Origin of the sequence: Pseudomonas sp. SIMBA_067 (genome assembly GCF_046534675.1) — a bacterium.
GTDB classification, from domain to species: Bacteria; Pseudomonadota; Gammaproteobacteria; order Pseudomonadales; family Pseudomonadaceae; genus Aquipseudomonas; species Aquipseudomonas putida.
In genome coordinates, this window is sequence record NZ_JAWRYH010000008.1 from 57,194 (window position 1) to 114,864 (window position 57,671).

The 57,671-nt window shown below is 63.5% G+C and carries 50 protein-coding genes and 1 tRNA gene (2 of these 51 running past the window's edge); 28 read left to right on the forward strand and 23 right to left on the reverse strand.

Annotated elements, in window-relative coordinates; translation table 11 throughout:
* Positions 1-45, forward strand: a tRNA-Ile gene (locus tag SB765_RS18145); it begins 32 nt to the left of the window's first position.
* 230 nt (positions 46-275) lie between these two features.
* Here the strand turns inward: SB765_RS18145 and SB765_RS18150 are convergent.
* Both SB765_RS18150 and SB765_RS18155 read right to left on the reverse strand, forming a co-directional pair.
* Positions 276-398 (reverse strand): hypothetical protein, encoded by a 123-nt coding sequence (locus tag SB765_RS18150; protein WP_410931713.1) that lies wholly within the window; start codon positions 396-398, stop codon positions 276-278.
* 165 nt (positions 399-563) lie between these two features.
* A complete protein-coding gene (locus SB765_RS18155) occupies positions 564-1,118 on the reverse strand; it encodes a serine acetyltransferase (RefSeq protein WP_341797387.1) in 555 nt (184 codons plus the stop codon).
* A gap of 159 nt (positions 1,119-1,277) precedes the next feature.
* Here SB765_RS18155 and SB765_RS18160 point away from each other — a divergent pair, with 159 nt between their 5' ends.
* The 12 genes from SB765_RS18160 (at position 1,278) to SB765_RS18215 (ending at position 13,007) form a co-directional block, all read left to right on the forward strand.
* Entirely contained in the window at positions 1,278-1,739 is a 462-nt protein-coding gene (locus SB765_RS18160) for an Lrp/AsnC family transcriptional regulator (protein ID WP_059394951.1), read from the forward strand.
* A gap of 189 nt (positions 1,740-1,928) precedes the next feature.
* Positions 1,929-2,291: a toxin gene (locus tag SB765_RS18165; RefSeq protein ID WP_341797385.1), complete on the forward strand. Its 363-nt coding sequence runs from the start codon at positions 1,929-1,931 to the stop codon at positions 2,289-2,291.
* Positions 2,269-2,583, forward strand: a complete 315-nt coding sequence (locus tag SB765_RS18170; protein ID WP_341797384.1) for a helix-turn-helix domain-containing protein — start codon at positions 2,269-2,271, stop codon at positions 2,581-2,583. Before SB765_RS18165 ends, SB765_RS18170 begins: the two co-directional genes overlap by 23 nt.
* 162 nt (positions 2,584-2,745) lie before the next feature.
* Positions 2,746-4,428, forward strand: coding sequence for a flavin monoamine oxidase family protein (locus SB765_RS18175; RefSeq protein ID WP_132843037.1), 1,683 nt, complete (start codon positions 2,746-2,748; stop codon positions 4,426-4,428).
* Between the two features lie 14 nt (positions 4,429-4,442).
* On the forward strand, positions 4,443-5,237 hold the full coding sequence (locus tag SB765_RS18180) for a carbon-nitrogen hydrolase family protein (protein WP_341797383.1): 795 nt from the start codon (positions 4,443-4,445) through the stop codon (positions 5,235-5,237).
* A 143-nt stretch (positions 5,238-5,380) separates the two neighbouring features.
* Entirely contained in the window at positions 5,381-7,669 is a 2,289-nt protein-coding gene (gene pqqF / locus SB765_RS18185) for a pyrroloquinoline quinone biosynthesis protein PqqF (RefSeq protein WP_410931714.1), read from the forward strand.
* Between the two features lie 171 nt (positions 7,670-7,840).
* Complete coding sequence (gene pqqA, locus SB765_RS18190; protein ID WP_008365141.1) at positions 7,841-7,912, forward strand: pyrroloquinoline quinone precursor peptide PqqA; 72 nt, start codon at positions 7,841-7,843, stop codon at positions 7,910-7,912.
* 79 nt (positions 7,913-7,991) lie between these two features.
* Complete coding sequence (gene pqqB, locus SB765_RS18195) at positions 7,992-8,903, forward strand: pyrroloquinoline quinone biosynthesis protein PqqB (RefSeq protein WP_410911149.1); 912 nt, start codon at positions 7,992-7,994, stop codon at positions 8,901-8,903.
* Between the two features lie 155 nt (positions 8,904-9,058).
* The gene (gene pqqC / locus SB765_RS18200) at positions 9,059-9,814 is read left to right on the forward strand and encodes a pyrroloquinoline-quinone synthase PqqC (RefSeq protein WP_012270176.1); all 756 of its coding nucleotides are present in this window, start codon (positions 9,059-9,061) and stop codon (positions 9,812-9,814) included.
* Entirely contained in the window at positions 9,811-10,086 is a 276-nt protein-coding gene (pqqD, locus tag SB765_RS18205; protein ID WP_016497682.1) for a pyrroloquinoline quinone biosynthesis peptide chaperone PqqD, read from the forward strand. Before pqqC ends, pqqD begins: the two co-directional genes overlap by 4 nt.
* Positions 10,058-11,218, forward strand: a complete 1,161-nt coding sequence (gene pqqE, locus SB765_RS18210; protein ID WP_341797380.1) for a pyrroloquinoline quinone biosynthesis protein PqqE — start codon at positions 10,058-10,060, stop codon at positions 11,216-11,218. Before pqqD ends, pqqE begins: the two co-directional genes overlap by 29 nt.
* Positions 11,184-13,007, forward strand: coding sequence for a prolyl oligopeptidase family serine peptidase (locus tag SB765_RS18215; RefSeq protein ID WP_410931715.1), 1,824 nt, complete (start codon positions 11,184-11,186; stop codon positions 13,005-13,007). The genes pqqE and SB765_RS18215 overlap by 35 nt, the downstream gene beginning before the upstream one ends.
* A gap of 126 nt (positions 13,008-13,133) precedes the next feature.
* Here the strand turns inward: SB765_RS18215 and SB765_RS18220 are convergent, their stop codons facing one another.
* Together SB765_RS18220 and SB765_RS18225 are read right to left on the reverse strand one after the other, a co-directional pair.
* Positions 13,134-13,292, reverse strand: coding sequence for a YqaE/Pmp3 family membrane protein (locus SB765_RS18220; RefSeq protein ID WP_003177654.1), 159 nt, complete (start codon positions 13,290-13,292; stop codon positions 13,134-13,136).
* 152 nt (positions 13,293-13,444) lie between these two features.
* Positions 13,445-14,725, reverse strand: coding sequence for an aspartate aminotransferase family protein (locus SB765_RS18225; protein WP_410931716.1), 1,281 nt, complete (start codon positions 14,723-14,725; stop codon positions 13,445-13,447).
* Positions 14,726-14,935: 210 nt separating this feature from the next.
* On the opposite strand from SB765_RS18225, the gene SB765_RS18230 reads away from it, so the two are divergent.
* Positions 14,936-15,859, forward strand: coding sequence for a LysR family transcriptional regulator (locus SB765_RS18230; protein WP_016484586.1), 924 nt, complete (start codon positions 14,936-14,938; stop codon positions 15,857-15,859).
* Positions 15,860-16,230: 371 nt separating this feature from the next.
* On the opposite strand, the gene SB765_RS18235 is transcribed toward SB765_RS18230, so the two are convergent.
* The 9 genes from SB765_RS18235 to bioB form a co-directional block, all read right to left on the reverse strand.
* A complete protein-coding gene (locus tag SB765_RS18235; RefSeq protein WP_410931717.1) occupies positions 16,231-18,009 on the reverse strand; it encodes an acyl-CoA dehydrogenase C-terminal domain-containing protein in 1,779 nt (592 codons plus the stop codon).
* 124 nt (positions 18,010-18,133) lie between these two features.
* Positions 18,134-19,417, reverse strand: a complete 1,284-nt coding sequence (locus SB765_RS18240; protein ID WP_341797376.1) for a sensor domain-containing diguanylate cyclase — start codon at positions 19,415-19,417, stop codon at positions 18,134-18,136.
* A gap of 267 nt (positions 19,418-19,684) precedes the next feature.
* Positions 19,685-21,490 carry a phenylacyl-CoA dehydrogenase gene (locus tag SB765_RS18245; RefSeq protein ID WP_341797375.1) on the reverse strand — a complete coding sequence of 602 codons (1,806 nt, stop codon included), beginning with the start codon at positions 21,488-21,490 and terminating at the stop codon, positions 19,685-19,687.
* 288 nt (positions 21,491-21,778) lie between these two features.
* On the reverse strand, positions 21,779-22,075 hold the full coding sequence (locus SB765_RS18250) for a hypothetical protein (RefSeq protein ID WP_016497674.1): 297 nt from the start codon (positions 22,073-22,075) through the stop codon (positions 21,779-21,781).
* Between the two features lie 191 nt (positions 22,076-22,266).
* The gene (gene bioD / locus SB765_RS18255; RefSeq protein ID WP_019472548.1) at positions 22,267-22,947 is read right to left on the reverse strand and encodes a dethiobiotin synthase; all 681 of its coding nucleotides are present in this window, start codon (positions 22,945-22,947) and stop codon (positions 22,267-22,269) included.
* Between the two features lie 10 nt (positions 22,948-22,957).
* The gene (gene bioC / locus SB765_RS18260; RefSeq protein ID WP_197898037.1) at positions 22,958-23,776 is read right to left on the reverse strand and encodes a malonyl-ACP O-methyltransferase BioC; all 819 of its coding nucleotides are present in this window, start codon (positions 23,774-23,776) and stop codon (positions 22,958-22,960) included.
* Positions 23,769-24,500 (reverse strand): alpha/beta fold hydrolase, encoded by a 732-nt coding sequence (locus tag SB765_RS18265; RefSeq protein WP_410911145.1) that lies wholly within the window; start codon positions 24,498-24,500, stop codon positions 23,769-23,771. The genes bioC and SB765_RS18265 overlap by 8 nt, the downstream gene beginning before the upstream one ends.
* The gene (gene bioF / locus SB765_RS18270) at positions 24,493-25,665 is read right to left on the reverse strand and encodes an 8-amino-7-oxononanoate synthase (protein WP_016497670.1); all 1,173 of its coding nucleotides are present in this window, start codon (positions 25,663-25,665) and stop codon (positions 24,493-24,495) included. Before bioF ends, SB765_RS18265 begins: the two co-directional genes overlap by 8 nt.
* Position 25,666: 1 nt before the next feature.
* On the reverse strand, positions 25,667-26,725 hold the full coding sequence (gene bioB / locus SB765_RS18275; RefSeq protein WP_016497669.1) for a biotin synthase BioB: 1,059 nt from the start codon (positions 26,723-26,725) through the stop codon (positions 25,667-25,669).
* An 89-nt stretch (positions 26,726-26,814) separates the two neighbouring features.
* Here bioB and SB765_RS18280 point away from each other — a divergent pair, with 89 nt between their 5' ends.
* From SB765_RS18280 to rarD, 4 genes are all read left to right on the forward strand, one after another.
* Positions 26,815-27,546, forward strand: a complete 732-nt coding sequence (locus SB765_RS18280; protein WP_410911144.1) for a ComF family protein — start codon at positions 26,815-26,817, stop codon at positions 27,544-27,546.
* A 59-nt stretch (positions 27,547-27,605) separates the two neighbouring features.
* Positions 27,606-28,370 (forward strand): TOBE domain-containing protein, encoded by a 765-nt coding sequence (locus tag SB765_RS18285; protein ID WP_410911143.1) that lies wholly within the window; start codon positions 27,606-27,608, stop codon positions 28,368-28,370.
* Between the two features lie 152 nt (positions 28,371-28,522).
* Positions 28,523-29,497, forward strand: a complete 975-nt coding sequence (locus tag SB765_RS18290) for a serine/threonine protein kinase (RefSeq protein WP_019470553.1) — start codon at positions 28,523-28,525, stop codon at positions 29,495-29,497.
* 64 nt (positions 29,498-29,561) lie between these two features.
* Positions 29,562-30,449 carry an EamA family transporter RarD gene (gene rarD / locus SB765_RS18295; protein WP_016497665.1) on the forward strand — a complete coding sequence of 296 codons (888 nt, stop codon included), beginning with the start codon at positions 29,562-29,564 and terminating at the stop codon, positions 30,447-30,449.
* Between the two features lie 334 nt (positions 30,450-30,783).
* On the opposite strand, the gene SB765_RS18300 is transcribed toward rarD, so the two are convergent.
* Complete coding sequence (locus SB765_RS18300) at positions 30,784-31,302, reverse strand: glycine cleavage system protein R (RefSeq protein WP_341797370.1); 519 nt, start codon at positions 31,300-31,302, stop codon at positions 30,784-30,786.
* Positions 31,303-31,751: 449 nt separating this feature from the next.
* Here SB765_RS18300 and SB765_RS18305 point away from each other — a divergent pair, with 449 nt between their 5' ends.
* A complete protein-coding gene (locus tag SB765_RS18305) occupies positions 31,752-33,929 on the forward strand; it encodes a malate synthase G (RefSeq protein ID WP_341797369.1) in 2,178 nt (725 codons plus the stop codon).
* A gap of 120 nt (positions 33,930-34,049) precedes the next feature.
* Here the strand turns inward: SB765_RS18305 and SB765_RS18310 are convergent, their stop codons facing one another.
* The gene (locus SB765_RS18310) at positions 34,050-34,589 is read right to left on the reverse strand and encodes a response regulator (protein ID WP_341797368.1); all 540 of its coding nucleotides are present in this window, start codon (positions 34,587-34,589) and stop codon (positions 34,050-34,052) included.
* A 116-nt stretch (positions 34,590-34,705) separates the two neighbouring features.
* Here SB765_RS18310 and SB765_RS18315 point away from each other — a divergent pair, with 116 nt between their 5' ends.
* The 8 genes from SB765_RS18315 to SB765_RS18350 all read left to right on the forward strand — a co-directional run bounded on the left by SB765_RS18315 (position 34,706) and on the right by SB765_RS18350 (position 45,744).
* A complete protein-coding gene (locus SB765_RS18315) occupies positions 34,706-36,643 on the forward strand; it encodes a DUF294 nucleotidyltransferase-like domain-containing protein (protein ID WP_341797367.1) in 1,938 nt (645 codons plus the stop codon).
* Positions 36,640-37,350, forward strand: a complete 711-nt coding sequence (locus tag SB765_RS18320; protein ID WP_341797366.1) for a PolC-type DNA polymerase III — start codon at positions 36,640-36,642, stop codon at positions 37,348-37,350. The genes SB765_RS18315 and SB765_RS18320 overlap by 4 nt, the downstream gene beginning before the upstream one ends.
* Positions 37,351-37,480: 130 nt before the next feature.
* The gene (locus tag SB765_RS18325; protein ID WP_341797365.1) at positions 37,481-37,999 is read left to right on the forward strand and encodes an RNA polymerase sigma factor; all 519 of its coding nucleotides are present in this window, start codon (positions 37,481-37,483) and stop codon (positions 37,997-37,999) included.
* On the forward strand, positions 37,996-38,952 hold the full coding sequence (locus tag SB765_RS18330) for a FecR domain-containing protein (protein ID WP_410911142.1): 957 nt from the start codon (positions 37,996-37,998) through the stop codon (positions 38,950-38,952). Before SB765_RS18325 ends, SB765_RS18330 begins: the two co-directional genes overlap by 4 nt.
* 158 nt (positions 38,953-39,110) lie before the next feature.
* On the forward strand, positions 39,111-41,543 hold the full coding sequence (locus SB765_RS18335) for a TonB-dependent siderophore receptor (protein WP_410911141.1): 2,433 nt from the start codon (positions 39,111-39,113) through the stop codon (positions 41,541-41,543).
* A 55-nt stretch (positions 41,544-41,598) separates the two neighbouring features.
* Entirely contained in the window at positions 41,599-42,711 is a 1,113-nt protein-coding gene (locus SB765_RS18340) for a PepSY-associated TM helix domain-containing protein (RefSeq protein WP_061203606.1), read from the forward strand.
* Entirely contained in the window at positions 42,708-42,893 is a 186-nt protein-coding gene (locus tag SB765_RS18345; RefSeq protein ID WP_410911140.1) for a hypothetical protein, read from the forward strand. The genes SB765_RS18340 and SB765_RS18345 overlap by 4 nt, the downstream gene beginning before the upstream one ends.
* A gap of 67 nt (positions 42,894-42,960) precedes the next feature.
* A complete protein-coding gene (locus SB765_RS18350; protein ID WP_410911139.1) occupies positions 42,961-45,744 on the forward strand; it encodes a dermonecrotic toxin domain-containing protein in 2,784 nt (927 codons plus the stop codon).
* 18 nt (positions 45,745-45,762) lie between these two features.
* On the opposite strand, the gene SB765_RS18355 is transcribed toward SB765_RS18350, so the two are convergent.
* The 8 genes from SB765_RS18355 to glnE all read right to left on the reverse strand — a co-directional run bounded on the left by SB765_RS18355 (position 45,763) and on the right by glnE (position 55,883).
* Complete coding sequence (locus tag SB765_RS18355) at positions 45,763-47,205, reverse strand: lipopolysaccharide kinase InaA family protein (RefSeq protein WP_049272916.1); 1,443 nt, start codon at positions 47,203-47,205, stop codon at positions 45,763-45,765.
* Positions 47,205-47,957 carry a lipopolysaccharide kinase InaA family protein gene (locus SB765_RS18360; protein WP_410911138.1) on the reverse strand — a complete coding sequence of 251 codons (753 nt, stop codon included), beginning with the start codon at positions 47,955-47,957 and terminating at the stop codon, positions 47,205-47,207. Before SB765_RS18360 ends, SB765_RS18355 begins: the two co-directional genes overlap by 1 nt.
* A complete protein-coding gene (locus SB765_RS18365) occupies positions 47,954-48,688 on the reverse strand; it encodes a lipopolysaccharide kinase InaA family protein (RefSeq protein ID WP_016497651.1) in 735 nt (244 codons plus the stop codon). Before SB765_RS18365 ends, SB765_RS18360 begins: the two co-directional genes overlap by 4 nt.
* Positions 48,688-49,494, reverse strand: a complete 807-nt coding sequence (gene rfaP / locus SB765_RS18370; RefSeq protein WP_341797359.1) for a lipopolysaccharide core heptose(I) kinase RfaP — start codon at positions 49,492-49,494, stop codon at positions 48,688-48,690. Before rfaP ends, SB765_RS18365 begins: the two co-directional genes overlap by 1 nt.
* Positions 49,491-50,615: a glycosyltransferase family 4 protein gene (locus SB765_RS18375; protein WP_410911137.1), complete on the reverse strand. Its 1,125-nt coding sequence runs from the start codon at positions 50,613-50,615 to the stop codon at positions 49,491-49,493. The genes rfaP and SB765_RS18375 overlap by 4 nt, the downstream gene beginning before the upstream one ends.
* The gene (gene waaC, locus SB765_RS18380) at positions 50,615-51,673 is read right to left on the reverse strand and encodes a lipopolysaccharide heptosyltransferase I (RefSeq protein ID WP_016497648.1); all 1,059 of its coding nucleotides are present in this window, start codon (positions 51,671-51,673) and stop codon (positions 50,615-50,617) included. The genes SB765_RS18375 and waaC overlap by 1 nt, the downstream gene beginning before the upstream one ends.
* Positions 51,674-52,723, reverse strand: a complete 1,050-nt coding sequence (gene waaF, locus SB765_RS18385) for a lipopolysaccharide heptosyltransferase II (protein WP_410911136.1) — start codon at positions 52,721-52,723, stop codon at positions 51,674-51,676.
* Between the two features lie 226 nt (positions 52,724-52,949).
* A complete protein-coding gene (glnE, locus tag SB765_RS18390) occupies positions 52,950-55,883 on the reverse strand; it encodes a bifunctional [glutamate--ammonia ligase]-adenylyl-L-tyrosine phosphorylase/[glutamate--ammonia-ligase] adenylyltransferase (protein ID WP_410911135.1) in 2,934 nt (977 codons plus the stop codon).
* Between the two features lie 383 nt (positions 55,884-56,266).
* Here glnE and aceE point away from each other — a divergent pair, with 383 nt between their 5' ends.
* A protein-coding gene (aceE, locus tag SB765_RS18395) for a pyruvate dehydrogenase (acetyl-transferring), homodimeric type (protein ID WP_019470533.1) crosses the window boundary here: on the forward strand, positions 56,267-57,671 show its 5' portion. It continues 1,241 nt past the right edge of the window; only the first 1,405 of its 2,646 coding nucleotides appear in the window; the start codon lies at positions 56,267-56,269; its stop codon lies beyond the right edge, outside the window.

Sequence of the window (57,671 nt, forward strand, 5' to 3'; positions counted from 1 at the left end):
CTCATAATCCTTTGGTCCACGGTTCAAGTCCGTGTGGGCCCACCAAATACCAGAAAGCCGCGCGATTCCGCGGCTTTTTCATGCCTATCGATCAGCCGCGCCGTTATGCCCGCTTCTTCGATACGCTATTTGCCTGCGTCTCAGGCAACCGAAGTGCTTCCCAACCCTTCATGGCCAGGCCAACTGTCTTCGGCACCGGTTTTTCGCCCTTACGGTAATAAGCCAACATACGCCTGCTCAGCCCTAGCTCTTCAGCTGCTCGATCCAACGTCAGCTCATGTTTGGCCATCCAGCTCCAGATGAGCTCGTGTGAACACTCCCCCGTCCGCGAAGGTGAGCAGCAATGAAGCGGGGCCCACCACGGTTACCTCGGTCAGCTGGCAATGCTTGTTGGTCATGGATTCAACTCCTCCCACATTGCTACCAGTCGAGCCCTGTTTCGCGAAGCCCATTCAAGTGCCTTACTTGCGACCCACCGAGGCCGTCAATGGATACAGTGCAATGGTTGCACCAGACAGTATTATTCGAGCATCCCGCCCACAGCTCCGGAAATGTAACTCTTCTTACTCACCTCTTGACCGCATCTCGACCTGCCGCGGGTTGTAGAAGGTCATGCCAGCCGGAATATCCCGCGTAACCAACGACATCGCGCCAATCACCACGTCGTCGCCAATATCGATGCAGTCGGCAACGATGCAACTGTTAGCCCCCATGCTCACGTTGTCACCAATGCGCAGCGCGTAATCGTCCAACCCTAGTGTCTTGATACCGATCGAGCAGTTCTGCCGGACGAAGAAGTTGCGCCCGATGCTCACGTGTCGGGTAATTACTACCCCCGGCAGGTGCGCGATGCGCAGACCGGGTGCGATCTGTGCGCCGATGTCGATGTCCAGCGCGTACTTGAGGTTGAGCCGCTGTTGCATGCGCCGGGCGTGACGCCGCGCCAGGCCGCCGCGGGCGTCGAGGTACTGGGCCAGGCGGTAGGCAAAGAGGAAACGCAGTTTGTTGTCCTTGCGCGCACGGCGCAGCACGTTGAACAGCAGGCTTATACGGCGCCCGGGCCTTTTCTTGTTGGCGACTTCCAGTCGCCAGCATTCGAGCAGGTGGTCGAGGTTCACGCTGAGGTTCCCGTTGAGCTAGCGCTTCATCATGCCGAAGGCACAGCCACCAGGCCAGCGCAGTCGTTGTAGGAGCGCGTCGGATTGTTCAGCTGTGCCCGGCCTTGCCCTGATTGGCACTCGCTGGCTAGGCTAGCAGGCCAACCGTAGAGACTCGCCATGTCGGATTCCCGCTCCATCACGCTGGATGAAATCGATCGCCAGCTGATCGCCCTGCTGCAAATCAACGCCCGCGAAAGCGTCGCCACCCTCGCGCGCCAGCTGGGCATCGCCCGCACCACCGTCAACTCGCGCCTGGAACGGCTGGAGAAGAACAAGGTCATCTCAGGCTATGGCGTGCGCTTGGGTCAGAGTGTGATGGGTGGCGGGCTGCAAGCGTACGTGGGGATCAAGGTGCAGCCGCGCTCCGGGAAGGAAGTGGTACGCCGTCTGAGTGCCATGGGCCAGGTGCAGCAGCTGTGTGCAGTAAGCGGCGAATTCGACTATGTGGCCTGGCTGCGTACGGACTCGCCCGAGCAACTGGACCAGCTGCTCGACCAGATCGGCAGTGTCGACGGGGTGGAAAAAACCACCACGTCGATCATTCTCAGCAGCAAGGTGGATCGCGGTCAGCCAATCTGAGCGACACCCTCCAGCACCGTCAAATATCTTGAGTGAAACGCTGTATCGACCGATCGAGGCCTATACCTGCGTTACTTGCTGCAATTCATTCGTGCTGAGGCGTAGCGTCAATGCGTAATAGGCTGGTTAGAGGCCGGATTGACAGGCCTCACCACCTCTTCCAAACTATACGCAGATAACGTACACAGCATGGACGCCGTTTTTGTTGAGCTTCCCCCGTTCGAACGTCATCGTCCCAGTTACCTGAGCGACGAAGACTTTCGCTCCTTGCAACAGTTTTTGTTGAAGAATCCGCTTGCTGGAGATTTGATCCAAGGTACAGGTGGCCTCCGGAAGCTGCGATTTTCGGACTCCCAACGCCAAAAGGGCAAGCGGGGCGGTATCCGCGTCATCTACTACTTCTGGCTTCCGGGGACTCAATTCTGGCTGTTTACCCTATACGGCAAAGGCATGCAGGATGACTTGACCGACTCCCAGCGAAAAGCTCTGAGAACCATGCTCGAACGCGAATACCTGTCGAGGACCCACCATGCCACGCAACCTGTTCACTGAACTCACTGAAGGCTTCGACGCCTTGGCCGAAGAACGCCAAGGCAAGAAGACCCTGCGCTCGCACAAAGTCAGCTCCATCGAACTGGCCCCCTTGGCGCCTAATGAACTGTTGGAACTGCGCCAGCGCCTCAACATGTCCAGGGCACTGTTCGCGAACTGTCTACGGACCAACGCCAGAACACTGGAGAACTGGGAGCAAGGCCGTTCCAGACCTAATGCGCAGGCTGTTGCGCTCATTCGCCTTGTGCAGAAATACCCCGAGACCGTGGATCACCTCGCATCCCTTATCTGATTCATCATAATTGATCTTTTATTAGTAAATATGACGAATAAAGCTACATTCAGACACCACTCTGAACCTTAATTACGAACGGGCTACTCCCTAAAATGACCACCAGGCATCTCCTATACTCAGGCTCCGCTCCCCGCGCAGCCTCTCTGGCAAGGTCACTTCATGAACAAGAAAAACCGCCACCCCGCCGACGGCAAGCAGCCCATCACCATCTTTGGTCCGGACTTCCCCTTCGCCTTCGACGACTGGCTGGAACACCCCGCAGGCCTGGGCAGCATTCCAGCCGAGCGCCAGGGTGAAGAAGTGGCCATCGTGGGTGCCGGTATCGCCGGCCTGGTGGCGGCCTACGAGCTGATGAAACTGGGCTTGAAGCCGGTGGTGTACGAGGCCTCCAAGCTGGGTGGCCGGCTGCGTTCGCAAGCCTTCAACGGCACCGACGGGATCATCGCCGAACTCGGCGGCATGCGTTTCCCGGTGTCGTCCACGGCGTTCTATCACTACGTGGACAAGCTGGGCCTGGAGACCAAGCCCTTCCCCAACCCCCTGACCCCGGCCTCGGGCAGCACAGTGATCGACCTGGAAGGCCAGACCTACTACGCCGAAAAAACCACCGACCTGCCCAAGCTGTTCCACGAAGTGGCCGACGCCTGGGCCGACGCCCTGGAAAGTGGCGCCCAGTTCGCCGACATCCAGCAAGCTATCCGCGACCGCGATGTACCGCGGCTCAAGGAGTTGTGGAACAAGCTGGTGCCGCTGTGGGACGACCGCACCTTCTACGACTTCGTGGCCACCTCGCGCTCGTTCGCCAAACTGAGCTTCCAGCACCGCGAAGTGTTCGGCCAGGTCGGCTTTGGCACCGGCGGATGGGACTCGGACTTCCCCAACTCGATGCTGGAAATCTTCCGCGTGGTGATGACCAACTGCGACGACCACCAGCACCTGGTCGTCGGCGGTGTGGAGCAGGTGCCGCAAGGTATCTGGCGCCATGTGCCCGAGCGCTGCGCCCACTGGCCGGAGGGCACCAGCCTCAGCGGCCTGCATGGCGGCGCGCCGCGCACCGGGGTCAAGCGCATTGCCCGTGCCGCCGATGGCCGCCTGGCGGTCACCGACAACTGGGGCGACACCCGGCACTACGGCGCCGTGCTCGCCACCTGCCAGACCTGGCTGCTGACCACCCAGATCGACTGCGAGGAATCGCTGTTCTCGCAAAAAATGTGGATGGCCCTGGACCGCACCCGCTACATGCAATCGTCGAAGACGTTCGTCATGGTCGACCGGCCGTTCTGGAAGGACAAGGACCCGCAAACCGGCCGTGACCTGATGAGCATGACCCTCACCGACCGCCTCACCCGCGGCACCTACCTGTTCGACAACGGCGACGACAAGCCGGGGGTCATCTGCCTGTCCTACGCCTGGATGAGCGACGCGCTGAAGATGCTGCCGCACCCGGTGGAAAAGCGCGTGCAGCTGGCCCTGGATGCGCTGAAGAAGATCTACCCCAAGACCGATATCGCCGGGCACATCATCGGCGACCCGATCACCATTTCCTGGGAGGCCGACCCGCACTTCCTCGGCGCCTTCAAGGGCGCCCTGCCGGGCCACTACCGCTACAACCAGCGCATGTACGCGCACTTCATGCAGCAAGACATGCCTGCCGAGCAGCGCGGCATGTTCATCGCCGGTGACGACGTGTCGTGGACCCCGGCGTGGGTGGAAGGCGCGGTGCAGACGTCGCTGAATGCGGTGTGGGGTATCATGAACCACTTCGGTGGCCAGACCCACCCGGACAACCCCGGCCCGGGCGATGTGTTTGACGAGATCGGCCCGATCGCCCTCGCAGACTGACACAAGGAGGCACCATGCGCATTGCTCTGTTCCAGGGCGCCCCCAAGCCACTGGACGTGCCCGGCAACTTGCAACGGCTGCGCCACCAGGCGCAGTTGGCAGCCGACCGCGGCGCCCAGTTGCTGGTGTGCCCGGAAATGTTCCTGACCGGCTACAACATCGGCCTGGCCCAGGTCGAGCGGTTGGCCGAAGCCGACGATGGCCCGGCGGCGATGGACGTGGTGGAAATAGCCCAGGCGCACCGCATCGCGATCGTCTATGGCTACCCCGAGCGTGGTGATGATGGGGCGCTCTACAACAGTGTGCAGTTGATCGACGCGCACGGGCGCAGCCTGTGTAACTACCGCAAGACTCACCTGTTCGGTGAGCTGGACCGCGCGATGTTCAGCGCAGGCCCAGACCACTTCCCGGTGGTGGAACTGGACGGCTGGAAAGTCGGCCTGCTGATCTGTTACGACATCGAGTTCCCGGAGAACGCCCGACGCCTGGCGTTGGGTGGTGCCGAACTGATCCTGGTGCCGACGGCGAACATGGCCCCGTACGACTTCGTCTGCCAGGTGACCGTGAGGGCGCGGGCGCAGGAAAACCAGTGCTACCTGGTGTATGCCAATTATTGCGGCTCGGAAGACGAGATCCAGTATTGCGGGCAGAGCAGCATCATCGGCCCTGATGGCAGCCTGCTGGCCATGGGTGGGCGGGATGAATGCCTGTTGCTGGCGGAACTGGAGCATGAACAGGTGGTGCAGGGGCGGGAGGCATTTCCTTACCTGACAGACCTGCGCCAGGAACTGCACCTGCGTAAAAGCTGACGTCCCATTCGCGGGCATGCCCGCTCCCACAGGATTGGTGTCAGTCTGCAAGCCACACCATACCTGTAGGAGCGGGCGCGCCCGCGAAGAGGCCGGGCCTGCTCATACAAATGGGTTAGCATGAACACCTACCCGGAGTTTCCATGCCTGACACCACCCGCCACCTCACCCTCGCCAACGGCCTGCAGCTGACCCTGCGCCACGCCCCGCGCCTTAAGCGCTCGGCCGCCGCATTGCGGGTGCACGCGGGCAGCCATGACGCTCCCGCCAGGTGGCCCGGCCTGGCCCACTTCCTTGAACACCTTTTCTTCCTTGGCACCGCGCAGTTCCCCCTGAACGACGGCCTGATGCGCTACGTCCAGGCCCTCGGTGGCCAGGTCAACGCCAGCACCCGGGAACGCGCCACCGATTTTTTCTTCGAAGTGCCGACCAATGCATTGGCCGGGGGCCTTGAGCGCCTGTGCCAGATGCTGGCCGAACCGGACCTGGGCATCGAGCGCCAACGCCGCGAACGCGAAGTGATCCACGCCGAATTCATTGCCTGGTCGCGCAACCCGCAGGCTCAGCAGCAGTTCGCCTTGCTGCAATCGGTTTCGCCGGGCCATCCGCTAGGCGCTTTTCACGCTGGTAACCGGCACACCCTGGCCTTGCAGAATGCTGCCTTCCAGCACGCCCTCAAAGGCTTTCACCAACGGTATTACCAGGGCGGCCAGATGACCCTGAGCCTGTGTGGCCCACAGTCGCTGGATGAAATGGAGCAGCTAGGCAGGCAACATGCCAGCCTGTTCGCCGCGGGCACGCATGCGCCACAAACGCTGCCGCCGCCACTGTCGCCACCGAACGCGCGCCTGGTGTTCACCCATGAAAAGCTCCCGGCAGGTGCCGAGCAGGCCCTGGAATTACTGATCAGTTGCCTGGGCGACAACCGCCCGGGTACCTGGCTGCATGCGCTGCGCCAACGCGGCTGGCTGCAAAGCTTCAAGGCCGAGAGGCTGTACAGCTTCTCCGGGCAGTTACTTTGGCACATCGACCTGCAGCTCAGCGCAAGCGCCAAACCGGACGAAGCAGATGCCCTGCTGCAGGGTTGGTTCAGCTTCATCCGCCAGGCCGACCTTGAGCAGATGAACCACGCATTCGGCCTGCTGCAGCTCAGCCGTGAACGCAGCGCCGGCGCGCTTGAGCTGGCTCGCCGGGACAGCACGGGCCAGCCGTTCGCCAAGCTGGATGCGCAAGGCCTGCAGGCCCTGGGCGCACTGCTCCAGGGCCTGCCGGGCCAAGCGCATGGGCAATGGCAACTGCCCCCCGTCGACCCCTTGCTGATGGCAGATTTGCCCAATGCCCCGGCACAACCTCTACCGGCGGCCTTGAAGACCAGCGACCTGCTGCCTGGCACCCGTCAGTACGCCGCGCTTTACCTGCGCTGGCACGTGCCATCGACCCTGCGCCAGCGTTTGCAGGCCGTGCTGGAACAGGCGCTGGCCCCACTACAGGAGCGCTGCGAGCGCGCGTCGGTGCAACTGCTGTTCAGTGCCGTTGGCGAATACTGGCAATTGCGCTGCGCCGGGCAACCGGCAGCGGTGCTTCGGGCATTGGAGCAGGCCTTGGCCCTGATGCTCAAGCCAGCAACCAGTTGCTGGCAGCCCAGCACGGCGACGCCACCGCCACTGGTCCCCATCAGGGCCTTGCTCAAGCAACTGCCCGACGCGGTACTGGGCGCCCACCCCGCAAGTGCGCCTGCCGGCATGCCGACGCAGTCACAACTCGACAGCCTGTGGCAGCACGCCCGCTGGCATGGCCTTGCCACAGGTTTCGACGCTGCTGCGCTGAGCGCTTTGGGCACTGCGTTACAGCACTGCCCTGGGCAAGGCTCGCTGCCTGCCCCCCCGCCTACATGGGCCAGCCACCGTTGGCAGCACGCCGAAGTACCCGGCAGTGAACACGCCCTGTTGCTGTTCTGCCCGCTCCCTGCGACCAGCGAAGCCAGCGGCCGCGTGTTTGCGCAATTGCTGCAAGGGCCGGTTTACCAACGGCTGCGGGTAGAGCTGCAACTCGGCTACGCGGTGTTCAGTACCTTTCGTCAGGTCGAGGGTGTCGGCGGCCTGGTGTTCGGGGTGCAGTCGCCAAATACCCGCCCAGCGCAGATCCTCGACCACCTGCTCACCCTGCTGCGGCAAGGCATCACGCTGGATCCGCGCGCTCGGGTGGCGTTGGCCGAGCAATTCGACGAGCCCGCCATGGCCAACGCCGACGTTGCCGAATGGGCATGGCAGACACACCTGGCTACACAACCGGGCACGTTGGATGAGCTGCGCCGGGCTATCTTGAAGACGCGGCAGACGGATCTGGACCAGCTGCTGGGCACCCTGCTCGATAAGGACTGCCCTTGGCTCTGCTTGGCCAACGCTGCCGCGCCAGCCCTTGAATGGCCGTGAACAACCTCGCGATTGTTACGCCAATTACAACGGCGCTTTTCGAATAATTAACCTTTCGGTACAAATTTTTCTTGTAAGATAGCGCAATCCCAGTTTCAGGGAACTGCCGGCCCATGGCGGTACCCAAGTAGTAGCTGAGCAACCCAACCCTCATTCGGAAGGAGTAATTCCATGTGGACCAAACCTGCTTACACTGACCTGCGTATCGGTTTCGAAGTCACCATGTACTTCGCAAGCCGCTAAGCCAGGCTTGCGCCTCAACGCCTCGGCCCGCCGGGGCGTTTTCGTTTTTACGACACGGTTTTCTGCATAGAGAGTGGCCATGTACATCCAGGTTCTCGGCTCCGCCGCCGGTGGCGGGTTCCCGCAGTGGAACTGCAACTGCGTCAACTGCAAGGGCTACCGTGACGGCACCCTGCGGGCCACGGCGCGCACCCAATCGTCCATCGCCCTGTCCGACGACGGCGTGCACTGGGTGCTGTGCAATGCCTCGCCCGACATCCGCGCCCAGCTCCAGGCCTTTGCGCCGATGCAGCCGGCCCGTGCCCTGCGCGACACCGGCATCAACGCCATCGTCCTGCTGGACAGCCAGATCGATCACACCACCGGCCTGCTCAGCCTGCGCGAAGGTTGCCCGCACCAGGTGTGGTGCACCGACATGGTCCACCAGGACCTGAGCACCGGTTTCCCGCTGTTCAACATGCTCAGCCACTGGAACGGTGGCCTGCAGTGGAACCGCATCGAGCTGGAAGGCAGCTTCGTGATCGACGCCTGCCCAAACCTCAAGTTCACCCCGTTCCCGCTGCGCAGCGCCGCGCCGCCCTACTCCCCGCACCGCTTCGACCCGCACCCGGGCGATAACCTGGGTTTGATGGTCGAAGACACCCGCACCGGCGGCAAGCTGTTCTACGCACCGGGCCTGGGCCAGGTAGACGAAAAGCTGCTGGCGATGATGCACGGTGCCGACTGCCTGCTGGTCGACGGCACCCTGTGGGAAGACGACGAAATGCAGCGCCGTGGCGTGGGCACCCGCACCGGCCGCGAGATGGGTCACCTGGCCCAGAACGGCCCTGGCGGCATGCTGGAAGTGCTCGACGGCTTCCCGCGCCAGCGCAAGGTACTTATCCACATCAACAACACCAACCCGATTCTCGACGAAGACTCACCCGAGCGCGCCGAAGTCCTGCGCCGGGGCGTCGAAGTTGCCTTCGATGGCATGAGCATCGAGTTGTAAAACCGAGATCGCACAAGCAACACAGTTCCCCTGTGGGAGCGGGTTCACCCGCGAAGAATCCAACACAGTGTATGGCACCGGCTTCGCCGGTGTTCGCGGGTAAACCCGCTCCCACAGGGATCGAGCCGAGACTCAGCTTTACAGGAGCCAGCCGAATGAGCGACGCACTGCCAATGTCCCCTGCCGAATTCGAGCAGGCCCTGCGCGCCAAGGGCGCCTATTACCACATCCATCACCCGTACCACGTGGCGATGTACCAAGGGCGCGCCACCCGCGAGCAGATCCAGGGCTGGGTAGCCAACCGCTTCTACTACCAGGTCAACATCCCGATGAAGGATGCCGCGATCCTGGCCAACTGCCCGGACCGCGAAGTACGCCGCGAGTGGATCCAGCGCCTGCTCGACCACGACGGCGCACCCGGCGAGGACGGTGGCATCGAAGCCTGGCTGCGCCTTGGCCAGGCGGTCGGCCTCGACCCGGACCAGCTGCGCTCCCAGGAGCTGGTACTGCCCGGCGTACGCTTTGCCGTGGATGCCTACGTCAACTTCGCCCGCCGCGCCAGCTGGCAGGAAGCGGCCAGCAGCTCGCTGACCGAACTGTTCGCCCCGCAAATCCACCAGTCGCGGCTGGACAGCTGGCCACAGCACTACCCGTGGATCGACCCGGCCGGCTACGAGTACTTCCGCACCCGCCTGGGCCAAGCCCGGCGTGACGTGGAGCACGGCCTGGCGATTACCCTGCAGCACTACACCACCCGCGCGGGCCAGGAGCGTATGCTGGAGATACTTCAGTTCAAGCTGGATATTCTCTGGAGCATGCTCGACGCCATGAGCATGGCCTACGAGTTGAACCGCCCGCCTTATCACTCCGTCACCCAGGACCGGGTGTGGCACAAGGGGATCACCCTATGAGTCTTGATCGCAATCAGGTGCCGAGCTGGCGCCCCGGCTACCGCTTCCAGTACGAGCCGGCACAAAAGGGCCATGTGTTGCTGTACCCCGAGGGCATGATCAAGCTCAACGAAAGCGCCAGCCTGATCGGTGGCCTGATCGACGGGCAGCGTGACGTGGCAGCCATCATCAGCGAACTCGAACAGCAATTCCCCGATGTCCCGGAAGTCGCCGATGACATCGAGCAGTTCATGGAGGTGGCCCGTGCCGAACACTGGATCGTCCTCGCCTGAGTTGCCGCCTACGCCCGAGGTCGGCCTGCCGCTGTGGCTGCTGGCCGAGCTCACCTACCGCTGCCCGCTGCAGTGCCCCTATTGCTCCAACCCGCTGGACTTTGCCGCCCAGGGCCAGGAGCTGAGCACCGCACAGTGGTTCAAGGTGATGGCCGAAGCGCGGGAGATGGGCGCCGCGCAAATCGGCTTTTCCGGCGGTGAACCGCTGGTGCGCCAGGACCTTGCCGAGCTGATCGGCGAAGCCCGCCGGCTGGGGTACTACACCAACCTGATCACCTCGGGTATCGGCCTGACCGAAGCGCGCATCGCCGATTTCAAGAAGGCCGGCCTGGACCATATCCAGATCAGCTTCCAGGCCAGCGACGAGCAGGTCAACAACCTGCTGGCCGGCTCGAAGAAGGCCTTTGCGCAAAAGCTGGAGATGGCCCGTGCGGTAAAGGCCCACGGCTACCCGATGGTGCTCAACTTCGTCACCCATCGGCACAACATCGACAAGATCGACCGCATCATCGAGCTGTGCATTGCCCTGGAAGCCGACTTCGTCGAGCTTGCCACCTGCCAGTTCTACGGCTGGGCGCACCTCAACCGCCTGGGGCTGCTGCCAACCCGCGAGCAACTGGAGCGGGCCGAGCGCATCACCAACGAGTACCGGGAAAAGCTCAAGGCCGAGGGCAACCCGTGCAAGCTGATCTTCGTCACCCCGGACTACTACGAAGAGCGCCCCAAGGCCTGCATGAATGGCTGGGGCAACCTGTTCCTCACCATTACCCCGGACGGCACCGCGCTGCCCTGCCACGGCGCCCGCCAGTTGCCCGTGCAGTTCCCCAATGTCCGCGACCACGACCTGCACCATATCTGGTATGAGTCGTTTGGCTTCAACCGCTTCCGTGGTTATGAGTGGATGCGCGAACCGTGCCGCTCGTGTGACGAAAAAGAAAAGGACTTCGGCGGCTGTCGCTGCCAGGCCTTCATGCTGACCGGCGATGCCAGCAACGCCGACCCTGTGTGCGCCAAGTCGGTCGACCACGGCATCATCCTCAAGGCCCGCGAGGAGGCGGAAACCGCCCAGCTCGCCATTGAACAGATGACCTTCCGCAATGATCGAAACTCCCGTGTCATCGCCCGCGGCTGAATTCAGCGCGGCCCAGGCAGTTGCCGCCGGTACCGACTTCGCCGAACTCAAAGTCAGTGCCGACGGGCTGTTCTGGATAGAATTTCGCCCCGCCGACGGTGCTTGCCGTATCTGGCACTGGCTGTACCACCAGGCCCGCTGCCTGACCCCGGATGGTTTCAGCGTGCGCAGCCGGGTCTACGAATATGGCGGTGGCAGCTTTTGCCTGGGTGGCGACGGGCTGGTGTTCGTCAACGAAAAGGACCAGCAGGTCTACACCCAGCCGCTGGACGATGTGCCACCGCGTGCGCTGACCCAGGATGCCAGCTGCCGCTACGGCGATGTGCAGTGGCACCATGGCCAGGTGCTGGCCGTGGAGGAACGCCATGCCGAGCAGGTAGAGCATCGCCTGGTGGCTTTGGCTGAAAGCAGCCGCGAAGTGCTCGCCGAGGGCGCCGATTTCTACGCCTCACCCACTGTGAGTGCCGATGGCCAACGCCTGGCATGGGTGGAATGGGACCGCCCGGCACAGCCCTGGACCCTCACCCGATTGATGTGCCGCGTACGCGACAGCAGTGGCCACTGGGGGCCCGCGCAGTGTGTAGCCAGCGATGATGAGTCGCTGCAACAGCCGCGCTTCGATGCCGAAGGCCGGCTCTACTGCATGTCCGACCGCAATGGCTTCTGGCAGCCCTGGGGGGAAGTCGATGGCCGCTGGCAGGCGTTGCCTGCCGGGCCTGCCGACCACGCAGCTGCGCCTTGGCAACTGGGCACCTGTACCTGGTTGGCGCTGGGGCCGCAAAGCTACCTGGCCAGCTGGTTCAAAGATGGCTTCGGGCAACTGGGGCTGCGTCATGAAGATGGCCGCATGGCGCGTTACGCCAGTGCCTACACACGCTTTCGCAGCCTGGCCATGGACAGCGAAAACCTGTATGCCATTGCCGCCTCGCCCATCAGCCCGCCGGCAGTGATTGCCATCGACCGCCGCAACCACGAGGTCCGCGTGTTGGCCGGTGGTGTCGAGATGCTGCCGGCGGAGCAGATCAGCCTGCCGCAGCCTATTCGCTATGGCAGTGACGGCGAGCAGGCCCATGGTTTCTTCTACCCGCCAGCGCAGGCGCAAGGCGCCGCACCGCTGGTGGTGTTCATCCACGGCGGGCCGACGTCGGCCTGCTATCCCGTGCTCGACCCTCGCATCCAGTACTGGACCCAACGCGGCTTTGCCGTGGCCGACCTGAACTACCGGGGCAGCACCGGCTATGGCCGGGAATACCGCCAGGCACTGCACCTGCGCTGGGGCGAGAGCGATGTGGCCGATGCCTGCGCGGCGGTCGAATACCTGGCTGCTCAAGGCCTGGTCGACAAGCACAAGGCGTTTATCCGCGGCGGTAGCGCCGGTGGCTACACCACCCTGTGCGCGTTGGCGTTCCATGACGTGTTCCGCGCCGGCGCCAGCCTGTACGGGGTCAGCGACCCGGTTGCCCTGGGCCGTGCCACCCACAAGTTCGAAGGGGATTACCTGGACTGGCTGATCGGCGACCCGCAGCAGGATGCCGAACGCTATCGCCAGCGCACGCCGCTGCTGCATGCAGGGCAGATCAAGGTGCCGGTGATTTTCTTTCAGGGTGAGCTGGATGCTGTGGTGGTGCCAGAGCAGACCCGCGCCATGCTGGCGGCGTTGCAGGCTAACGGCATCGAGGCTGAAGGGCACTTCTATGCGGGTGAGCGGCATGGGTTCCGCCAGGCTCAGAACCTGGCGCATGCGTTGGAAGAAGAGTGGAAGTTCTACTGCCGGGTTTTGGCGCAGTAAGCCGAGCTAGCCCGTTGTAGGAGCAGCCTTGTGCTGCGAAAGGGCCGTCACAGGCAGCGCATTTGCTGCGCCTGTAATGGCCTCTTCGCAGCACAAGGCTGCTCCTACAGGGACCGTGTACGCCGCTTACCGTTTGGCGATGATGTACACCGCGTGCACGATCCCCGGAATGTAACCCAGCAAGGTCAGCAGAATATTCAGCCAGAACGCCCCGCCAAACCCCACCTGCAGAAACACGCCCAGCGGTGGCAGAAGAATGGCGATGATGATGCGAATAAAGTCCATGCGAGTCTCTCCTGAAGGGTTACATCAAAGACTAGCCGCCCGCCACAGAGGTTCCACAGGCAAAAAAAAACGCCCCAGGCCGAATGAAACAGGCCAGGGGCGATGCGCAGGAACGCCAGACGGTTCGTAGAATTCTCAGTATTGCTATACCGCTAAGCCGGCACCTCGCGGCGGGCCTGCTGCTGGGCATGCAGGCGGGCAAAGGCGCGGGCCAGGCGCAACAGCATTTCATCGATGTTGCCCTTGCTCACGGTCAGCGCTGGCGACAAACGCACCACATCCGCTTGCGGTGCATTGAGCAGCAGGCCTTCATGCAGGGCCGCAGCCACCAGCTCTTTGGCCAGGTTTTCTTTCAGTTGCAGTGCCCACAGCAAGCCTTGCCCGCGCACCTCACCCTGCCCATAGCGCCCAGCCAGGCGGCTCAGGCCTTCACGCAGATGGCGACCGTTATCCTGCACCTGGGCGAAGAAGCCAGGCTCCAGCACGGTGTCCAGCACAGCCAGGCCGGCGGCGCACATCAGCGCATTGCCATGGTGGCTGCCTTCCAGTTCGCCAGGCTCGGCGCAGCATGCCGTGCCCCGGGCGAGCAAGGCAGCCAGGGGCACACCGCCGCCCAGTCCCTTGCCCAAGGTGATGATGTCGGCGCGCACGCCATACAGCTCCTCGGCCAGCAGCGCGCCACAGCGGCCAATACCGGTCTGCACCTCATCGAGGATCAGCAGGATGCCCAGTTCACGGCACAGTGTTTCCACGCCCTTGAGGTATTCCTGGGTGGCGGGGATAACACCCGCCTCGCCCTGGACTGGCTCAAGCATGATGGCCACGGTGCGCGAATCCACGGCGGCGTGCAGGGCGGCCAGGTCGTTGAACGGCACTTTGCTGAAGCCCGGCAGGCCAGGCTCGCAGCGGTTGCACGGCAGCGGGTCGGACGCCGACAGGGCGCCCAGGCTACGGCCATGGCAGGCCTGGGTGGCAGTGATGATGTGGTAGGCGCCGTTGCGGTGCAGCTGGCCCCACTTGCGCGCCAGTTTGATCGCACCTTCACAGGCCTCCGCACCGCTGTTCAGCAGGTAGGCCTGCTCGCTGCCGGTGCTCTGGCACAGGCGGTTGACCAGCCCCAGCAGGCCCCGGCTGTGGAAGCCCGAGCCCGGGTTGATCAGCGCCTGGGCCTGGTTGCCCAGTGCCTTCACCAGCACGCTGGGGCTATGGCCCAGGCTGTTGACTGCACCACCCTGGGTAAAGTCCAGATAGGCACGCCCTTCGTTATCCCACAACCAGGAGCCCTGACCACGTACGAACACCTGCGCTGCCCGTTCGGCGCTGGGCATCAGGCGATCACGCGACAACTCATCAGCGTGCGGCACGATCACCGGCGCGCGCTTGGGCTCGGCGACAGCGGCAGGGGCCGAGCGGCGCAGGTTGAACAGGTTCATCAGGGCTCCAACCAATCACGGTAAAGGGCGGCTACGGGGCGGTCTTGGTGCCGACACTCGATATTTTGCCTTGCCTATCAAAAGTGTTTTTCATCCGGGGTAACAATCGACTCAATGATCGCTGTAACCCGTTGGAATACGGCGATAGACTAGGCTTCGCGACGGTTTTCGACCATTTCGTTTTTCCAGCATTTTCGATAAGTGTTACTTATGGATTTCCGCCAACTGCGTTATTTCGTCGCGGTGTATGAAGAAGGCCACGTGGGCCGCGCCGCCGAGCGCCTGTCACTGTCCCAGCCGGCACTCTCCCAGCAGATCCGCCAGCTGGAACACAGCCTCGACCTGAGCCTGTTCGAGCGCAGCAACAAGCGCCTGCTGCCCACCCTGGCTGCCCACACCCTGTACAACCACGCCTTGCCATTGCTCGATGGCCTGCAGCGCGCCCACGAGGCCATGCGCAACTTCAAGGGCCAGTCGCTTCGCACCTTGGCTATCGGCGTGTTGCAGACCGTGCGGCCGAGCCTGGTGCCACAGCTGCTCGAACGGCTGCGCAAGGCACAGCCGCACCTTGTCGTGCAGATCTACGAGTTGTCGGGGCTGGAAATCGAACGGCGGCTGCTCAACGGCAGCCTGGATATCGGCATCAGCTACCTGCCACCGCGCCAACCTGGGCTGCATGGCCTGCTGCTGTACGAAGACGAGCTGCAGCTTGTGATCCCCGATACCCACCCGCTGAAGGATTTCAAGAAGGTGTCCATCCGCCAGGCCGCCGAGTTGCCCATGCTGATGCTGGGCGAAGAGTTCCAGATCCGCCAGATCTGGCAGGCGCAGCTAGCCAGCCAGGGGCGGCGGCCACACGTACAGGCAGAGATGAACAACATGGCAGGGATTCTCGACAGCCTGGCGCACACGGCACTGGCCACCATTCTGCCGGGCCGGGCCAAAGAAGCCGCCGAGGATGATCAGGGCCTGCTGTGGAAGCCGTTGAGCGAGCCGCGGGTGCCGCTGAAGGTTGGCCTGGTGTTTCGCGATGCCCAGCGCCAGCAGGCGTCTGTGGAGCTGCTGCGCACCCTGCTGGAGGAAGAGACGGACGCCCGCCTGTTGGGCGCATCGCCGCTGGATGTGCTGGCCTGAAAAACACGCGCACAAAGAAAACCCCGCCGAAGCGGGGTTTTCCAGACTGTTTCCCTGTGACATCCGTATCGCCCCGCCATCCTGGCAGGTGGTCCTTCGTCGTCTTCCTTGATCTGTCCTTTGCACTTCCTGCGCAACGTCCATGTGGTAAAGATTAACCGTGGATCCAATCTGAGAACAGTGGTGAAAAGTCACCACGTCGTGTAGGAAAAAGCTTACAAAGAGGATTCATGCCGTGAATTGGGGCTGCTGCGCAGCCCATCGCGGCACAAGGCCGCTCCTACAGCGACCGCACAATCCTTACGACGCGCGCGGTGACTGTAGGAGCGGCCTTGCGCCGCGAATGGGCCGCAAAGCGGCCCTAAAATCTGTCAGAACTGCTCGGCATCCAGCAGGTAAAGCGACTCGCTCCCCGCCTTCACCGAAGCCACCAGCGAATCCACCCGTGGCAGCAGCCGCGCAAAGTAGAACCGCGCCGTCCCCAGCTTGCCCGAGTAGAACGCCTCGTCCCCTTCACCCGCCTTGGCCGCCCGCGCCATCAGTGCCCACATGTAGGCATAGGCCACATAACCAAAGGCATGCAGGTACTCAACCGACGCAGCTCCGATCTCATTCGGGTTGCCCTTGGCCTGCTCCAGCACCCACTCGGTCAAGCCATCGAGCTGGTCGAGGCTGGCCGCCAACGGCTTGGCAAATTCGCCCAGCTCGCCACCCGCGCCGGCTATGAACTGGCGAATTTCGTCGGAGAACAACCGGTAGTACGCGCCACCGCTGGCCACCACCTTGCGCCCCATCAGGTCGAGGGCCTGGATACCGTTGGTGCCTTCGTAGATCTGCGTAATGCGCACATCACGCACCAGCTGCTCCTGCCCCCACTCACGGATATAACCATGCCCACCGAACACCTGCTGGCCATGCACCGTGCTCTCCAGCCCCAGGTCGGTGAGGAACGCCTTGGCCACCGGTGTCAGCAGTGCCACCAGCTCTTCGCTGCGCTTGCGCACGGCGGCGTCTTCGCTGTACTTGGCACTGTCCAGTTGCATGGCTACATAAGTGGAGAAGGCGCGGCCACCCTCGATCTGCGCCTTCATGGTCAGCAGCATGCGGCGCACGTCCGGGTGGACGATGATCGGGTCGGCGGCCTTGTCCTTGGCATGCGGGCCGGTCGGGGCGCGGCTCTGCAGCCGGTCGCGAGCGTATTCCACCGCGTTCTGGTAGGAGCGTTCGGCGGAGGCCAGGCCTTGGATGCCAACACCCAGGCGCTCGTAGTTCATCATGGTGAACATGGCCGCCAGGCCTTTGTTCGGCTCACCGACGATGTAGCCCACCGCTTCGTCGAAGTTCATCACACAGGTAGCCGAGGCCTGGATGCCCATCTTGTGCTCGATCGAGCCGCAGGTGGCCGGGTTGCGCGTCCCCAGGCTGCCGTCTTCATTGACCAGGAACTTCGGCACCAGAAACAGCGAAATGCCTTTCGGCCCCGCCGGGGCATCCGGCAGCTTGGCCAGCACCAGGTGGATGATGTTCTCGGTCAGGTCGTGCTCGCCGCCGGTGATGAAGATCTTGGTGCCGCTGACCTTGTAGCTGCCGTCGGCCTGCGGCTCGGCCTTGGTGCGGATGATGCCCAGATCGGTACCGGCATGCGGCTCGGTCAGGCACATTGAACCTGCCCAAACGCCGGCGTACATGTTCGGCAGGTACTTGGCCTTCAGCGCTTCGCTGGCGTGGGCATTGATCGACAGGCAGGCGCCAGCGGTCAGCATCGGGTACAGGCCAAACGCCAGGCTGGAGGCGTTGACCATTTCCTCGACCTGGGCCGAGATGGCCTTGGGCATGCCCATGCCGCCGAACACCGGGTCGCCGCCCACGCCTACCCAGCCGCCTTCGGCGTAGGTGTTGTAGGCCTCGATGAAACCGGCCGGTGTGCTTACCGCACCGTTGTCCCAGTGGCAGCCTTCTTCATCGGCGCCGCGGCTGAGCGGCGCGATGGTCTTGGCGGTGACCTTGCCGGCTTCTTCCAGCACGGCCATGGCCGTCTCGGCATCGACTACCTCAGCCAGCCCGGGCAACTGCGCCCACTGCTCGGCCACATTGAAGACTTCATTCAGTACGAAGCGCATGTCGCGCAGGGGCGCTTTATAGTCAGCCATGACAACCTCTCGCTAGTCGGGTCGGGGCGGTCTCGGGGAACCGCGACACTGGGGTTACCGGCAGTGTAACCGAACAACTTTTACGAGACATAGGGTCATCAACTGACCGCACAGTCTTGCCCAGTCACGCCGTACGCACTGCACCGCGCTGCGATTGTTGCCCATGCACCATGACACAATTGCGCCCTGCGCCCTTGGCGCTGTACAGCGCCTGGTCAGCGGATTTGAGCACCGCCTCAGGGTTACGGTGGTCAACCTGGCGCTCGGCCACACCGATGCTGATGGTGACCGACACCGTCCCGCCGCTGTTGCCCGCCCGGCGCTGGCGCCCGCTTGTATCGTCCTGTGGGCGGCTGCTCTGGTCGCGCAGGTGCATCACATAGTTGGCAATCACCTCGCGCACGGCCTCCACGTGGGGCACGCATTCCTCGGCGGTCTTGCCGGCGAACACCAGGGCGAACTCCTCGCCACCATATCGATAAGCGCGGCCACCGCCGGTCACCTTGGACAAGCGGCTGGCGACCAGGCGCAACACCTGATCGCCCACGTCGTGCCCGTGGGTATCGTTGAATTTCTTGAAGTGGTCGACATCGGTCATGGCGATCACGTAGTTGCGCCCCAGGCGCTGCATGCGCTCGTTAAGCGCACGGCGCCCCGGCAGGCCGGTCAGCTCGTCACGGAAGGCCATCTGGTAGGCCTCGTGCGCAACCGCTGCGGCGATCATCAACATCACCTGGCTGCACATGATGTTCAGGGTGAACGGCAGGATGAAGGTTTGCGGCAGCATCCAGAAAATGCCCAGCAGGCCGGTTATCAAGGCAGCGTGCAGCGGCCGCGGTGCGCGCAGGTATTGCACCACCAGCAGGATGAACACGCCGAGGAACAAGGGGTAGACGATCTGGATCAGGCTCATCCACTGGCCATGCAAGGTTGGCCAGCGGATCTCCGCCAGCCAGGTCAGCAGCGCTTCGGGGTAGCTTTGTTCGAGGGCTACCGCCACGCTGCCCACGGCGAACAGCACGGCACCGCGGGCGACCATGTCCTGCAGCAGGTGGGTGCGTTCCTGCCAGGCGCCATACAGCCCGAACAGGGCGGGCAGCAGCAGGCACACCAGGTGGAAGATCACTGCCGCGTCCTCGCGCACGCGGCCATGGTCACGGTAGAAGTCGGTCTGGGTATCGAGCAGGTAGTACGCGATGTACACCGTGAGCATCATGAACAGCTCACGCTGGCGGCGGTAAACCGCGCAGTAGGCACCGCCCAGCAACAGGACCAAGGTGGGCAGGACGTTGAACAGCGATGTGAAAAAGACACTGAGGTCTCTCACATAGGCTGCGGCGAGCCCTGCCAGCAACAGAAACAGCGAAGGCAGGAAGTGGCTTGCGCGAACAGCGTTAAGACGAAACAAGGGTAATCTCCAACCCGGCAGATCAATAGTGGCATTGTGCCCTTACTTCATCGGCAGTGCACATGAACAGTTGAATTTCCGTTCCGCCACGGCCCCTGTAGGAGCAGCCTTGTGCTGCGAATGGTCCGGTATGACAGAAGGTTTGCTTTGGCAGTTATGCCCTCTTCGCAGCACGAGGCTGCTCCTACCAGGGATAGGCATCCGCCCGCAGAATGAAAAAACCCGCCTGCCGATGACGGCAGGCGGGTTTTGGGTACAGCGGGTGAATCAGTACGACAGGCCGAAGTGCTCTTCGTCCATCGCCATCAGGTTGTTGGCACCCGACAGCATGGTCGCCACATGCGTACGGGTACGCGGCAAGATGCGCTGGAAGTAGAAGCGCGCAGTCTGCAGCTTAGCGGTGTAGAACGCCTCTTCGCTGGTGCCGGCTGCCAGCTTCTCGGCCGCCAGGCGGGCGATGTCGGCCCAGAAGTAGGCCAGGCAGGCGTAGCCGGAGTACATCAGGTAATCCACCGACGCCGCCCCCACTTCTTCGCGGTCCTTCATGGCGGCCATGCCCACTTTCATGGTCAGCTCGCCCCACTCCTTGTTGATTGCCGCCAGCGGTTCAACGAACTCCTTGACCGCTTCATTGCCTTCCTGCGCCTGGCAGAACTTGTGCACGATCTTGGTGAAGCCCTTCAGAGCCTCGCCCTGGGTCATCAGCACTTTACGGCCGAGCAGGTCGAGGGCCTGGATGCCGGTGGTGCCTTCGTACAGCATGGAGATACGGCTGTCGCGCACGTTCTGCTCCATGCCCCACTCGGCGATGAAGCCATGGCCGCCGTAGATCTGCACGCCGTGGTTGGCCGCTTCGAAACCGACTTCGGTCATGAACGCCTTGGCGATCGGGGTCAGGAACGCCAGCAGGGCGTCAGCCTTTTTGCGCTCTTCTTCGTCCTGGCTGTACTTGACGATGTCCACCTGCTTGGCAGTGAAGTACACCATCGCACGGTTGCCTTCGGCGAAGGCCTTCATGGTCAGCAGCATGCGGCGCACGTCCGGGTGGACGATGATCGGGTCGGCAGCCTTGTCCGGCGCTTTCGGGCCAGTCAGGGAACGCATCTGCAGGCGCTCACGGGCGTACTTCAGGCCACCCTGGAAGGCCACCTCGGCATGCGCCAGGCCTTGCAGCGCGGTACCCAGGCGAGCAGTGTTCATGAAGGTGAACATGCAGTTCAGGCCTTTGTTGGCCGGGCCGATCAGGTAGCCGGTTGCCGCATCGAAGTTCATCACGCAGGTAGCGTTGCCGTGGATGCCCATCTTGTGCTCGATGGAACCGCAGCTCACGCCGTTGCGCTCGCCCACGCCGCCTTCGGCATTGGGCAGGAACTTCGGCACGATGAACAGCGAAATGCCTTTCGTGCCGGCTGGTGCGTCCGGCAGGCGGGCCAGGACGATATGGACGATGTTGTCGGCCATGTCGTGTTCACCGGCCGAAATGAAGATCTTGGTGCCCGACACTTTGTAGCTGCCGTCGGCCTGTGGCTCGGCCTTGGTGCGCAGCATGCCCAGATCGGTACCGCAGTGCGGTTCGGTCAGGCACATGGTGCCGGTCCACTCACCGGAAACCAGTTTGGTCAGGTAGGTCTCTTGCTGCTCATGGGTACCGTGCGCGGAAATGGTGTTCATCGCGCCATGCGACAGGCCTGGGTACATGCCCCACGACCAGTTCGACTCACCCACCATCTCGCTCAACGCAAGGCCCAGCGACTCCGGCAGGCCTTGACCGCCATGGGCGACGTCATGGGCCAGGCTCGGCCAGCCGCCTTCGACGAACTGCTCGTAGGCTGCCTTGAAGCCAGTCGGGGTTTTAACGCCCGATTCGCTCCAGGTGCAGCCTTCCTGGTCACCGACACGGTTCAGCGGGGCCAGCACCTGCTCACAGAACTTCGCGCCTTCTTCGAGGATCGCATCGACCATGTCGGGCGTGGCGTCCTGGCAGCCCGGCAGGCTCTGATAGTGCGCCTCATAGCCAAGCAGTTCGTCGCGAACGAAGCGGATATCACGCAAGGGGGCTTTGTAATCAGGCATTGCGATGAACCTCTGGGTCAGTTCTGTGGGGGTGACCAGCTCTTGGCGGCCGTCTATCAAACAGTTGTTTGAAACTTACGTTTAGCTCCGGCTTATGTCAAGGAGGGACTATGGTGCCATTTGCGCCACGAAAAATGGCGTTTACGCCACGCCCAGAAAAACCGCCGCCCCTGTGGGAGCGGGCGTGCCCGCGAAAGGGCCCGGCCAGACAACAGAGATGCCTGACCTGACGCTTTCGCGGGCACGCCCGCTCCCACAGGGGCTGTGTTTAATGGGAGGGGTGACCCGTCAGGCGTAGGTGTCGATGATCCGACCGAGCATTTCGTCGGATGCCTTGACCACCTTTGCACCAAGCTCGACTTCGGTTTTGCCAACAACCATTTGCACGGTGCTGGTGGCCAGGTCCATCTGCTGGCTGCGATCTACTGCGCGCAGGCGTTCAGCCTGAAAATCGCTGGACTGGCTGGTGGCGGTACGTTCGGCTGTGGTGTTGGCGATCTGGCCTGCGGCCTGATCGACGCGGTTCTGGCCGGTTTGAATCGCACTCAGGCCCGCGTAATAGGCGGAGCTACCGGTGATTTCCATGTCAGGACTCCATTGACGCTGGATAACGAACAGCCCCAATTAAAGCAGGCTGGGCGCGAAAAGGCCCGTTTAAAACCCTAATGGCCTGGTGCCAGTTGATAGGCCTTGGGTATTCCTGCTCTGGCCCCATCGCCGGCAAGCCAGCTCCTGCAAGAGCGGGCAAGCCCGCGATAGGCCGGGCGTGGAAACGGCTAATCCAGCAGATCCAGCTGAAGGTGTTCAGCCACCATATCGGCACTGGCTTGCTTCAGTTTGGGCACCCGCCCAAGGCAAGGCGCAGGCAAGCGCTCTGCCAGGCTGGCAAGGTTCTCTTCAAGACGCGAAGTACGGGGCTCGATGATGTTCGCCACCCACCCGGCCAATTGCAGCCCATCCCGCTCGATCGCCTCGGCGCTGAGCAAGGCATGGCTGATGCAACCCAACCGCACCCCCACAACAAGAATCACCGGCAACTGCAGGGCAACGGCGAGGTCGGAAAGGTTCTCCAGGCCCGACAGCGGCACACGCCAGCCACCGGCCCCTTCGACCAAAGTGAAATCGGCATTTTGTTGCAGCACATTGCGCATTGCCGCCAGCAACTCCGGAACAGCCAGCGTCACCCCCGCCTCACGCGCCGCCACATGCGGGGCAATGGCAGGCTCGAAGGCAAACGGGTTGACCTGCTCGTATGGCAACTTGATCGTGCTTTCGTCGATCAGCGCCTGCGCATCACTGTTGCGCAAGCCCTTAGGTGTCATGGTGCAGCCGGAGGCCACCGGTTTGGCACCCAGAGTGCTCATGCCCTGCAAGCGCGCCGCATGCAAAAGCCCGGCGGCGATGGTGGTCTTGCCGACATCGGTATCGGTACCGGCAATGAAATAGGCCTGGCTCATCTCGCTCCCCTTACGCCTGTGGCTTGCGCAACACACCATAGACCACCTGATAGGTGGCTGGCAGCCCCTCGGGCTGGCGAAATGCTTCGTAGGCCTGCAACAGGCCCTGCATGCGGGCCCGACCGGTGAGGCCTGAAGGGCGGCCCGGGTTGAGGTTGTGCGCGCCCAGTGCCTTCAGCTCATGGGTCAGGCTGCGAACATCCGGGTAGTGCAGCACATGCGGGCAGCGCTGCAGCCCAAGTTGTTCAAAGCCGCTGCCGGCACACAGGCGTTGGTAATCCTCGAACCGGCGGAAGCGGTTCACATGCACCAGGCCATCCACGGCCTGCCAGCTGGCACGCAACTCGTCGAGGGTACCCACGCACAGGCTGCTGAAAGCCAGCACGCCACCCGGGCGCAGTACTCGCAACGCCTCTGCCAGCACACAGGCGAACTGGTCGCACCACTGCACGGCCAGGCTGGTGAACACAAGGTCGACACTGGCATCGCGCAGCGGCAAGCGCTCGGCGTCACCGGCCACGTGGTAGTGCGCCCCACCTTGTTCATCCCGCGCGTGGCGCAGCATGCCTTCGGCAATGTCCACTGCCACACCGCTGGCCTGTGCGAAACACTCGGCCAGTTTTCGGCTGAAATGGCCGGTTCCGCTGCCCAGATCCAGCCAGTGCGACGGCTGCAAGCCTGCCGGCAACTGCTCCAGCAGGTTCAACCCTACAGCGCGCTGCAAGGCCGCCACGCTGTCGTAGCTGGCCGCAGCGCGGGAGAACGAAGCCGCCACCTGGCGTTTGTCGGGCAACGCGCCGGGCAGGGTTGGACGGGAAAGGTCAGTCATCGCCACTCTCATGCAGGAAACTCTTGATGCCCGCCGCCAGCTCCTGCGGGTACTCCAGCAGGAACGCGTGGGAACTGTCTTCGACCAGGCCCACTTCCACATCCGGCAGCAGCTCGCTCAACGCCTTGGCTGCCTCTGCCGGCACCAGCGCATCGCTGCCGGCAAACAGGTGCAATTGCGGGCCGGCGTATGCCTGCAGGGCTTCGCGGGTGTCCAGCTTGGCCAGCACCTCAAGGCCGGTTGCCAGGTACAGCGGGTCGGTGTCCGGCACCCCCACACCCAGTTGGCGCAGCAACGTACGTGGCTGCTGGGCGCCATCACTGCACAAGGTACGGAAGCGTTTGAGGGTGACCTGGGTATGGCTGCGGCAGCCGTCGAGGAAGGTGCCGAAGGTGTCTTCGGGCATGCCGTGGGGCCAGTCTGGCCGGGCGACGAAGCTGGGGTTGCTGGCCAGGGTCAGCAGGCCACAGCAGTGGTCGCCGCGCTGGTGCGCCAGCGCGCTGGCAAGCATGCCACCCAACGACCAGCCACCCAGCCAGACATCGCTGGGCAGCTTGCGGTCCAGGTGGTCGACCCAACCCTGCACATCGCTGTGGTCCAATTCGGGCAAGGGCATCAGCTCTACCTGCAAGCGGGCATCCTGGGCGCGCAGGCTGGCTGCCAGCGGCTCCAGTGAGGCAGTGCCCAGGCCCCAGCCAGGCAGCAATACAAGACGATTACGCATCGGCGTTCTCCAACTGTGGATAACACTCGGCCAATGCATTCAACAATAGCTGCACCTGCGCCTCGCTGTGCGCGGCGCTCAGGGTCACCCGCAGGCGTGCGCCGCCCGCTGGCACGGTGGGTGGGCGGATGGCCGTCACCAGCAAGCCGCGCTCGCGCAGCATGCGCGACAGGCGCAGGGCCTGTGCGCTGTCGCCGATCATGATCGGCTGGATCGGCGTCGGGCTGTCCATCAACGCCAGCCCGATCTGCTGTGCGCCTTCGCGGAACTGGCGAATCAACGCCGCCAGGTGCTCGCGGCGCCAGGTTTCGTGACGCAACAGTTCCAGGCTCTTGAGCGTGGCACAGGCCAGCGCCGGTGGCTGGCTGGTGGTGTAGATGTAAGGGCGGGCGAACTGCACCAGCGCCTCGATCAGCTCTTCGCTGCCGGCAACAAAGGCACCCGCAGTACCGCAAGCCTTGCCCAGCGTGCCGATCAGCACCGGTACGTCATCCACGCTCAGGCCGAAGTGCTCGACGATGCCGCCGCCCTGTGCGCCGAGTGTGCCCAGGCCATGGGCGTCATCGACCATCAGCCAGGCACCGCGGGCGCGAGCGACATCGGCCAGTGCCGGCAGGTCGGCCAGGTCGCCGTCCATGCTGAACACGCCATCGGTCACCACCAGCGTATTACCGACCGCCTTGTCCAGGCGGCTGGCCAGGCTGGCCGCATCGTTATGCAGGTAGCGATTGAAGCGTGCACCGCTGAGCAGCCCGCCATCCAGCAGCGAGGCGTGGTTCAGGCGGTCTTGCAGCACGGTATCGCCCTGCCCCACGAGCGCGGTGATGGCGCCCAGGTTGGCCATGTAGCCCGTAGAGAAGAGCAACGCACGCGGGCGGCCAGTGAGTTCGGCCAACGCTTCTTCAACCTGGTGGTGTGGCGTGCTGTGGCCGACCACCAGGTGCGAGGCACCGCCACCGACACCCCAGCGCTCGGCGCCAGCCTGCCAGGCGGCGATAACTTCGGGGTGGTTGGCCAGGCCAAGGTAGTCATTGCTGCAGAAGGCCAGCAACCGCTGGCCGTCGACCACCACTTCCGGCCCCTGCGGGCTCTCCAGCAGTGGCCGCTGCCGATACAGGTCTGCGGCGCGCCGTTCGGCCAGGCGCGCCGCCAGGTCGAAGGCCATGTCAGGCCGATGCAGCGTTGTAGAACATCTCACTGCTGCGCTGTTCGACCAACGCCTGCTCGATGGCCGCCTGATGCACTTCGTCGGCGTGCTCTTCACGCGCTTCGGGCTTGATGCCCAGGCGTGCGAACAACTGCATGTCCTTGTCGGCCTGCGGGTTGGCGGTGGTCAGCAGTTTTTCGCCGTAGAAGATCGAGTTGGCACCCGCCATGAACGCCAGGGCCTGCATCTGCTCGTTCATCTGCTCGCGGCCGGCGGACAGCCGCACGTGCGACTTGGGCATCAACAGGCGGGCGACGGCCAGCATGCGGATAAAATCGAATGGGTCGACGTCCTCTTCCTCGGCCAGCGGCGTGCCGGCAACCTTGACCAGCATGTTGATCGGCACCGACTCGGGGTGCTCGGGCAGGTTGGCCAACTGGATCAGCAGGCCGGCGCGGTCGTCCAGCGATTCGCCCATGCCCAGGATGCCTCCGGAGCAGATCTTCATCCCCGCATCGCGCACGTAGGCCAGGGTCTGCAGGCGCTCGCTGTAGGTGCGGGTGGTGATGATGCTGCCGTAGAACTCCGGCGAGGTGTCGAGGTTGTGGTTGTAGTAATCCAGGCCAGCCTGGGCCAGGGCTGCGGTCTGCTCCTGGTCGAGCTTGCCGAGGGTCATGCAGGTTTCCAGGCCCATGGCCTTCACCCCTTTGACCATCTCCAGCACGTAAGGCATGTCTTTGGCAGACGGGTGCTTCCACGCCGCGCCCATGCAGAAGCGGGTGGAACCGATGGCTTTGGCGCGAGCAGCCTCTTCCAGCACCTTCTGCACTTCCATCAGCTTCTGTTTTTCCAGCCCGGTGTTGTAGTGGCCGGACTGTGGACAATATTTGCAATCTTCCGGGCAGGCGCCGGTCTTGATCGACAGCAGGGTCGAAACCTGCACCCGGTTAGGGTCGAAATGCGCGCGGTGCACAGTCTGCGCCTGGAACAGCAAGTCATTGAACGGTTGCTGGAACAGCGCCTTGACCTCGGCCAGGGACCAGTCGTGACGTGTTGTTGCAGTTGTGCTGGCGCTCATCGGCGTTTCCTTGTTTAGGCTGTAGCTGGCGCCGGGACAGGAAAGCCCACAAGCGCATCACGGATAGCCCGCATAGTTACGGAAGGCCCATGAACTGTCAACCACACTGGAAAAGACTGGTTTACAAGTGCTCACTTATTAATCAGATGTGTTTATTGTGTGACGAGCCTGCCGATCAGGCCTACCCGATGTGCATCGCCTGCGAGCAGGAACTGCCTTGGCTGGGCGATCAATGCCTGCGCTGCGCCCTGCCGCTGCCTATGGCTGGCCTGACCTGCGCCCACTGTTGCCGGCACTTGCCGCCGTTCGAGAGCGTGATTGCACCATGGCAATTCGGCTTTCCGGTCGACACGCTGGTCAGCCGCTTCAAGCACAACCGGCAGTGGCCTCTGGGGCGTTTGATGGCTGAACTGCTGGGGTTTGGGCTGCTGCATCGCTTTGCCGAAGGGCTACCCCGCCCTGACCTGCTGTTGCCTGTGCCCTTGGCCAAGCGTCGACTGCGCGAGCGCGGGTTCAACCAGGCCGGGATGCTCGGGCGGTGGTTGTCCACGCAACTTGGGCTACCGTGCGATGAGCGATTGTTGCTGCGCACGCGCGAGACGCCTGCGCAGCAACAGCTGGATGCCCGGGCAAGGCGGCGCAATTTGCGACAAGCGTTTGCGCTCTCGGGTGAACTGACGGGCAAACATGTCGCTATTGTCGATGATGTGTTCACCACCGGTGCCACCGCGCAGGCAATCGCCGAGGTGCTGCGCAAGGCCGGAGCGCGGCGGGTGGATGTGTATTGCCTGGCACGCACGCCCAAGCCGGGGTATGCATGACCCTGCGCAGTCCTCCACAATCCGCTTTCAGGACCTTCAAATATAACGACTCAATACCCATGCCCCTACCCACCCTGCTTACCCAGCACATCGCCCGCCGCCCCCAGCGCATCGCCCTGCTGCAGCACATTGCCGAGCAAGGCTCGATCACCCGAGCCGCCAAAGCCGCAGGCATTAGCTACAAAGCTGCCTGGGATGCCATCGACGAGCTCAACAACCTGGCCAGCCAGCCCTTGGTCGAGCGCAGTACCGGTGGCCGTGGCGGTGGCGGTGCGCGTTTGTCGCCGGAAGGCGAGCGGGTGTTGCGTCTGTATCAAAGGTTGCAGGCCCTGCAGGCGGAAATTCTTGAGGCCGCCGAAGAATCCAGTGACCTCGACCTGCTCGGCCGCCTGATGCTGCGTACCAGTGCGCGCAACCAACTCCAGGGCCAGGTCAGCGGCTTGCGCCGCGAGGGCCGGTATGACCGCGTCAGCCTGGCATTGGGCGGTGGGCTGGAGATTGATGCGCTGATCACCCACGACAGCACCGCGCGGCTGGAGCTGACACTGGGGACGATGGTGGTGGCGCTGCTCAAGGCCGGGTGGGTACGGTTGCTGCCGGAGGGGGAAGCAGCCGACGCGGGCAGCAACTGCTTGAGTGCAACGGTGGAAGAAGTGTTGGCAGAGGATGAGGGGCCCAGTGAGGTGCGGCTGGCGTTGGGCAATGGGCAGACATTGTGTGCCATCGCGGAGGCGGGCTGGTTGGCTGGTCATCCGGTGGCGGCGGGCAGTGCGGTGCAGGTGCAGTTTCATCCGTCCTATGTGTTGATCGGGGTTCCTGCATAGCCTGGCCGCGCATTGCGCGGTTCGCGGGCGCGCCCGCTCCCACAAATCCTGAAACGTGCGCTGTACCTGTGGGAGCGGGCATGCCCGCGAAGAGGCCGGTACAGGCATAACGCGTTACCATGGCCCCACGCTGCTTACCCTCCGGAGTCACCATGTCCCACCCCTTCGACACCCTCACCCCCGACCTGGTCCTGGACGCAGTGGAAAGCATCGGCTTTCTCAGCGACGCCCGGGTGCTGGCACTGAACAGCTACGAGAACCGCGTCTATCAGGTGGGCATCGAAGACGCGCAGCCGCTGATCGCCAAGTTCTACCGCCCAGGCCGCTGGAGCGATGCGGCGATCCTCGAAGAACACAGCTTCACCGCCGAACTCGCCGACTGCGAGGTGCCGGTGGTTGCGCCGATGCAGCACGACGGCCGCACCTTGTTCGAGCATCAAGGCTTCCGTTTCACTCTGTTCCCGCGCCGCGGCGGCCACGCTCCGGAGCCGGGCAACCTCGACCAGCTCTACCGCCTTGGCCAGTTGCTCGGCCGCCTGCATGCCGTGGGCGCCACCAAACCATTCGAGCACCGTGAGGCCCTGGCTGTGGACAACTTCGGCCACGCCTCGCTGAACACCCTGCTGGACGGTGGTTTTGTCCCTCGCGAACTGTTGCCCGCCTTCGAGTCCGTGGCCCGCGACCTGCTAAAACGTGTCGAGGATATCTACGCCCGCACTCCGCACCAGCTGATCCGCCTGCACGGCGACCTGCACCCCGGCAACCTGATGCACCGTGACGAGGTGTACCACGTGGTCGACCTCGACGACTGCCGTATGGGCCCGGCGGTGCAAGACCTGTGGATGATGCTGGCCGGCAGCCGCGAGGAGCGCCTGGGGCAACTGGCCGAGCTGATCGACGGCTACAACGAGTTCCACGACTTCGACCCGCGCGAACTGGCCCTGATCGAGCCCCTGCGCGCCCTGCGCCAGCTTCACTACAGCGCGTGGCTGGCACGGCGCTGGAGCGACCCGGCGTTCCCGCCCAGCTTCCCGTGGTTCGGCCAACCCCGCTACTGGGGGGACCAGATTCTCGCCTTGCGCGAACAAATGGCCGCGCTGGATGAAGCACCGCTGAAATTGTTCTAGAAGCATGCCTACGTCTGTCTACAATAGGCGTCGCTTTATTTAGCTACCTAAGCAAGGATTCTGCATGCACGCCGCAAACCCGCGTCGCGGGTACATCCTGGGCCTGAGCGCCTACATCATCTGGGGCCTGTTCCCCATCTATTTCAAGGCAATCCAGAACGTCCCGGCGGTCGAGATCATTGTCCACCGGGTGCTCTGGTCGGCGCTGTTCGGCTCGCTGCTGCTACTGGTGTGGAAACACCCGGGCTGGTGGCGCGAACTGCGCGACAACCCGCGCCGGCTGGGCATCCTGGCGCTGAGCGGAGCATTGATTGCGGGTAACTGGCTGACCTATGTTTGGTCGGTAAACAACGGCCGCATGCTCGAAGCCAGCCTGGGTTACTACATCAACCCGCTGATCAATGTGGTACTGGGCATGCTGATTCTTGGCGAGCGCCTGCGCCGCCTGCAATGGCTGGCGGTGGGCATGGCCGCCGTAGGCGTAGCCCAGCAGGTGTGGCAGGTAGGCAGCCTGCCTTGGGTGTCGCTGGTGCTGGCGCTGAGCTTCGGCTTCTACGGGCTGATTCGCAAACAGGCGCCAGTGGCGGCATTGCCGGGCCTGGTGGTGGAAACCTGGATGCTGGTGCCGCTGGCCCTTGGCTGGCTGCTACTGCACCCGGCGGCGATGAGTGCCCAGGGGGCGTTTTACACCAGCAGCGAAGCACTGTGGTTGATGGCGGCCGGGCCGGTGACGCTGATACCGCTGGTGTGCTTCAACGCTGCGGCCCGGCACCTGCCATATACCACCCTGGGCTTCCTGCAGTACCTGGCGCCGACGCTGGTATTGCTGCAGGCAGTGCTGTTGTTCGATGAGCATTTGTCGTCGAGCACATTGGTGGCGTTCATGTTCATCTGGGCGGGTTTGGCGATCTACAGCGTCGATGCGTGGATGAATTTGCGCAAGCGCAGCTGATCAAAAAACGATCAAAACTCTGCAGGCCATGCGGTTCGAGGCCTGCAGCGACATCTCCAAAGGTTATCCACACCCTCGTCCCCGTGCTTTGTGCACAAGCTGCTGATTATTGGGTGTTTTTTGATCAAAACTGCGCAGGGCACAGAGGGCCTGGGGTGGAGAGGTACACCCCCAGGTTATCCACAGGGCCTTCCCCGTGATATCGGGATAACCGCAAGGGGCTGCGATGCAGCCCGTTCGCAGCACAAGGCTGCTCCTACAGGAGTTATGCAATTCCCTGTAGGAGCAGCCTTGTGCTGCGAATGCGCCGCAAAGCGGCCCCGGCGATCCCGAATCAATCCTCCGCCCGCAACTGCAACTCCACCATCAAATCGTCCGCCAGGCTCTCCAGCTTCTGCTGCAGTTCATCCAGCGAAAGGGTCAACGGCAGCGCCAGCAATGCATCGGCATGAAACAGCGCCTCGCTGCTCATCGGTGCCGGCCGCACCTCAGTGGTAAACCGCTCAAGGTTCACCCCAAGATCCGCCAGCAACCGGGTAATGTCCCGCACGATCCCCGGCCGGTCATTCCCCACCAGTTCCATGGCAATCGGCTTCCAGGTACACGACGGCTCGATGCCGCTCTCGGCAATCAGCACGCGAATGTCATACCGGGCCAGCCCCTGCAACGATGCCACCAGTTCAGCGTAATTCTCAGCCGGCACCGCCACCCGCAAGATGCCGGCAAACTGCCCGGCCATACGCGACATGCGGCTTTCCAGCCAGTTGCCACTGTGGTCGGCGATGCACTGGGCAATGCGTTCGACCTGGCCGGCCTTGTCAGGGGCGATAACAGTCAGTACAAGATGATCCACAAGCCCTTCCTCGTGTCGGACCGCGCCCGGCGGCAGAAAATCGGGGGATCGAGTCAGTATAGGCAAGGCGCGGCAACCTGCCGCAGGGCGTCCTGCACAACGAATCGTGTACTGTTTCAAGATTTATCTGGAACAATCCACCTGTTTTTTGCGAACATACCCACTCCCAGCGTGACCATACGCGACCAACGGGTCGCATAACGGCGCTTTTAGTCTGATTTTGCCCCGCCTACTGCTTCATGTAGTATCCCGTGGCGCGGACTACAAAACGTCGTTTGGATGTCTGCCAAGGCGCCTGTGAAAATACGCACACTGCCTGCCGGCATGTCTGGCAAGCCGCACCCAGCCGCGCCCGGTACAACCCGGGGGCACGCACTGGTGCCGTGTTTAGAGAAGCGCTACAGGCTTAATACAGAAGAGCGAAATAGCTGAGCAGAGTGAGGCAAGCAATGACTGGATACGTTCAAGTCGGTGGCCTTCAGGTCGCCAAGGTCCTGTACGACTTCGTGAACAACGAAGCCATCCCCGGGACCGGCATCGTCGCCGAGCAGTTCTGGGCGGGTGCAGAGAAGATCATCAATGACCTCGCTCCAAAGAACAAAGCCCTGCTCGCCAAGCGCGACGAGCTGCAAGCCAAGATCGACGCCTACCATCAGGCACGCAAAGGCCAGGCCCACGACGCCGTCGCCTATAAAGCATTCCTCCAGGAAATCGGCTACCTGCTGCCACAAGCCGACGATTTCCAGGCCACCACCCAGAACGTGGACGAAGAAATCGCCCACATGGCCGGCCCGCAGCTGGTGGTGCCGGTAATGAATGCCCGCTTCGCCCTGAACGCCGCCAATGCACGCTGGGGTTCGCTGTATGACGCCCTGTACGGCACCGACGCCATCAGCGATGAAGGCGGCGCCGAAAAAGGCCAGGGTTACAACAAGGTCCGTGGCGACAAGGTCATCGCCTTCGCCCGCGCCTTCCTCGACGAAGCTGCGCCACTGGCTGCCGGCTCGCACGTCGACTCCACCGGCTACCGCATCGAAGGCGGCAAGCTGGTTGTTGCCCTGAAAGGCGGCAGCAACAGCGGCCTGCGTGACGATGCCCAGCTCATCGGCTTCCACGGTGACGCCGCCGCACCAACCGCCGTGCTGCTCAAGCACAACGGCCTGCACTTCGAAATCCAGGTCGATGCCAACACCCCGGTTGGCAGCACCGACGCCGCCAGCGTGAAAGACATCCTGATGGAATCGGCACTGACCACCATCATGGACTGCGAAGACTCGGTTGCCGCCGTCGACGCTGACGACAAGGTTATCGTCTACCGCAACTGGCTGGGCCTGATGAAAGGCGACTTGGCCGAAAGCGTGAGCAAGGGTGGCAAAACCTTCACCCGCACCATGAACCCGGACCGCGAGTACGCCGCGCCCAATGGCGGCAGCGTCACCCTGCATGGCCGTTCGCTGCTGTTCGTACGCAACGTTGGCCACCTGATGACCAACCCGGCGATCCTCGATGCCCAGGGCAACGAAATCCCCGAAGGTATCCAGGACGGCCTGTTCACCAACCTGATCGCCCTGCACAACCTCAACGGCAACACCAGCCGCAAGAACACCCGCACCGGCAGCGTGTACATCGTCAAGCCGAAGATGCATGGCCCGGAAGAAGTCGCTTTCGCCGCCGAAATCTTCAGCCAGGTCGAAGACCTGCTGGGCATGCCACGCAACACCGTCAAGGTCGGCATCATGGACGAGGAGCGCCGTACCACGGTCAACCTCAAGTCCTGCATCAAGGCTGCCGCCGAGCGCGTAGCGTTCATCAACACCGGTTTCCTCGACCGCACTGGCGATGAAATCCACACCTCGATGGAAGCCGGCGCCGTGGTGCGCAAAGGCGCCATGAAAAACGAGAAGTGGATCGGCGCCTACGAGAACAACAACGTCGACGTTGGCCTGGCCACCGGCCTGCAAGGCCGTGCGCAAATCGGCAAAGGCATGTGGGCCATGCCCGACCTGATGGCTGCCATGCTCGAGCAGAAGATCGCCCACCCGCTGGCCGGTGCCAACACCGCCTGGGTGCCGTCGCCGACTGCCGCCACCCTGCACGCCCTGCACTACCACAAGGTGGACGTGCAGGCGCGCCAGCGTGAGCTGGCTTCGCGTACCCCGGCGTCGGTGGACGACATCCTCGCCATCCCGCTGGCCGCCGACACGAACTGGTCGGACGAAGAAATCCGCAACGAGCTGGACAACAACGCTCAGGGCATCCTCGGCTACGTGGTGCGCTGGATCGACCAGGGTGTGGGTTGCTCGAAGGTGCCGGACATCAACAACGTCGGCCTGATGGAAGACCGTGCCACCCTGCGCATTTCTGCCCAGTTGCTGGCCAACTGGCTGCGCCATGGCGTGGTCAGCCAGGATCAGGTGCTGGAAAGCCTCAAGCGCATGGCCGTGGTGGTGGACCAGCAGAACGCCGGTGACGCCCTGTACCGCCCGATGGCGCCGAACTTCGACGACAACGTCGCGTTCCAGGCGGCTGTAGAGTTGGTGGTGGAAGGTGGCAAGCAGCCGAACGGCTACACCGAGCCGGTGCTGCACCGCCGTCGCCGCGAGTTCAAGGCGCGTAACGGGTTGTAAACCGCAAGGGGCCGCTTTGCGGCCCATTCGCGGCACAAGGCCGCTCCTACAGGGGAACGCATAACCCTTGTAGGAGCGGCCTTGTGCCGCGAATGGGCTGCAAAGCAGCCCCTTTGTGCATCACTCTATTTTCAATTCCTTCTTCACCAGTTCCAGCAGCTTGCCCAGGTCCACCGGCTTGAGCAGGAAATCCACCACCCCCAGGTGCATCACGTCCACCGCCTCTTCTACATCGGTGTCGCCCGACACCACGATGATCGACAACGCTGCGCGCTCCGACTCACGAATCGTGCGGATCAAATCCAGGCCATCCTCTGGCTGCATGCGTAAATCCGTGATCATCAAACTGATCCGCTGCTGATAATGCAGGTACAACCTGGCTTCCTCCGCCCCGTCCGCCCCCACCGCATCGATGCCCCGGCTTTTCAGGTACAGGATCAGCGCCTCACGGTTGACCGCGTTGTCATCCACCACCAGCACCAACGGCCTAGGTGCCACAGGCGCACTTACCACGGCCAAGGCCTCACGCTCGGCGTCGCTCAGGATGTCGGTGTGCTCAGGCATGCTCATCTCGTCAAAAAAATTCCGCTTCAGCCTTAGGACCACATTACTCGCGTAACCCGTTTCGCCTTTCGTCGGGTCTTTGACAGGGGCGTTCATAGACTTACGTCCAATGGGCACCACCCCGCCGCAAGCCGACCATGGAGGCAGAGAACAACAAGGCCGGCACCTATATATAGATATATATAGTTCGGCGTAGCGATACGGTCAGTTTCATGAGCAAAAAGGACGCCTACAGCCAGGCGGGCAGGACAGCAGTACTGCAGAACATTCAAGGCACCCTGCAGTTCCTGCAGCGCTTTCCGCCGTTCAACCAGATGGAGCACAGCCACCTGGCCTACCTGGTCGAGCAGTGCCAGCTGCGCTTCTATGCCTGCGGCGAAAGCATCGTCAAACCTGCCGACGGGCCGGTCGAGCACTTCTACATCGTCAAGCAGGGCCGCGTGGTTGGCGAGCGCCAGCACCTGGTCAAGCCTGGGGTGGAAACCACCTTCGAAATCACCAGTGGCGAGTGCTTCCCGCTGGCCGCCCTGCTGGGCGAGCGAGCCACCCGCACCGAGCACCTGGCCGGTGAAGATACCTTCTGCCTGCAGTTGAACAAGGCCGCGTTCATCCGCGTGTTCTCGATGTCTGAAGTGTTTCGGGATTTTGCCCTGCGCGGGGTCAGCAGCCTGCTCGACCAGGTCAACCAGCAGGTGCGACAGCGCGCTGTGGAAACCCTCGGCACCCAGTATTCGCTGAACACGCCCTTGGGTGAGCTGGCCATGCGTCACCCGGTGGTGTGCACGGCACAAACCCCGCTGCGCGAAGCCGTGCGGCTGATGCACGAGCAGCAGGTCGGCAGCATCGTGGTGGTCGACGCGCAGCGCTACCCCACCGGCATCTTCACCCTGCGCGACCTGCGCCAGGTGGTGGCCTCGGCGGATGCCGACCTGGGCGCGCCCATCGAGCGGCACATGACGGTCAAACCCTTCTACCTCAGCCCTCAGGCCAGCGCCTTCGACGCGGCCATGGCCATGACCGAGCGGCATATCGCCCACGTGTGCCTGGTGGAAAACCGGCGCTTGTGCGGGGTGGTTTCCGAGCGTGACCTGTTCTCGCTGCAACGGGTCGACCTGGTGCACCTGGCGCGCACCATCCGCCATGCGCCTCGGCTGGACACCCTGGTCTCGCTGCGCGGGGAAATCAGCCAGCTTGTGGAGCGCATGCTGGCCCATGGCGCATCGTCCACGCAGATCACCCAGATCATCACCCTGCTCAACGACCACACCGTGTGCCGGGTAATCGAGCTGGCGCTGGCCGAGCGCGGCGACCCGGGCGTGCCGTTCAGCTGGTTGTGCTTTGGCAGCGAAGGGCGCCGCGAGCAGACCCTGCACACCGACCAGGACAACGGCATCCTCTTCGAGGCGGCCGACAGCGCTGAAGCCGACGCCATCCGTGCCCGCCTGCTGCCGCTGGCGCAGTACATCAACCAGTGCCTGGCCCAGTGCGGCTTTACCCTGTGCAAGGGCAACGTCATGGCCGGCAACCCTGACCTGTGCCTGTCGCGCAGCGAGTGGGCACGGCGCTTTGCCGGCTTTGTTCGTGAAGCCAGCCCGGAGAACCTGCTGGGTTCGAGCATCTACTTCGACCTGCGCGTGGTGTGGGGCGATGAGCAAGGTTGCGAACAACTGCGCCAACGCCTGTTGGACCAAGTGGCCGACAACCGCATCTTCCAGCGCATGCTGGCCGAAAACGCCTTGCGCCAGCGCCCGCCGGTGGGCCGCCTGCGCGAGTTCGTGCTGACCCGCCAGGGCAATGACAAGGCCGCCACCCTCGACCTCAAGGTTCAGGGCCTGACGCCCTTCGTCGACGGTGCCCGGCTATTGGCGTTGGCCAATGGCGTCGGTGCGTGCAACACCCTGGAGCGGCTGCGCCAGCTGGTGGCCAAGGGCGTGATCGAGCCACTGGATGGCGCGGCCTATGAAGAGGCTTACCACTTCATCCAGCAAACCCGCATGCAGCAGCACCAGCGCCAGGCTCGCGACAACCTGCCTTACTCCAACCGCCTCGACCCGGACAGCCTCAACCACCTGGACCGGCGCATCCTGCGCGAGGCGCTGCGCCAGGCCCAGCGCCTGCAAAGCAGCCTGGCCCTGCGGTACCAGCTATGAGCCTGTTCACCTGGCTGCGCCCCAGCGCGCCCGAACTGGACCCCGCCACACGCCAGCGCCTGAGCCGGTTACCCAAGCCCACGCCGCTGGGGGTATGCACCCTGCGTGAACAGCGCTGGGTGGTGCTGGACCTCGAAACCAGCGGGCTCAACCCCAACCGGGACCAGGTATTGTCGATTGGCGCAGTGGCCATCGAAGACGGCGCCATCGATTTTGCCCAGCAGTTCGAACGCACCCTGCACAGGCCTTTGCAGAAGACCAACGCCAGCGTGCTGATTCATGGCCTGGGCCCTGGCGCCCTGGCCGCCGGTTGCGACCCGGCCGAGGCCCTGCTCGACTTGCTCGATTTCATTGGCAACAGCCCGGTGCTGGCGTTTCATGCGCCCTTCGACCAGCGCATGCTGGCCCGTGCGCTGAAGGAGAGCCTTGGGCATCGTCTGCAGTCACTGTTCCTCGACGTTGCCGAACTGGCGCCGATGCTAAACCCCGACACGGTGCTGCGCGAGGCCGGGCTGGATGACTGGGTGGCGCGGTTTGGTTTGCAGGTTGAAGAGCGCCACCATGCCAGTGCCGATGCCCAAGTGACCGCAGAGCTGGCGCTGATCCTGTTGAGCCAGGCCCGGCGCCAGCAGCTGGACAGCCCATTGCAGCTGGAGCAGCGGTTGCGTGGGTGGCGGCGGCGCAAAGCACAGAGTCATGGCCTGTAGCTTTGCATTGGGCCATCAGCCTTTTCCATGGTGGCAATCCGATAAGCGTCCATTGCACCCACCCCCTCCCCTCTGCAACAATCGCGAATAATTATCGTTAGTTAATGCATTCGTTCCGGGGGGACGCTGCTTGTTTTCAGCACAGAGCCCACACGCCGATCTGGTCGGTGCGCTGTACCGCGACCACCGCGGCTGGCTGCTCGCCTGGCTGCAACGCAGCATGGCCTGCCGCCAACGTGCCGAAGATCTGAGCCAGGACACCTTCGTGCGCCTGCTCGGCCGTGAGCAGCTGGACACGCCCCGCGAACCCCGTGCGTTTCTGGCCGCCGTGGCCAAAGGGCTGATGTTCGACCACTTTCGCCGCGCCGCGCTGGAACAGGCCTATTTGGCCGAGCTGGCGCTGATCCCGGAAGCCGAACAACCTTCCCCGGAAGTGCAGTTGCTGATCCTCGAAGACCTCAAGGCCATCGACCGGCTGCTCGGCAAGCTATCGAGCAAGGCCCGCGCGGCATTCCTGCACAACCGCCTGGACGGCATGGGCCATGGCGAAATCGCCGAGCGCCTGGGTGTGTCGGTGTCGCGGGTGCGCCAGTACATCGCCCAAGGCATGCGCCAGTGCTATGTGGCCCTGTACGGGGAACCGACGTGAGCAATGCACCGGTTTCGTCTCAGGTACTGGAAGCCGCCATCGCCTGGAAACTCAGCCTCGGCGACGCCAGCGGCACGCCCGATGAACGCAACGAATTCATGCGCTGGCATGCCGCCAGCGAAGAACACGCGCGTGCCTGGCGCCAGCTCGGCGCCATGGACCAGCGCGTCAGCGCCGCGGCCGGCCCGGCACGCCAGGCGTTGCTGCAATCACGCGCCAGCCTGCGTCGACGCATCGGCAATGTGGGCGGCGGGCTGGCCGGCATGTTCCTGCTCGGCTCGCTGCTGGCCTGGGTCGGCGCACCGTCGCTGGCCCCAAGCTACTGGCTGGCCGACCAGCGTACCGCTACCGGCGAGCTGCGTACCCTGCGTCTGGAAGACGGCACACTGCTGAGCCTGAACACCCACACCGCCGTAGACATCGACTACGCCGGCGAGCAGCGGGTAATCGTGCTGCATCAGGGCGAGATCTCGGTTGAAACCGGCCACCAGGACCCGCGCCCGCTGCTGGTACGCACCGACGATGGCCGCCTGCGGCCTTTAGGCACGCGCTTTTTGGTGCGCCGCGAAGCCGACGGTACCCGCCTGGAAGTACTGCAAGCCTCGGTTGCAGCCATGCCGCACAACAGTGGCGACGAGCATGTGCTGCGCGAAGGCCAGCAGGTACTGATGAACGCCAACGGCCTCGGCCAGGTCGGCGCAGTACCGGTCGGGGCCGATGCCTGGACCCGCGGCATGCTGGTGGTGGACAACGTGCGGCTGGGCGACTTGCTGGCCGCACTGGGCAAGTACCGCAGCGGCCACCTCGGGGTAGCCGAGCAGGTCGCCGATTTGCGCGTGACTGGCAGCTTCCCGCTGACCAACACCGACTTGGCGCTGGAGTCGCTGGTGCCGGCCTTGCCGGTGAAAATCGAGCGGCATACCCAGTGGTGGGTCAACGTCGTTCCCAAGTAGACCTGTAACGGCCTCTTCGCGGGTGAACCCGCGAAGAGGCCAGTGCAGGCAAATACACATACCAAATAATTCTCAATATTTTTCAGATTTCCCCTGTCACTTTTCAATTCTCGCTCGGCAAGGAAGCAGCAAGCACTTACCCGTCGAGGAACCGCCGCATGTCCCGTGCCGTTGATCGTATCCTGCGCCCCAGCCTGATGGCCCTGGCCATCGGCCTGGCTGCCCCGCTGGCAAGCTCCGCCTTGTTCGCCGCCGAGCTATCCACGCCGCGCGCCTACAACCTGCCCAGCGCGCCGCTAGCCACCACCCTCAACCAGATCGCCAGCCAGGCCGGCATTGCCCTGGCCATCGACCCGGCACTGGTAAGCGGCCGCACCTCGGCCCCGGTAAGCGGCCAGTACGACGGCCTCGGCGCCCTGCAAGCGGCCCTGCGCGGTACCGGCCTGCAGTTGCAACAGAGCAGCGTGGGTAGCTACAGCCTGGTGGCCGTGCCGGACGGCACCCTGGCGCTACCGGAAACCACCGTGGACGCCGCCAGCGTTTCTGAAAGTGCCTGGGGCCCGGTAGAGGGTTACCTGGCCAAGCGCACCGCCGCTGGCACCAAGACCGACACCGCGCTGGTGGAGGCCCCCCGCTCCATCTCCATCGCCACCCGCGAGCAGATGAAAGACCGCGGTGTGCACAGCCTGGATGACGCCGTGCGCTACATGCCCGGCATCGTGTCGGCCAGCTTCGGCAGCGACACGCGCTATGACTGGATGCGCGTTCGCGGCTTCGAGCCCACCCAGTTCCTCGATGGCCTGCCGCTGCCACGCGGCGTGTACGCCAACCCGAAAGCCGAAACCTGGAACCTCGACCGCCTCGCCCTGCTGCGTGGCCCGGCCTCCTCGATCTATGGCCAAACCCCGCCCGGCGGCCTGCTGGACATGGTCAGCCGTCGCCCGCAAGCCGAAAGCGAGCACGAGATCGAACTGCAGTACGGCAGCGACAACCATCGCCAGATCAACTTTGCCAGCACTGGCAAGATCGACGATGAAGGCCGCTTCCTGTACGGCGTCAGCGGTGTGATCCGCGACGGCGGCACGCAGATCGACCACATCGACGACAAGCGCTACAACATCGCCCCGAGCCTGACCTGGAACATTGACGAAGACACCACGCTGACCTTCCTCACCCAGTTCACCCGCGACGATACCGGCGCCACCAGCCAGTTCCGGCCAATCCAGGGCACCAAGATCGACATGCCGTTCGGCAAGATCTCGCACCACAAGAACCTGGGTGACCCGGACTACGAATTCTACGACCGTACCTACTACGCCCTGGGCTACGCCTTCGAACACCGCATCAACGACGTGTGGCAGTTCCGTCAGAATTTGCGTTACACCAAGACAGACCTGGCGTTCCAGACCATCACACCAGGCAGCTACTACCAGCCCGGCGGCCCGGTGAAAGACGATGGCACGGTAAGCCGCATGTCCACCAACACTGACGAAGACATCAGCCAGTTCGCCGTGGACAACAACTTCCAGGCAGATTTCGCCACCGGTGACATCACCCACACCCTGCTGCTCGGCCTGGACCACCAGCGCATCAACACCAATTACCTGTCGATCTTCGGCTTCAACGTGCCGGACAGCAACGTCAACAACCCGGTCTACGGGGTGCCGATCACCCGCCCGGACCGCTCGACGGCGTTCTACGACTACAACCAGAAATCCCGCCAGACCGGCTTGTATGTTCAGGACCAGATGGCGCTCGGCAATTGGCGCCTGACCTTGGGCGGTCGTGAGGACTGGGTACATACCGGTACCAGGTATCTCAACCAGGGTGATGCCACCAATACCCAGCGCGACAAGAAGTTCAGCGGCAACGCGGCTCTCAGCTACGTGTTCGATTCGGGCTTCGTGCCGTACCTCTCGTATGCCGAGTCCTTCCAACCTGCCAGCAATGCCAGCGCCTCTGCGACCGAGTCGTTCAAGCCGACCGAGGGGCAGCAGTGGGAGTTGGGCGTCAAGTACCAGCCACCGGGCTCCAACACGCTGCTGTCGGCAGCTGTGTATGACCTGACCCAGAAGAACGTCTCGGTCACCAACAACGTGGGTGGCGTAACCGTCACCAGCCAGAGCGGCGAAGTGAAAGTCCACGGCCTTGAGCTTGAAGCAGTTTCCGACGTTACCGAAAACCTGAAAGTGATTGCCGCTTACACCTTGGCCAAATCTGAAGTGCAGGACGGCCTCTACAAAGGTAACCGCCTGCAATTGATGCCTAACCAGCAAGCCTCGGTATGGAGTGACTACACCTGGCACGCCGGCGTGCTCGACGGCTTCGGCATCGGCCTGGGCGCGCGCTATACCGGCAATACCTACGGTGACCAGGGCAATACCTACCTGGGCAAGGCCAAGGCCTACACCGTGTTCGACGCATCGGTGCATTACGACCTGGGTCGCCTGGACAGCAGCCTGAAGGGCGCGTCGGTGGCGGTCAATGCCACCAACTTGCTGAACAAGGATTACCTCTCTACCTGTGACTCGTACTACTGCTACTACGGCGATGAGCGCAGTGTTGTCGCCAGCGCCACTTACAAGTTCTGAGTGAGCGGGGGCCGCTTTGCGGCCCTCGATCCAACAGACAAAAATCGGTACCGTGATGAAAAGCCCAACCATCCGCCGCTGGTCCGTGATCCATACCTGGAGCAGCCTGGTCTGTACCCTGTTCCTGTTGTTGCTGGCACTCACCGGCCTGCCGCTGATCTTCCACCACGAACTCGAACACCTGCTCGGCGACGCCCCCGAACTGCGTGAAATGCCAGCTGGCACCCCGCACCTCGACCTGCAGCAGCTTGTACTGAAAGCCGAACAACACCGTCCCGGCGAGGTGGTGCAGTACTTCGGCTACGAGGAGGACGAACCCAACGGCGTGGTGGCCATCACCGCCGCTACCGCTGGCACCGACCCCAACCTGTCGCACACCTTCATGCTCGACGCCCGCACCGGCGAAGCAGTGGCCATGCCGGCTGCCAATGGCGGCTTCATGATGATCATGCTGCGCCTGCACGTGGACATGTTCGCCGGCCTGCCTGGCAAGCTGCTGCTGGCCTTCATGGGCGTGCTGTTCATCGTCGCGATTGTCTCCGGCACCGTGCTCTATGCGCCGTTCATGCGCCGTCTGGCGTTCGGCACCGTGCGCCACGAAAAGTCCCGCCGCCTGCGCTGGCTCGACCTGCATAACCTGATCGGCGCAGTTACCCTGGCCTGGGCGTTGACCGTGGGCGTGACGGGCGTGATCAGTGCCCTGTCCGACCTGGTCATCGCGGCCTGGCGCAACGACAGCCTGGCAGCGATGGTTGCCCCCTACCGCGACGCGCCGCCGCTCGTCGATCGCGCCCCAGCCACTCGCCTGCTGGAAATTGCCGAACAGGCCGCCCCCGGCATGCGCCCGGACTTCATCGCTTTTCCAGGCACACGGTTCTCCAGCGAGCACCACTATGCGGTATTCATGAACGGTGCCACACACCTGAGTTCTCACCTGTTCACGCCGGTATTGATCGATGCTCGCACCCTTGCTGTGACTGCCGTAGGCGACCGTCCCTGGTACATGGATGCCATGGGCCTGTCGCAGCCGTTGCATTTCGGCGATTACGGCGGGCGACCGATGCAAATCCTCTGGGCTTTGCTGGACGTGCTGACAATCATCGTGCTCGGCAGCGGCCTCTACCTGTGGTGGGGCAAGCAGCGCAAACCCAGGGAGGTGCGCGCATGAGCCACAGGTCGCAATCCACTGCACGCCTCTTCGCCTGGCCGGCGTTGATGGCCATGTTTGGGTTCCTGGGCCTGTTCGCCGCACTGCTCGGCGACGGTGGCTGGGACGTTCTGGCATGGGCCGGCCTGGGCCTGCCGGCCCTGTTGAGCCTGCGCGGGCTGCTCTGGCGTCGGGGGCGCTAGCCCGCTACCGCCACGCAACCGCAGGTATTGCCAAGCATGGGGTTTTCCTCAACCAAGGACCCGCCCCATGCGCCCCCTCGAACAACTGGAACAGATCGACCGACAGATCAGTGACCTGCTCGGCGGCCTTCCGACGATTGACCTTCAGCACCCCATCAACCCCGACACACGCACCTGGTTGCACGGCGAACTGGCCAGCTTCTGGACCACGGCCGATGAGCAAGGCGAAACCCCAAGACAAAAGCTGCTGGCACTGCGCAAGGCGCTGATGCTGGCCGAGGTTGAATTGCGCCTGGGCGACGAGACCTTGGGCTACCGCTCAGCCGATCAACTATGGGCCTGCCTGCAACAGCCACTACCCTCCCAGCGCAGGCATATGCCCCTGGCCAAAAGGCCACAGGTCTACCGCGTGCTGCTGGAAGGCCTACGGCCCAACTGGCGAAGCTACCTGCCAGGCACACTGATCATCGTTGCCGGCACCGCCGAGGGCCCTATGCTCACACCCGAGGATGCCGCAGGCATGGCCTTGCTGTGCAGCCTCTCACAAGGCATTGAAGCCTTCGAGTCCCTTGCCGCGCTGCACCAGGAGCTTTGCGAACGCCTGGAAGACCCACTCCAGAGCAAACCGCTGCTGCATCTGTACACTGACGCGCAGGCGGACCGCGTGCGGCTGTCACAGCGCCTGCGCTATGACTGGTACGCCGATAGCCTGCTGGAGGCCCAGATCGACAGTGTGATAGAAGCCCAGCGCCAACGCTTGAGTGACACCGGCTTGTGGAGCAGCTCACCCCACCAGCACACCCGAATACATAAAGCCATGGAGCTCTGGCACGAAGTCGGCGCCAAACCCATCCTGCAGACACGTTACTCCCGATTGCTTGAGAAGAACCTGCCGAACTGGCTGCGCAATACATCTGCGCAAGGCCTGAGCCATATGATGCAGGCGATGCAAGAGCTGGTGGCAATCGCCGAGCAGGCTGCCGCCCCGGGAGTGCTGAGCTTCAACGACTTCAAGCAACGCAATAGCCTGCTGGGCTGGGCCAACGCACGCCTTCGCGAGCGACTGCGCCATGACCTGGGGTACGCCGCAGATCCCCGCGATATCAAGATCGTGGTCGTGCGTACCCGCCGCACTGGCGCCGTCATGCATCCCTTCGCCATCTCGTCCTATGTCACCTATGCAGGCATGCGACGCGTGGGCGACGAGATGGTCGAAATGGTCGAGGAAATAAACACCTTCGAAGAGATCGCCCTCAAGAACTTGCCGTGGTTCGATACCGACTACTGGCTTACTGCCCGGGTGATCCATGCCCATGGCAAAGCCATGCCCGCCGGGCTCACGCCGCAGTATGTCAAGCACATGGTCCGGGAACTGAACGTGGGTGACAGTTACGCAGAGTACCTGCGCACCCAACTCATCAGTTCCAGAGCGGGCAAATGGCGCCTCACTGCGCACAGCAAGGTCAACCGTGCACGCATGCACGCTGAAGCAGTCAAGGCGCGCTACGCAGGGCACTTTGGCGAAGACCCTTTCGAACACGGCTACAACTGGGTGCGCGCAGTGCTGGACCAACCACACAATGCCTTGCGTGCGCCGGTAGCAGGCTACCCGGTCACTGTCCGGCAGCTGAACATCATGGGCCATACCCTGCAGGGCGTACTTCTGCTCAACAGCATCACCTACAAGTCTCCGGCATGTGTGCTGTACACCCCGGATGCCCCGGACCGCAGGGCCTGGCGGCGTTTCCGAACAACCCGCGAACTGCTTCGCACATTGCGCCAACAGCCCGCATTGAGAGCATACGTAGCCCAGCGCCTGCCATTGCTACCTGCCGTCACGGTGCAGCGGCTGCTGGACAAGGGGCGCATGAGCACGCATTTGACGACACCTGAGATCAAGGACGACCTTTTCTTCGTTTACTACATGGCCGAAGCCCGGGCGCTGATCGCTCAGGCCGATGCCGACAGCATGACGACCAGGGAAGTGAACGTGGAATCGGTCATAGCGCTGAGCTGGCGCTTACTGGACTTCATCAGCCTGCTGCTGCCGAACCGTCCGCTGCTGGTGCTGTCGATCGGCCGCATGGCAATCGATATCTGGGACGGCGCCGAGGCTTTCAAGCAAGAGGATGTCGAAGGGGTGATGCGGCATGCGTATCAGGCGCTTAGCCACCTCAACGATGCGGGTACCAGTTTTCTGGGTTCCAGAGTGCTACGCCGATCCCTGCGCGGGATCCCCAAACAACCGCCACTGCCGCTGCCCGCACGCCAACAGGTACAACCGGGCAGCAGCAGCCTGCGCTATCGCATAGACGGTATATACGGTGAAGGTGTATACGAGCAAAGCTCGGTGTTTGGCGGGCAATCGCTGTACTTCGTCAAGGACAAAGACAACCGGTATTACCAGGTCAGCTTCGATGGCTACCGCTGGCGGGCCATCGACCCTGCCCAGCCAGACGCCTACCTGCAGCAGCCGCTCAAGCGCAAGGCCGACGGGCAGTGGGTCATCGACTCACCGGTACTCTGGTACGACGGGCTGCCCGACCTTAAGCAGTTACTGCAAGACTGCTACCTGCAGGTGCCTGTGGCTGGCCTGCCACTGAACATCGAACAAGGGCTTTTCGAGGCTGACGATCAGTTGTACCTGGGGCTCGAGAACGGGCAGTTGCCGGTGCGCCGCCACCTGCTGCCGGATCATTACCACTTGCAGATGGCTAGCCCCGACAACGCCGGGGTGGTGCCGTGGGCGGTGATGCGTCACGAAAACGGCCAGTGGCTGATACGCGTTCGCCAGGCAGGGCGCAGCAGTGACTGGCTGACACTGCCAGACCAACCACCACCAGCCCAATAAAAGCCCGAACTGGCGGCCTTACTCGACCAGTTTTGGCAAAAGCCGGTCCAGTCGCTGATGCAAGGCACTGCCACTCGGCCAGTTGCGCAGCAGCCGTGCCCGGTCGCGGGCATAGGCCGGGGCGAAGCTGAGCTGGGTGGCGTGCTGGCACATGGCATCAAGGTCGATCAGCGACCACTGGCCGTTGTGCCAGAACAGGTTATGGCCTTTGAAGTCACCGTGGCTGATACGCTCGCGAATCAGCTGCTGCATCACATGGACCAGGGCATCCACTTGCTCCTCGGGTGCATCGCCACTTTCGACGTAGGGCGCGAAGCATGCCGTCAGGTCCGGGCCGTCGACATACTCGGTGACCAGATAGGCACGGCTACGCAGGCCCAGCACCCGCTGTTCCAGCACCGCGAGAGGGCGAGGCGTGGCGATGCCAAGGAATTCCAGGCGGTGGCCTTCGATCCACGAATGCCAGGCCCGGCTCGGGCGCCAGAAGCGCTTGAACCAGTGCGCGGTGTTCTTGATGTTGTAGCGCTTGAGCACCAGCTTGCGACCGTTCACCTCGATACGCGCCACGCTGGCGGCGCCACCGGTCTTGTACAGGTGGCCCTTGTCGATCAGCGCATCGGCCTGCTCCAGCACCGGCTGCATGGCGTCGACTTCGCTGCGGCGGATCGCCTGCAAGCCCGAGAGGCTGCGCTGGACGCTGAACAGGCTGCACTCGCGGCCCGCTTTGTCCAGGTAGTCCTTCTGGCGCCAGTTGCGCACCTTGTCCACCTGCTTTTGCAGGGCTTCCAGGGGCAACGCATGCTCGGCGTTGGCCAGCAGATAGTGCACCAGCAGCTCTTCGATGAACGGTTCCAGGCGCTTGGGCAGCTGGGCGAAGAACACCCCGAGGTTTTCCAGCACGCGCGGGCGTGACAGCTGCTGGCCAGGCGTTTCGGCCTTGATACCGGCGCCGTCGATCAGGTACAGCTTGCCGCCATGGCGCAGCAGGTTGTCCAGGTGCAGGTCTTCCTGCCAAAGGCCCTGGGCGTGCATGTGCGCGACAGCAGTCAGCGCTTCACCCAATACCAGATGTTGCTCGTCAGCCAGCACCGGCAGGTTTTCCACCGCCGCCCAGGCATCGGCCAGGCTTTCGGCGCCGTCGAGGAATTCGAACAGCAGCCAGCCGCCCTCGCCTTCCTTGAGGCCATCGGCCAACAGTTTTGGCGTGGTCAGGCCTTGCTCGGCCAGCAGCTTCACACCTTGCAGTTCGCGCTGGAAATGCCGGGCGGCGTTACCGCCCACCAGCAGCTTGGCCAGCACCGGGGTCCCGCGCCACACTCCGGCGCCAACATAGCGCTGGCCCGGCAACACGCGCAGCAGGCTGAGCAGTTGCAACTCGGCGCTGCCGGCGGCATCCGCCAGGGTGATGCTCAGGGGCAACGACGGGCTGCGCCCGGCATCTTTCAGTTCGGACAAACGCATCAGCGGGCCTCTTTTTCACGACGGCGTTGCGTCAGGCGTTGCAACCAGTTGTTGACCAGCGTGCTGTCAGCCGGCTGCGCCAGGTAGGTCGCCAGCATTGTGCGCACATCGGCCTCGCTCCAGACCGGGGCGCGGCGCAGCAGCGGCTCCAGGTCCTTGAGGCGGTCACGCATGCCGAACAGCAATGGCCGGGTCTTTTCCAGGTCGATCAGTTGCGCGTCCCAGCCTTCACGGCGCTGGCGCAGGAAAATGTGCTTGGGGTAAAAGCAGCCATGCACCTGGCCGGCGCTGTGCAGGGTGCGCGCCAGCTGGCCGCATGCCTTGAGGATGCCATTGCGTTCCGCATCGCCCAGCTGTGGCCACTGGGCCAGCAGGCTGTCGAGGTCGGCCCACTCGTCCAGCGCGCGGGTCATCAGGATGGCCCGGTGCTTGCCGCCCTGCTTGCGCTCGCCATAGAACACCGCCTGCAAGGCCGGAATGTGCAGCTTCTGGTAGCGGCTGATGTTGCGGAATTCGCGGGCGAAGGTGGGCTCGCCAAACGGTCGGTGCAGGGTGCGGGTCAGGTAGTCGCTCTGGCGCTTGAGATAGTAGCCCTTGCCTTCGAGTTCCAGGCGGAACACGCTGCTCCAGCCGCCACGGCCGGTGTTGGGTTCATCCACTGCCTCAAGTTGCAAGGCCCACAGCGCCTCGAAGTCGTCCAGGCCATGGCGTTTGAGCAGCGCGAGGTCCGCGCTGGCCAGGTAATCGGTCATTCCCTTCCCTCGAAAAAGCCCAGCACCTGGCGAATGCGCTTCTTGTCACGCTCATTCAGCCGGTCGCGGCCACGGTATTGCAGATAGAAACGCAGGCGCTGGGTGGCCGACAGGTGGTATTTGGCCACTTTGTCCAGGCACGCCAGGTCCTTGATCATCCGGTGCCGCCACATGAAGCCGCGCCAGAAGTCGCCGGTGGGGCAGTCGATGAAGAATAGCGTGCCTTGGTCATCGACCAGCAGGTTGCGCCACTTCAGGTCGTTGTGAGCAAAGCGGTGCTCGTGCATGACCCGGGTATGGCGCGCCAGCTGGCGGCTGAGGTGGTCGACCCAGGCGCGGTCGGCCAGGCGCGCATCGTTGCGCTCGGCGAGTGCCGACAGGTCTTCGGTGTTCGGCAGCTCGCGGGTGATCATCGCCCCACGACCAAAGGCCAGGCCCTTGCGCTCCAGCCCCCAGGCCACCACTTCCGCGGTAGGGATGCCCCACTTGGCGAATTGCTTGAGGTTCTGCCATTCGGCCTTGATGCGCGGCCGGCCCAGATAGCGGCGCATGTGCTTGCCGGCGCCGGTGTAGCGCTTGACGTAGTAGTTGACCCCATCACGCTCGATGCGCACCACCTCGCTGAGCGGGTCGCGGGTCAGGCGCTCGCCTTGCAGGGCAAATACCGCATCGAGGCTGCCGAAGTCCGTCGCCAGGTGTTCGTAACCCGGCGCCAGTGTCCAGCCCGCCATCAGAGCGCATCCCCGTAGCGTTGTTTGCGGTCGTAGAGTTTCTGCGCCTTGCGCTCCAGCCAGGCGAGCAACTGGGCTTCGTCCTTCAGCACTTGGCGCAGCGGGCGCTGGAAGTAACCCCGCAGGAAGCGCAGCTTGTCGCGTTGGGTCAGGCCGATGTCCAGCGCCGAGAAGTACAGCGCGGCCAGGTCCTTGTCGCGCCAGCGGCGGCTGATGGTTACACGGGTCTGGGCGCGGTGCAGGTCGATCACCGACAGTTTGAAATCGTCCGCCGTCACCGGGCGGTCGGTGTGCAGCAAGAAATGGCAGATGTAACAGTCGCGGTGGTTGACCCCGGCGCGGTGCATGCCGCCAGTCATCTTCGCCACTTCGGCGATCAGCGCACGCTTCAGGCGCGGCTCTGGCGGCTGCTTGACCCAGTCGATACTGAAGTCTTCCAGGCTGATGGTGGGCGCCAATTCTTCGGTGATGATGAACGAGTGCTGCGTGGCCGGGTTGCTGCCCCGCTCGCCATAGGCGACAGCGGTCATGGTCGGCACACCCACCTCGTGCAGGCGCTGGATAGCCCGCCATTCCTGGCCGGCACCGAGCACCGGCAGCTTGGCGGTGAACAGGTTCTTGAAGATCTCGCCCCAGCCGATGCCGCGGTGGATCTTGACGAAAAAACCCTCGCCAGCCACTACGGTGCGCAGCGTGCGGCGCCCTTCCAGCTCGCGATAAACCTCGCCTTGCAGCGCTTCTACGGCATCGAAGGCATCACGCCCGGCCCACAGGCGCTTGAACGGTTCGGCCAGTATCAGCTTCATACGGTTTTCTGCCCCAGGATCACGTCGGCAGCATGCTGCGGCATGCTGTACAGATCGGCGGTTTCAGCAAACGCCAGGCCGTTGCGCGACCAGCTGGCGCGGGCCTGCGGGTCTTCGAGCATGCGTTGCAGGTAACCGTCGAGCTGGTCCTGTTCGAACGGTTCGTCCAGCACCAGGCCGCAGTCGGCCTCGGCAATGTAGTGGGCGTAACCGCACACTTTGGACACCAGTACTGGCAGGCCGGCCACCAGCGCTTCAAGCAGCACGGTGCCGGTGTTCTCGTTGTACGCCGGGTGAATCAGCACGTCGGCACCCAGCAGGAAGCGCGGGATGTCGCTGCGGCCCTTGAGGAACTGCACTTGGTCGCCCAGCCCCAGGGTGGCGCTTTGCAGCTGGAACACCTTGGGGTCGTCCTGGCCGATCACCATCAGCTTCGTGCGTTTGCGCAGGGCCGATGGCAGCGCGGCCAGCGCCTTGAGGCTACGGTCCACACCCTTGGTCTTGAAGCCCGAGCCAATCTGTACCAGCAACAGGTCGTCATCGCCCAGGTTGAATTCCTTGCGGAACTCGGCGCGTATATCGGCAGCGTTGGCCGGCGCACGGCGATCCTGGGAAATGCCCGGCGGCAGCAGGTGGAAGCGCTCCACCGGGGTGCCGTAATGCTTGATGAACAGCGGCTGCTGCACCTCGGAAATCATCAACACTTCGGTGTGGGCGTCCTTGGCGAACACCGCACGCTCGTACTCGGCAAAGTGCCGGTAGCGGCCCCAGCGGCGGTACAGGCCGCCACGCAGGGTTTGCGCCTTGTCTTCGAAGCAGCCGTCGGCGGCGTAGTACACGTCCAGCCCCGGCATCTTGTTGAAGCCGATCAGGCGGTCGACCGGGCGCTTGGCCAGGTCGGCGGCCATCCAGGCGCTGAGCTTCTCGTTGCGACGGTGGTTGAAAATCGCCTTCACCGGCGCCACCAGCACTTCGAAGCCCGGCGGAATGTCACCCTCCCAGATCAGCGTGTACACACGGATCTGGTGGCCCCGCTTCTGGCATTCCAGGGCAATGCGCATAAAATCGCGCTGCAGCCCGCCAAAGGGGAAATATTTGTAAAGCACGAAAGCCAGTTGCATCAACGGACATCCTCAGCCAGCAGCAACGCGCTCAAGCGGCCCGCCACATGCTCGGGATTCAGGCGAGTGAAGCACAGCGGCCACTCGCGTTTCAGATCGAACCGGCGCAGGTCGTCGGCGCTCGGTTTATAGGTGCACTTCTTCTGCAGGCAGGGAGCGCAAGGCCAGTCACTGGCTTGGTGAATCTGGGTCCGTCCGTAGGCACCCGTCAGGCCCGGGTTGGTCGGGCCGAACAGCGAAATGGTCGGCACATCGAGTGCCGCTGCCAGGTGGCCAAGGCCGGTATCGACCGCCACACAGGCTTTTGCCGCCGCCAATACACGTGCAACGCCGGCAAGGTTCAATTTGGGGAGTACCTGGCAGTTGTTCAAGCCCTGGGCAATGCGCTCGGCCCGTGCCTTCTCGGCAGGGTTGCCCCATGGCAGGCGCACTTCCAGCTTGCGCCGGCCCATGCGCTCGGCCAGTTCGCGCCAGTAGGCTTCGGGCCAGTGCTTGGTCGCCCAGGTGGTGCCATGCAAGAACACCACGTAAGGCGCGGCGGGCGGCAATTGCAGGCGCTCCAGGTCCAGCCCGTAGTCGCCAATGCCTTCTGGCAAGTCGTAGGCCAGGGCCATGGCGAACAGCTGGCGCACCCGCTCCACCGCGTGCTGGCCGGTGGCAACCGACAGGCGCCGGTCATAGAAGCGGCTGGCCCAGCCTTCACGGGCCGAATAGCGGTCCAGGCCGGCGACCGGGGCCTTCACGTAGCGGGTCAGCCAAGCCGACTTGACCAGGCCCTGGGCGTCAATCACCAGGTCGTACTTGCGCTCGCGCACACGCTGCTTGAACGCCTTCCACTCGCCGCTCTTGAGGGTTTGCCAAAGGTTCTTGCGCCAGCGGCGAATGGCCACCGGGATAACCTGGTCGACCGCAGGGTGCCAGCTGGGGATTTCGGCGAAGCCTTCCTCCACTACCCAGTCGAAACGAATGCCCGGGATGGCGTGGGCGGCATCGGTGAGCGCCGGCAGGGTGTGGATCACATCACCCAGCGACGAGGTCTTGATGATCAGTACCCGCACTTAGTCGACCTCAGCCACGGTATCGATCAGGTCCGGCCCGCTCAGGCTGTGCAGGGCGGCGATGACTTTGCCCGGTTCCAGCAGGCGCAGGCAGTTGTAGTGGCCGAAACGGCAGGTACGGTCGAAGCATGGGCTGCACTCGATACCGGTACGCACCACCTCTACCTGGTCGGCCAGCGGCGGGGTGAAGCCGGGCGACGTCGAGCCGTACACCGCCACCAGCGGGCGGTTCAGCGCGGCGGCCACGTGCATCAGGCCGGAGTCGTTGGACACCACGGCATGGGCACAGGACATCAGGTCGATGGCCTCGGCCAGCGAGGTTTCACCGGCGAGGTTGGACGATTCTTCACGCAAACCCGGGATCAGCCGGTCGCGGATCTGCTCACCGACCGGGTGGTCGTTCTTCGAGCCGAACAGCCATACCTGCCAGCCCTGGCGAACCATCGCGTCGGCCACCGCAGCGTAATGCTCGACCGGCCAACGCTTGGCCTCCCCGAACTCGGCGCCAGGGCACAGCGCCAGCACCGGGCGGTCCAGCTCCAGGCCGAACTTGGCCAGTGCAGCATCGCGGCTTTGCGCTTCGATCTGCAGGCTGGGGCGCGGGTACGGCTGCGGCAGCTCGGCGCCGGGCGCGTAGGCCAAGGCCATGAAGCGCTCGATCATCAGCGGGTAGCGGGCCTTGTCCAGCTTGCGCACATCGTTCAGCAGGCCGAAGCGCAGTTCACCGCGCCAGCCGGTACGCTTGGGGATGCCAGCGAAGAACGGCACCAACGCCGACTTCAGCGAGTTGGGCAGCAAGATGGCCTGGTCGTACTGGCCGGCCAGGGATTTGCCGATGCGCCGCCGCGTAGCCAGCTCCAGTGCGCCGTGGCCGAGCGGGAAGCTCAAGGCCTGACGTACTTCAGGCATACGCTCCAGGATCGGCCGGCTCCACTCGGGGGCCAGCACGTCGATCACGCAGTCGGGGTGGTGCTGTTTCAGGCACTGGAACAAGGTCTGCGCCATCACCATGTCGCCGACCCAGCTGGGGCCAATGATCAGTATTCTCATGCTTAGTCCAGAAACGCTCGGGGAGGCTACAGGCTGCGGTACAGCCTGGCCTCCCCTCTTTATATTCAGGCTATGTGGCGGACAGTGTACCACCGGTGGTGAGGCATGAGCCTTTAGGGCTGCTTTGCAGCCCATTCGCAGCACAAGGCTGCTCCTACAAGGAATCGCGTTCCCCTGTAGGAGCAGCCTTGTGCTGCGAATGGGCCGCAAAGCGGCCCCAGCAATATCAAGTCAAACCCAATTCACCCCAGATCCGCCGCACTTCACGGCGTTCATCGGCAAATTGCGTCGCATCGATCACCCCGGCCTGCTTCTGCAGGGCCTGGCGGTGCGAGGCCGAGCGGAACGCCTTGTACACTTCACGCAACAGCACCGCGTCACTGGCCGGCATCAGGTTCGCCTGCTCCAGCTCTTCCAGAATGCGGATGTTATCGGTCCATCGGAGTATGGCCGGATGGTCGTGAGACCAGGCCAAAGCGGCGTATTGCACCATAAATTCGATATCGACGATACCGCCGGCATCCTGCTTGATATCAAACGGCACACCGGCCTCGAAGGCATTGGCCGCGGTACCGGCAGCCGTGGCCTTGGTACCGAGGTTGCCGCGCATCTTGGCGCGCATTTCACTTACTTCTGTGCGCAGTTTTTCCAGGTCTCGCGCCTGGCCCAGCACCTTGGCGCGCACGCCTTCGAACGCCGCGCCCACCTGCTTGCAACCCACCAGCACGCGGGCTCGCACCAGCGCCTGGTGCTCCCAGGTCCACGCTTCGTTCTGCTGGTAGCGCTCGAATGCGCCCAGCGAACTGACCAGCAGGCCGGAAGCACCGGACGGGCGCAGGCGCATGTCCACGTCATACAGCTGGCCCGAGTTGGTCTGGGTGGTCAGCAAGTGAATGATGCGCTGGCCCAGGCGGGTGAAGAACTGCGCACTGTCGATGGGCTTGCTGCCGTCGGTTTCTGCGTGCGGGTCGCCGTCGTGGATGAACACCAGGTCCAGGTCCGAGCCATGGCCCAGCTCCAGGCCGCCGACCTTGCCGTAGCCAATGATGATGAACCCTGGGTCGCACAGGCTGCCGTCGCTGCGCCTGGGCTGGCCGTGGCGGGCCACGGTCTGGCGCCAGGCCAGGGCCAACACCTGGTCGAGGATGGCTTCGGCCAGCCAGGTCAGGTAGTCGCTGACCTTCATCAACGGCAGGTTGCCGCTGATTTCCGAAGCCGCCACGCGCAGGCTGTGCGCCAGCTTGAAGTGGCGCAGCGCTTCCATCTGCTGCTCCAGGTCGTCCTCGGGGATGCGCGTCAGGCGCTCGCGCAACTCGCTGGCCAGCTCTGGGGCCAGTGGCGGGCTGAACAAGCGGCCTTCATTGAGCAGTTCGTCGAGCAGCAGCGGGTAGAGCGCAATTTGCTCGGCAATCCACGGGCTGGCGGCGCACAACGTCAGCAGGCGGCGCAAGGCGCCGGGGTTTTCGGTCAGCAGTACCAGATAGGCAGAACGCCGCGCCACGGCCTCGACCAGCGGCAACACGCGCTCAAGCACCAGGTCAGGGTTGTCATGCTCCACCGCCTGGGCCAGCAGGCGTGGGATGAAGGCATCCAGGCGCTCACGGCCGATACGCTGCATCGAGCGCAGCTGCGGGCTGGAGCGCAACCCGGCCAAGCGCCGCAGGGCTTCGACGGGCTGCTTGAAACCGGCCTCCTCCAGCTGCCGGCCAGCGGCTTCCTCGTCCTGTGCCTGCTCCCACAGCGGCGACCATTCGCCGCCCACCACAAGTTCGCCCTCGCCATCTTCGTCATCCGGGTCGGCGATCACCTGGCGGAAGTGCCAGTCGATACGGCCACGCCAGTACATCAGCTGGTCGTGGAAGCTCTGCCAGTCGGCAAAGCCGAGCATGTAGGCCACACGCGCCTGGTCGGTCTCACCTTCCGGCAGCATTTGCGTCTGGCGGTCGGCGATGGCCTGGATGGCGTGCTCGGTATAGCGCAGGAACTCATAGCCCTCGCGCAGCTCGGCGACCACCGCCGGCGGCAGGTAACCCTGGCCCTCGAGGGTGGCCAGCACCTTGAGCAACGGCCGCTGCTGCAGGCTGAGGTCGCGCCCGCCGTGGATCAGCTGGAAGGCCTGGGCGATAAACTCCACCTCGCGGATGCCACCGGCACCCAGCTTGATGTTGTCGGCCATGCCCTTGCGCCGCACTTCCTGCTGGATCAGCTGCTTCATGGTGCGCAGCGCTTCGATCGCGGAAAAGTCCAGATAACGGCGGTACACGAACGGCCGCAGCACCTCCTGCAACTGCGCCCCGGCCACCTGGTCGCCCGCCACCACCCGCGCCTTGATCATGGCGTAGCGTTCCCAGTCGCGGCCCTGGTCCTGGTAATACTGCTCCAGGGCATTGAAGCTGAGCACCAGTGCGCCGGCCGAGCCATAGGGGCGCAGGCGCATGTCGACGCGGAACACGAAGCCATCGACGGTCACGGGGTCCAGCGCCTTGATCAGCCGCTGGCCAAGCCGGGTGAAGAACTCCTGGTTTTCCAGCGAGCGCTTCACCCCTTCGGTTTCGCCACCTTCGGGGAAGCCGAAGATCAGGTCGATGTCCGACGACAGGTTCAGCTCCACCGCCCCCAGCTTGCCCATGCCCAGCACCACCATGTGCTGCGGCTGGCCGCTGCGGTTGCCGATGGGCGTGCCGAACTGCTGGCAATGGCGCGGGTATAACCATTGGTAGGCTTCGTCGATGGCGGCATCGGCAAGGTCCGACAGGTCGCGGCAGGTTTCGCCAAGCTCTGCCTGGCGGGTGATGTCGCGCCAGATGATGCGCAGTTGCTGGCGGTTGCGCGCGCGGCGCAGGTTGCGCGCCAGCTCGTCGTCGCTCTGCGCAGCCTGGGCGGCCGCCGCGATTTGCCCACGCAGCTCACCCGGCGCATAACGCCGCTCCAGCTCGCCACTGGCCAGCAGCTCGAACAGCATGGCCGGCTCGCGCTGGGCCAGGCCCAGAACAAAGTCGCTGGCGGCGGCAACCTGGTCGAATTGTTGCCGGTGCACCGGGATCCAGGCATTCAGGTCGAGGTCGGCGTGAGCGGCCACTGCATCACTGAGGAATTGCCGGTTGCGGGCCAGCAATGGCTGGAGGGTGGCGGGTAGATCGGACGGCAAAGGCAGGCGCATGGTCTATCCTTGATCGGCGTGAAATAGAAGGGAAAAAGCGGCCAAGGGGAAGCCGGACCACGGTTGGACTGTCGTACAAAAGTTGGAAATAGCTGAAAAAAACGAAAACTTGGCAACAAACATCAAGAAGCACCCGTTCGCGTCACAATGCCAACCACCATGAACGTTTTTCCTCACAAGCCAAGGTGCGACCAAACGTCGCAGAAATGTAGTTTTACTACTACTCATGTCGTGTAAAAGCATGAAATGCGCAAGCAAATGTAGTAAAACTACACGGCGCCGGAAGACACCCCGGTAATCCAAGAATTCACGACGTCTGCCCATAAGGCCAGTCGCAACTTCAGGCAATCGATTCTGGTTGCCTTTCCGCCCTGGAGCAAGCCATGCAAGACCTCGATCCAATCGAAACCCAGGAATGGCTGGATGCCCTGGAGTCGGTCCTCGACAAAGAAGGCGAAGACCGCGCTCATTACCTGATGACCCGTATGGGCGAGCTGGCCACCCGCAGTGGCTCCCAGCTGCCGTATGCGATCACCACGCCATACCGCAACACCATCCCTGTCACCCACGAAGCACGCATGCCTGGCGACCTGTTCATGGAACGCCGCATTCGCTCGATGGTGCGTTGGAACGCCTTGGCCATGGTCATGCGCACCAACCTGAAAGACTCGGACCTGGGCGGACACATCTCCAGCTTCGCCTCCAGCGCCACCCTGTACGACATCGGCTTCAACTACTTCTTCCAGGCCCCAACCGAAGAACACGGCGGCGACCTGATCTTCTTCCAGGGCCACGCTTCGCCAGGCGTCTACGCCCGCGCCTTCATGGAAGGCCGCATCAACGAAGACCAGATGAACAACTTCCGTCAGGAAGTGGACGGCAACGGCCTGTCTTCGTACCCGCACCCATGGCTGATGCCTGACTTCTGGCAGTTCCCGACCGTATCGATGGGTCTGGGCCCGATCCAGGCCATCTACCAGGCGCGCTTCATGAAGTACCTGGAAGCCCGTGGCTTCATCCCGGCCGGCAAGCAGAAGGTCTGGTGCTTCATGGGCGACGGCGAGTGCGACGAGCCGGAATCCCTGGGCGCAATCGCCCTGGCCGGCCGCGAGAAGCTGGACAACCTGATCTTCGTCATCAACTGCAACCTGCAGCGCCTCGACGGCCCGGTTCGCGGCAACGGCAAGATCATCCAGGAACTCGAAGGCGTGTTCCGTGGCGGTGGCTGGAACGTCAACAAAGTGGTCTGGGGCCGTTTCTGGGACCCACTGCTGGCCAAGGACACCAACGGTGCCCTGCAGCGCCGCATGGACGAAGTCATCGACGGCGAGTACCAGAACTACAAAGCCAAAGACGGCGCGTACGTTCGTGAGAACTTCTTCAACACGCCAGAACTCAAGGCCATGGTCGAAGACCTGTCCGACGACGAGATCTGGAAGCTCAACCGTGGCGGCCACGACCCGTACAAGGTCTACGCGGCGTACCACCAGGCTGTGAACCACAAAGAGCAGCCGACCGTCATCCTGGCCAAGACCATCAAGGGTTACGGCACCGGTGCTGGCGAAGCCAAGAACACCGCGCACAACACCAAGAAGGTCGACGTCGACAGCCTGCGTCACTTCCGTGACCGCTTCGACATCCCGGTCAAGGATGCCGACCTGGAGAACCTGCCGTTCTTCAAGCCGGAAGAAGGTTCTGCCGAAGCCAAGTACCTGGCCGAGCGTCGCGCTGCCCTGGGCGGCTTCGTACCACAGCGCCGTGCCAAGAGCTTCAGCGTACCGACCCCAT

Bases quoted from the DNA above. Each gene is read 5' to 3' on its own strand.
- SB765_RS18150 (WP_410931713.1), bottom strand. From the start codon at position 398: ATGACCAACAAGCATTGCCAGCTGACCGAGGTAACCGTGGTGGGCCCC.
- SB765_RS18160 (WP_059394951.1), top strand. From the start codon at position 1,278: ATGTCGGATTCCCGCTCCATCACGCTGGATGAAATCGATCGCCAGCTG.
- SB765_RS18165 (WP_341797385.1), top strand. From the start codon at position 1,929: ATGGACGCCGTTTTTGTTGAGCTTCCCCCGTTCGAACGTCATCGTCCC.
- SB765_RS18170 (WP_341797384.1), top strand. From the start codon at position 2,269: ATGCCACGCAACCTGTTCACTGAACTCACTGAAGGCTTCGACGCCTTG.
- SB765_RS18175 (WP_132843037.1), top strand. From the start codon at position 2,746: ATGAACAAGAAAAACCGCCACCCCGCCGACGGCAAGCAGCCCATCACC.
- SB765_RS18180 (WP_341797383.1), top strand. From the start codon at position 4,443: ATGCGCATTGCTCTGTTCCAGGGCGCCCCCAAGCCACTGGACGTGCCC.
- pqqF (WP_410931714.1), top strand. From the start codon at position 5,381: ATGCCTGACACCACCCGCCACCTCACCCTCGCCAACGGCCTGCAGCTG.
- pqqB (WP_410911149.1), top strand. From the start codon at position 7,992: ATGTACATCCAGGTTCTCGGCTCCGCCGCCGGTGGCGGGTTCCCGCAG.
- pqqC (WP_012270176.1), top strand. From the start codon at position 9,059: ATGAGCGACGCACTGCCAATGTCCCCTGCCGAATTCGAGCAGGCCCTG.
- pqqD (WP_016497682.1), top strand. From the start codon at position 9,811: ATGAGTCTTGATCGCAATCAGGTGCCGAGCTGGCGCCCCGGCTACCGC.
- SB765_RS18215 (WP_410931715.1), top strand. From the start codon at position 11,184: ATGATCGAAACTCCCGTGTCATCGCCCGCGGCTGAATTCAGCGCGGCC.
- SB765_RS18220 (WP_003177654.1), bottom strand. From the start codon at position 13,292: ATGGACTTTATTCGCATCATCATCGCCATTCTTCTGCCACCGCTGGGC.
- SB765_RS18225 (WP_410931716.1), bottom strand. From the start codon at position 14,725: ATGAACCTGTTCAACCTGCGCCGCTCGGCCCCTGCCGCTGTCGCCGAG.
- SB765_RS18230 (WP_016484586.1), top strand. From the start codon at position 14,936: ATGGATTTCCGCCAACTGCGTTATTTCGTCGCGGTGTATGAAGAAGGC.
- SB765_RS18235 (WP_410931717.1), bottom strand. From the start codon at position 18,009: ATGGCTGACTATAAAGCGCCCCTGCGCGACATGCGCTTCGTACTGAAT.
- SB765_RS18245 (WP_341797375.1), bottom strand. From the start codon at position 21,490: ATGCCTGATTACAAAGCCCCCTTGCGTGATATCCGCTTCGTTCGCGAC.
- SB765_RS18250 (WP_016497674.1), bottom strand. From the start codon at position 22,075: ATGGAAATCACCGGTAGCTCCGCCTATTACGCGGGCCTGAGTGCGATT.
- bioD (WP_019472548.1), bottom strand. From the start codon at position 22,947: ATGAGCCAGGCCTATTTCATTGCCGGTACCGATACCGATGTCGGCAAG.
- bioC (WP_197898037.1), bottom strand. From the start codon at position 23,776: ATGACTGACCTTTCCCGTCCAACCCTGCCCGGCGCGTTGCCCGACAAA.
- SB765_RS18265 (WP_410911145.1), bottom strand. From the start codon at position 24,500: ATGCGTAATCGTCTTGTATTGCTGCCTGGCTGGGGCCTGGGCACTGCC.
- bioF (WP_016497670.1), bottom strand. From the start codon at position 25,665: ATGGCCTTCGACCTGGCGGCGCGCCTGGCCGAACGGCGCGCCGCAGAC.
- bioB (WP_016497669.1), bottom strand. From the start codon at position 26,725: ATGAGCGCCAGCACAACTGCAACAACACGTCACGACTGGTCCCTGGCC.
- SB765_RS18280 (WP_410911144.1), top strand. From the start codon at position 26,815: ATGAACTGTCAACCACACTGGAAAAGACTGGTTTACAAGTGCTCACTT.
- SB765_RS18285 (WP_410911143.1), top strand. From the start codon at position 27,606: ATGCCCCTACCCACCCTGCTTACCCAGCACATCGCCCGCCGCCCCCAG.
- SB765_RS18290 (WP_019470553.1), top strand. From the start codon at position 28,523: ATGTCCCACCCCTTCGACACCCTCACCCCCGACCTGGTCCTGGACGCA.
- rarD (WP_016497665.1), top strand. From the start codon at position 29,562: ATGCACGCCGCAAACCCGCGTCGCGGGTACATCCTGGGCCTGAGCGCC.
- SB765_RS18305 (WP_341797369.1), top strand. From the start codon at position 31,752: ATGACTGGATACGTTCAAGTCGGTGGCCTTCAGGTCGCCAAGGTCCTG.
- SB765_RS18310 (WP_341797368.1), bottom strand. From the start codon at position 34,589: ATGAACGCCCCTGTCAAAGACCCGACGAAAGGCGAAACGGGTTACGCG.
- SB765_RS18315 (WP_341797367.1), top strand. From the start codon at position 34,706: ATGAGCAAAAAGGACGCCTACAGCCAGGCGGGCAGGACAGCAGTACTG.
- SB765_RS18320 (WP_341797366.1), top strand. From the start codon at position 36,640: ATGAGCCTGTTCACCTGGCTGCGCCCCAGCGCGCCCGAACTGGACCCC.
- SB765_RS18335 (WP_410911141.1), top strand. From the start codon at position 39,111: ATGTCCCGTGCCGTTGATCGTATCCTGCGCCCCAGCCTGATGGCCCTG.
- SB765_RS18340 (WP_061203606.1), top strand. From the start codon at position 41,599: ATGAAAAGCCCAACCATCCGCCGCTGGTCCGTGATCCATACCTGGAGC.
- SB765_RS18345 (WP_410911140.1), top strand. From the start codon at position 42,708: ATGAGCCACAGGTCGCAATCCACTGCACGCCTCTTCGCCTGGCCGGCG.
- SB765_RS18350 (WP_410911139.1), top strand. From the start codon at position 42,961: ATGCGCCCCCTCGAACAACTGGAACAGATCGACCGACAGATCAGTGAC.
- SB765_RS18355 (WP_049272916.1), bottom strand. From the start codon at position 47,205: ATGCGTTTGTCCGAACTGAAAGATGCCGGGCGCAGCCCGTCGTTGCCC.
- SB765_RS18360 (WP_410911138.1), bottom strand. From the start codon at position 47,957: ATGACCGATTACCTGGCCAGCGCGGACCTCGCGCTGCTCAAACGCCAT.
- SB765_RS18365 (WP_016497651.1), bottom strand. From the start codon at position 48,688: ATGGCGGGCTGGACACTGGCGCCGGGTTACGAACACCTGGCGACGGAC.
- rfaP (WP_341797359.1), bottom strand. From the start codon at position 49,494: ATGAAGCTGATACTGGCCGAACCGTTCAAGCGCCTGTGGGCCGGGCGT.
- SB765_RS18375 (WP_410911137.1), bottom strand. From the start codon at position 50,615: ATGCAACTGGCTTTCGTGCTTTACAAATATTTCCCCTTTGGCGGGCTG.
- waaF (WP_410911136.1), bottom strand. From the start codon at position 52,723: ATGAGAATACTGATCATTGGCCCCAGCTGGGTCGGCGACATGGTGATG.
- glnE (WP_410911135.1), bottom strand. From the start codon at position 55,883: ATGCGCCTGCCTTTGCCGTCCGATCTACCCGCCACCCTCCAGCCATTG.